The organism is Synechococcus sp. CBW1004 (genome assembly GCF_015840715.1).
Classification (GTDB): domain Bacteria; phylum Cyanobacteriota; class Cyanobacteriia; order PCC-6307; family Cyanobiaceae; genus Cyanobium.
Genome location: NZ_CP060397.1, coordinates 2,980,388 through 3,037,484 on the forward strand (window position 1 = coordinate 2,980,388; position 57,097 = coordinate 3,037,484).

Consider the following 57,097-nt stretch of genomic DNA (forward strand, 5'->3'; position numbering starts at 1 on the left):
TCTCGCCCCATTCGACGCAGGCTCCATAGCTGTCACCGCTGTGACCGCCCAGGCGCCGGCCCAGCCAGAGGGGCACCCCGATCGCCGGCAGGCAGCCGAGCACTCCGATCGCGACCGGCAGGGCCGCTCTCCCAACCAGCCATGGGGACAGGGGCAGCAGCGTCGCCAGCAGCAGCAGCGTCGGCCGCAGCTCCACGGCCAGACCGGCCCAGTGCCGTCGATGGAACGCCGCGCTGCCCCGCTCGCGCAGGTAGGGGAAGTGGGCCATGGCGACCAATGGCGCCACCCGGCTCCAGACGGCCGCCCACACCAGAGCGAGTGGCGCCAGAGGCCCCAGGGCCGCCAGGGCGCCGGCCCGCAGCAGCAGCACCACCACGAGGGCCTGCACGCCGCTGGCTCCGACGCGGCTGTCGGCCATCGCCTCCAGCAGGCGCTCCCGGCCGGCGGCCAGGCCGTCGGCGGTGTCCATCGCCCCATCCATGTGCAGGCCGCCGCTCAGCCACAGGCCGGCGGCCTGCACCAGGCACACCTGGGTCAGCACCGGCACATGCCCTTCAAGGCCCCACCAGAGCAGGGCCTGCAGGGCCCCCAGCACCGCCCCGATCCAGGGGGCGAAGCGGGCGATCCGCTCGAACCGGGGCGCGATTCCCGGCCAGGCCGGCAGCACCGTGTAGAAGATCCAGGCGCCGGTCAGGTCCTGCAGCCAGCCGGGTGCCTGCCGCTTCCGCACGGGTTCCGGCGCGGGCGGCGGCAGGGGCGGTTGGCTCATCGGTGGCGCGTAGCGTCGCTGAACAGCAGGGACCGGAGGCGTCAGCGCGGAGGCCCGTCCCTCACCCTTGCATCCGCCGGAGCCGCGCGTGACGAGCCGTTCTGATTCCCCTGCGCCCGCCCCGGCGAGACCGGCCATGGTCTCCCCGGCGGCTGCGTCTCCGGTCACTGCTTCCCCGGCGGGCCGCCCCCAGGGCCTGCCTCCCTTCTCCTTCGAGATCACGGCCCGCTGCACGCGCACCCGCGCCCGCTGCGGCTGCTTCCACACCCCGCATGGGCCGGTGCACACGCCCCGCTTCATGCCGGTGGGCACCGCCGCCTCGGTGAAGGGGGTGAGCGTGCCGCAGCTGGCCGACACCGGCGCCGAGATGGTGCTGGCCAACACCTATCACCTGCATCTGATGCCCGGTGAGGCGGTGGTGGCCGAGGCGGGCGGGCTGCACCGTTTCATGGGCTGGCAGGGGCCGCTGCTCACCGATTCCGGCGGCTACCAGGTGTTCAGCCTCGGGGCCCTCAACCGCATCGACGACCAGGGGGTGACCTTCCGTTCGCCGCGGGACGGGGCGCGCATCGCGATCACCCCGGAGCGCTCGATGCAGATTCAGATGGAGCTCGGGGCCGATGTGGCGATGGCCTTCGACCAGTGCCCCCCCTGGCCCGCCACCGAAAGCGAGGTGATCGAGGCCAGCCGCCGCACCCATGCCTGGCTGGAGCGCTGCATCGCCGTGCACAGCCGCCCCGATCAGGCCCTGTTCGGCATCGTGCAGGGGGGCTGCTACCCGCACCTGCGCCGCGAGTCGGCCCGGGTGGTGGCCTCGATGGATCTGCCCGGCATCGCCGTCGGCGGGGTGAGCGTGGGCGAGCCGGTGGAGGAGATGCACCGCATCGTGCGCGAGGTGGGCCCGCTGCTGCCCGAAGACCGCCCCCACTACCTGATGGGCGTGGGCAGCCTGCGCGAGATGGCGGTGGCGGTGGCCCACGGCTTCGATCTGTTCGACTGCGTGCTGCCGACGCGGCTGGGGCGCCATGGCGCGGCGCTGGTGGGCGGCGAGCGCTGGAACCTGCGCAACGCACGCTTCCGCCACGACCACACCCCCCTGGATGCCAGCTGCAGCTGCCTGGCCTGCAGGCTGCACACGCGCGCCTACCTGCACCACCTGGTGCGCAGCGAGGAGATGCTGGGCCGCACGCTGCTCAGCCTGCACAACCTCACCACCCTGCTGCGCTTCACCACGGCCATGGCACAGGCGATCGGCGAGGGGACCTTTGCAGAGGATTTCGCTCCCTGGCAGCCGGACTCCCCGGCGGCGCACACGTGGTAGCGTCCGCTCCACGCCTGATGTGAGTTCCGGGATGGCCGCTCTCGCCCTGCACACCTTCGCCCAGCTGCCCGAGGCCTACCAGGCCTTCGGCCCTCTGGTCGACATCCTGCCGATCATCCCCCTGTTCTTCCTGCTGCTGGCCTTCGTCTGGCAGGCCTCGGTGGGCTTCCGCTGAGGCGGGCTATCCGGATGCGCTGACAGTCTGTGAACTGGTTAGCCATTCCCGGTTGCATGCCCAGGCCTTGCGGCTATAGTGCAAGAGCTTGTAGTAATTTCAAGCCTAACCCACCTTCTTCAATCCGTCCTTTCCAGTGAAAAAGCTTCTCTTCGCCGGCATTGTGACGGCGTCCTCATTAAGTGTCTTTGCGATTGCTTCTCCCGCTGAGGCTGCTTGCATACCTGACGATGCTACTTGTACTACGTTCCTGGTTGGCGATACCGCTACTCCAGCGTACGACGCATTTACGGGTGGCTTTAGTTCGACTGGCGGAACCATAACTTCGACTCTGAATTTTAATATTTCCAGTTTTTCCGGATCTTCTTACACATTGACTGGACTTCAGTTGACGGGTTTAACCTCTAGTGGAGGCGGAGGTCCTTATACTTTTGTTTTTCCTAACCAGACCATTTCTGGCCCTGGCAGTCTCAACCTAAATAGTACTCCTATCGCCGTTAATGCTGGAAACTTAGATTTTAGTAACACTGTTCTCAGTTTTACTATTCCTAACACCGTTTCTGCTGGTAATACCATCAATATTGGTCTTGCCGCTGCTGGTGGTGGAGGTAGCTTCACTGCTGGCCAGACCTTTACAACTTCTTCTTTCGCTCAGCCTGCGCCAGGTCCTCTCCCGGTTCTTGGAGCTGGTGCTATGTTTGGATTCTCACGAAAGTTGCGACGCCGGATTGCTAAAGCAGACTGAAACCAGCTGTCATGCTTATGGGCCCCTCATCGCTGAGGGGCTTTTTTGTGCGCGGCCATTGCTACAGAAGCTTTTCGCCAGCGCTGAGCCAGCTCCGATCCTGCCTCCGTGGCTTGGAGCGTGCTTGAGCCGCAAGTCTGCCTGTGCTTTATGCAAGTCCCCCCTCTCTCTCTCTCTCTTCTGGTCGTCCTTCCTTGAGCAACACCCCACACCGCCAGAAGGAGGCTCTCGCCTTGAAATGGGCCGCCATTCCCCTGCTCGGCATCGCTTGATGGTCCATGATTCACCTGCCTGGTTGGTGGTGGTTGCCACTTGTTCCTGGCTTGATGTTCACGCTTTCTCAGGAGCAATGTATGCGCGGCTAGATTCAGGGTTTATCAATTAGCCGTCTATTGTTTCTTTTGGAAGTCGTGTTTGTTATATCTCCGTGATTCTTTGTTGGGGATTTTGCTGTTCCGATTGACTTGATGTTCCAGTCCGGGTGGCCAGCAGCCTGGGGCAACTGTAAAGTGTGAGCATTCTCCAGGCGCAGGCTGCATGCTTCCCCAGGTCCGTCAATCTGAGCTGCGCGATGTCCTGTCGTCGGTGGCCTATGCCCTGCTCGGCATCTATGCAGTCACCGTCATCGCTGGAGCGCTGCCCCCGCGGCTGCTGGAGCCGGCCTGGATCGAGCGGGTCTGCGGCATTCTGCGGGGAGGGGTCAGCTTCCCGCTGATCGCCCTCGTGTTCCTGGTGATGGCCCAGTCTCCCAGCGTCCGCGATGTGGAGCCGAAGTCCAGGATTCGCCTGCGGCGTCTCAGTTCGGCGGTGGCCCTGGGATTCATCTTGATGGTTCCCCTGCAGACCTGGGCCGGTGTGCAGGGGGTGCGTGTCAGTCTGCGTGAAGCCCGTCGGGAGCTCCTGCCCATCAGCCGCGGCCTCGAGCGCATTCGCCTCGCTGAATCCGAAGAGGTGCTGCTGGGCGCCATCACAACCCTGCCCGGTGCTCCTCCCAATCTCGGTGGCTCCCTGCGCGAACCCCTGGGCGTGGTGAAGCAGAGGCTGATCGCTGAAATCGAGCCCCAGCTGCGCGCCCGTGAGACGCGCATCAACGAACTCGGCAGGCAGCGCTGGAAGGATGGGCTGGTGCGCTGGGTCAAGGATGCCGTTGTGGCCCTGTTCTCCGCCATGGGCTTCTTCGCCATCGCCCGTTCTCTGAAGCCCCAGACCAATCTCCTATTCGCGGCCTACGGCGGCGGCGAGGATGTATCCCCCGAAGAGCTCCTCGAGGCCCAGGCCGGTTCTGGGGAGCCTGGCTCCCCAGGACCGGCCGCATCGTCAGGTGGGGTTCCCCCCCGTCGCACTTCCGTGCCGCCCGGGCCAAACATCCACCAATTCTTCGACAGCCTTCATTCCCCACCAGACTCTCCGGCCTCAGACGATCGCACCAGCTGAGTCCTGAGTCCCGATCCAAGCCGGGCATCGCTCAGCCCCCAGAGCTGGAGGCTTCAGCTCCCTACATCACTGCTGCGGTGCGTTCTTCGCTGGTCGTGGCGAGAGGAACGGCCACCTCTTCACTGAGGCGAGTTCACTGTGGCAAGGTCTGGGCAACCCCCTGGCTGAAATCGCCGTCAGGTCAACGAGAGAAGTCCCATCCGGTGACCTGGCCCATCTCCAGGCTTGACCAGACCTCTCTTGGCTCCCTCGCCTTCTCGGTTGGCGTTGGGTTGGGCACTCATCTCTGCAGCCCTTCCCTGTCCCGCAGCACCGCCCAGGTGAAGCGTGGCAGGGCGAGCATGCGCCGCCAGCGGCTCGGTTCCTGGAGAAGGCGGTAGAGCCACTCGATCTGCAGGCGCCCCATCCAGCGCGGCGCCCGCTTCTTGGTGCCGGCCCAGACATCGAAGCTGCCGCCCACACCCATCCACAGGCCGTTGCGCCGGGCCGCCAGGCCGGTGCGCTGGGCCGCCAGGCCGTGGATCCAGGTTTCCTGGCGCGGCACCCCCAGGGCCACCAGCACCACGTCGGGCTGGAGCGCCAGCAGCTGCCGCTCCAGCTCCGGCCAGGCCGAGGCCTCCTGATAGCCGTGCACGCAGAAGCTCAGCTCCAGCTGCGGCAGCTGCCGCTGCAGCGTCTTCCGCAGCGTCTCCATCACCCCGGGGGAGGCCCCCACCAGCGCCACCCGCCAGCCGCGCTGCGCTGCGTTCTCCAGGAGAGACCAGGCCAGCTCGATGCCGGGGCTGCGGCGCACTCGGTAGCCCTGCCGGCCCAGGGCCCAGACCACCCCGGCGCCATCGGCGATCACCAGGTCGGCGGCAGCGATGGCCCGGCCCAGAGCGGGGTCCTCGCGGGCCGCCATCGTCATCTCGGCGTTGAGCGTCACGATCTGGCCGCCGCCGAGCTGATGCAGCGCCAGAGCCGCTTCGAGCACATCCGGGCAGACATCCACCGGCACGCCCAGCACAGTGGTGCGCAGCGGTGTGGTCACGGTTGCTGCCATGGAGGGTGCGGCCGGCGGGAGAGAATCTATGGCTCAGCTCCGGTCGCTCCGCGCCGGGCAGCCCTGGAGCACGATCGCTGATGGCCCATCCATACGCCACTGCTGCCGCAGGCGAGAACGCTGCCGCAGGCGAGAACGCTGCCGCTGGCCAGAACGTTGCCCCAGGCGAGAACGTTGCCGCTGGTGTAAACGCTCCCGCCGGCGTGAAGGCTGCCTCCGGCGTGACTGCTGACGCCGCGCCTGCGGATCTGCCGACCCGGTTGAGCGAGCCGGAAGCCCTGCAGCTCCTGCAACAGCTCGACCAGCAGATCGAGCAGGTGGTGCTCAGCCGCCAGCATCCGCTCACGGGTCTCCTGCCCGCCAGCACCGCCAGCACCGTGCATGGCAACTACGGCGATGCCTGGGTGCGCGACTGCGTCTACTCGATTCAGTGCGTCTGGGGCCTGGCGATGGCTCACCGGCGCCTCAACGGTCCCAGCCGGCGCGTCCACGAGCTCGAGCAGCGGGTGCTGCAGCTGATGCGTGGCCTGCTCGGCGCGATGCTGCGCCAGGCGGAGAAGGTGGAGCGCTTCAAGAGCAGCCTCGATCCCCTCGACGCGATCCACGCCAAGTTCGACACCGGCACGGGCGAGCCGGTGGTTCCCGATGACGGCTGGGGCCATCTGCAGCTCGATGCCACGGCCCTGTTCCTGCTGCAGCTGGCCCAGCTCACCCGCTCCGGTCTGGTGGTGGTGCAGAGCAGTCACGAGCGCGACTTCATCCAGAACCTCACCTATTACGTGGCCCGCGCCTACCGCGTCGCCGACTACGGCATCTGGGAGCGCGGCGACAAGGGGAACCACGGCCTGCCGGAGCGCAATGCCAGCTCGATCGGCCTGGTCAAGGCGGCCCTGGAGGCGCTCGAGGGCCTCGATCTGCTCGGCCACCACGGCGATGGCTCCTACACCCTCACCATTCCCCAGGACGCGATCGTGCGGTTGCGCCGCGCCCTGCGCGGCCTGTTGCCGCGGGAATCCGCCAGCAAGGAGGTGGACAGCGCCTGTCTGTCGGTGATCGGCTATCCCGCCTGGGCGGTCGATGATCCCGAGCTGGCCGAGCGCACCCGATCCAAGATCCGCAGCGACCTGGGGGGCGCCTACGGCTACAAGCGCTTCCGGCGTGATGGTCACCAATGCGTGAACGAGGACGTCACACGCCTCCATTACGAGCGCGAGGAGCTGGCCCAGTTCGAGCACATCGAGTGTGAATGGCCCCTGTTTCTGGCCTTCGAGCTGATCACCGCCTGCTGTGAGGAGCGCTGGGATGAGGCGCGCCGCTTCCGCAGCCGCCTCGCCGAGCTGGCGGTGCGCATCGACGGGGTGGAGCTCTATCCGGAGCTCTATCTGGTGCCGGAGGAGGCGATCGAGGCCGAACGGCGCCAGCCCGGCAGTCAGCCGCGGCTGCCCAATGAGAACGTGCCACTGCTGTGGACCCAGAGCCTCACCTGGTTGTCGGATCTGCTGCTGGCGGGGCTCCTGCTGCCCGACGATCTCGATCCCAGCCAGCGTCGCCGCCGCAGACCACTGGGTGCCGCCGAGGTGCTGGTGGCTCTGGTGCCCGAGGACGAGGCCATCGCCGCAGCCATGGCCCAGGCCGGTCTGCCCCTGACGCCCCGTAACGGGTCCCCGCGGGTGGCCAGCTCCCGCGAGCTGGGGCAGCGCATGGCCGCCGTGGGGGCCAATGAGCGCCTCGGCCTCAGCGGCCATCCGCGGGTGCGGATGGAAACCATGGCCACCGCGCGCCTGTACCGCCATCGCGGCGAGTCGATCGCCTTTCTGCCGGCGGTGCTGGAGGAGGACACCTTCTATCTGGCCGATGATCCCCAGCAGCTGGTGGATGCGGTGGCCAGCGAGCTGCGCCTGCTGCAGCGCCACTGGCGTGGACCGGGGCTGCCGCTGCTGTTGATCCCGGTCGCCGCCGGCCCCTTCCGCCGCGATCCCGGCGCCTTTCTCCGCCTCGGTGTGGAGCTGCAGCGCGGATCGCTCGAGGGTGTGACGGTGCAGCTGGAACCTCTCGAGGCGTTGATCCACCAGGTGGTGGTGGTGGATCTGCCGGATCAGGCGGTGGCGGTCTGCCAGCTCGGCCACGGCCGGCACACCCTGCTGCCCCCCGCCACCAGCCAGCAGCCGCTGACGGCCCGCCAGGAGCAGGAGCTGGAGGAGACCACGGTGGCGGCACTGGTGGAGCGCCTCTGGCACAGCACCTCCCTGCCGGAGCAGGCCGAGGTGCTCGAGCTGCTGGCCCGCCGGCTCGGGCCCCACGCCCGCCTGCAGGGGCCCAGCGAGGGCCCCGGGGTGACCTTGATGCGCCTGCTTGAGGAGGTGTACCGCCGCGCGCTCGCCGAGGCCGATTGGAACGTGGTGCGCCGCAGTGCCGGAGCCATGGGTCTGGTGCACCCCCAGCTCGAGGATGCCCTCACGGATCTGCTGGTGCATCAGAAGCAGGTGGTGGTGGGCCGCAACTACACCAACGATTCCCTGATCAGCGATCCCCAGGGCAGCAGCACGATCGCCGCCATGATCCGCCGTTTCGGTGGTGAGGACGGCCGCGAGTGGATGCTGCAGCAGGAGCTGCTGCTGGCCCTCGACGGTCTGGCGCGCCTCGAGCCCGATCTGCTCCGGGGCAGCCTCACGCTGCAGCTGGGCCAGTTGCTGCTGCTGCTCACCGGCGAGCTGGCGGCCGAGGCCGATCTCAGCCCCAGTGAGGCCTTCGAGGCGCTCTGCGGCCTGCCGCCCCACGCGATCCGCAGGCGTCTGCGGGCGGTGCTCGCCGATGTCGAGCATGCCCGAGCCGCCCTGCAGCGCAAGGAGCAGCTGCACCTGCGTGGCCGTGTGCGCTGGGAGGTGCCCGATCCGCTCGAGGAGCTGCCCCGCGGCAGCTGCTGGCTGCAGCACCGCATGCGTCTGGGAGCGCTGCAGCGGGTGCCACGCAACTTCTACGCCGGCATCTGGGATCTGCTGCATCACTGCCGGGGCATCGTCATCGGCGACAAGCTCGAGCGGCGTAACCGGCTCGAGAGCGGGCCGCTGCTCAGCGAGAAGACGCCGGGTGAGCGCAACTTCGCCTCGCTGGTGGAGCAGCTGCTCGGCAAGATCGAGGCCCCGGAGTACCGGCAGCTCTGCACCGAGACGCTGCTCACCCTGATCGCCTTCGTCACCGCCAACCCCCAGGTGCAGTTCGACGACGATCTGGCCCTCGATGTGGTGATCGGCCACGCGGTGCGCGTCGGTTGGCAGGAGCGCAATCCCCAGGTGAGTGCGGCCGACTATGGCCTGCACAAGGGGGATGCCTGGGATCTCTTCTATCGCTCTTCCCCGGCCCAGTGCCGCCGCTGGCAGCTCCTGGCCCTGCAGCAGCTCACCGATGACAACGGCAGGACCGCCGGATCCTGAGGACGATCACAGCAGCATCCTGCTGCGAATCGGCGACTTGAGGACCCACAAGACTCGCTGACGTGCCCTCCTCATTCCTGCGGGAGAGCGGAACACCCACGAGGGAGGACGATTCCGGTCTCCCTCGCTTGTGTGTAGCGGAGCGAAATTAGGTAAGCAAGTTCTCCGGCGGCGGCCCGGGTGAGGGAGGGCCGGCTGCCGTTGCGGTACAGCTGCTGCAGGCGCCGTTCAGATCGGCTCGCTGAGCGCCATGCAGATGTTGGGTTGCTCGACGCACTGTTCGATCAGATCGGCAAGCAGCAGGGCCCGTGAGGCCTGGGGGCCATCGACGGCCGGGGTCTCCTCGCCGCGCACACAGCGCAGGAAATGTTCGAGTTCGGCGTAGAGGGGCTCGATCGAGGTGGTGCTCACCTCTTCGATGAAGCCGTCGTTGCGGTACACCAGTTCTCCGTGATCAGCGCTGAACGATCCGTGCGAGCGGCGGTGAATGCGCAGGTTGTGATTGAGGAAATCGGTCTCCATCAGGCTGCTGCGGCAGTGGGTGTACAGCCGCCTGACCTTGCGGTGGGCCATCTTGCTGGCCGTCAGGCTGGCCACCACGCCGTTGGCAAAGCCGAGGGTGGCATTCACGTAGTCGATCGGACCATCGCTGCTGCGTCCCCCGGCCGCGGCCAGGCGCACCACCGGCGCCGCAGCCAGCTCCAGCACCAGATCGATGTCGTGAATCATCAGATCGAGCACCACGGAGACGTCATTGGCGCGATCGGGATTCGGGCTGTGGCGGCGGGCCTCCAGGACCACGATCTCCTCACCGGCCACCACCTTCAGCAGTTCGCGGAAGGCCGGGTTGAAGCGCTCGATATGACCCACCTGCAGCAGCTTGCCGGTGCGTTCGGCCGCCTCGATCAGTTCGGATGCCTCCTCCTGGGTCGCGGCGATCGGCTTCTCGATCAGCACGTGCACGCCCGCCTCCAGGCAGGTCAGGCCGACGCGATGGTGCAGCAGGGTGGGGACGGCGATGCAGACGGCTTCGACCTCGTCGAGCATTGCGCGGTGGTCGGCGAACCAGCGGCAGCCGAACTGCTCCACCGCCAGGGCTCCCCGCGCCTCATCGGGATCGGCGACGCCGATCAGTTCCGCATCACGCAGCAGGCTGAGCACACGGGCGTGATGCCAGCCCATGTTCCCGATGCCGATGACCCCGACGCGGACAGGGTTCATGGCGGGGTCGCTGCAGATGGGCGCATTATCAACGATCGGGCTGCGGCCCCGGGGCTGCCCCTGTTGGCGCTCCTGCTGTGATCGCACCGGAGTCGGGTCCTTCGGGGGTGACCGGCTGGATGCGCACCCGCTCGATCCGTGGTCCGTCCATGGTGAGCACACTGAAGCGCCAGCCCTTCCAGCGCAGGGCCTCACCGGGTGCCGGGATGTGCTGCAGCCTCTCCAGCAGGAAGCCGGCGAGGGTGTGGTGTCCCTCCGCTTCCGGCAGGCGCAGCCCCAGCTGGCGGTTGAGCTCGAAGATCTCCAGATCCCCCGCCACCGACCATCCCCCCTCGGCCAGAGGCCGCAGATCCTCGGCGGCCTCCAGGGGGTCATCGTCCTCCCCCACGATCTCCCCGGTGAGATCGGCGACGGTCACCAGTCCCTCGGTGCCGCCGTGCTCATCGACCACCACCAGCAGGGGTTTGCCGCTGCGGATGAGGGGAAGCAGATCAGCGAGGGAGGCGCTTTCCTCGACGCGACTCACCGGCAACAGGTAGGGCTCCAGCAGGGTGTCGGGTCGCAGCTGGCCGCGCGCGATCGGTTCGGCGAGGCGGCGCAGATCGAGCAGACCGCGGACGTCATCGAGGGAGTCGCCGATCACCGGAAAGCGGGCGTGCTGGCTGGCATGCACCGCATCCATCATCGCGGCGAAGGTGACATCCAGCGGCAGGGTGACCATCCCGGAACGGGGCACCATCACCTCCCTCACCAGGGTGTCCCGCAGGGAGAACACACCCTCGAGGATGCTGCGCTCATCCGGCATCAGCCCCGTCACGCCACCGCTTTCGATCAGGGTCTCCAGCTCCCCGGCGGAGAGCACCGGCACCAGTTCATCCCAGTTGCGGGGCAGGCCGCAGAGCCGCAGCAGCACGCCGCTGAGGCGTTCGATCAACAGCAGCAATGGCGACAGGGTGCCGCAGAGCGATTCCAGCAGCGGTGCCAGGCGCAGGGCGGAGGACTCGGGTTGGTGCAGCACCCAGGCCTTCGGCAGCAGGCCTCCCAGCAGGGTGGCCAGCAGCACCAGCACGACAAACACAAGGATGTTGATCCAGGCCGGCTGAAGGCGGCTGGCGAACTGACGGGTCAGCTCCCCCGCCAGTCCTCGCCCCGTCCAGCCCACGGCGAGCAGGGCCAGCGCCGACCCCAGCTGGGTCGCAACGAGAACCCGCCTGAGGCGTTGCTGCAGCCTGGCGACCGAACGGGCGCCGGGCTCACCGCTCTCCAGCAGTTGCTGCACGCGGCTGGGCCGCAGGCGGATCAGGGCAAATTCCCCGGCGGCGAAGAAGGCCATCAGGGCCAGCAGCACGGCCAGGGCCAGAAACCGCATCGGGATCGCAGGATGTGGCCGAAGGATAGGAAGGCACTCCCTGAGCGCCCGTTCGGTAGCAGCGATCCCGGCGGAAGGCGTGGAGAGTGAGTCGGCTCCGCCCTGCAGCCCGCCGGGCCTTGGCACCGTCGCAGGGGTCGTGTGCCGGCACCTGCACGGATCCGTGCCCTCTGCACCCGGGATCCGGCCAGGCCCGGACGCGATCCGGCAGGGCCATCGGTGAGCTCACGATGGGCGGGTGGGTTGCACGCGCAGCTGACGGGCAAGCGCCTCCTGCAGGGAGGGGGCCAGGGGGCGGAGCTGGCCCAGCCGCGGGCTCCACACCCTGCCGCTGCCCAGCTCCTCCAGGCTGGCCAGCGCCATGTCCTGACCTTCATGCAGCTGCAGCTGAGCCGGTTCGATGTGGAGATCGACGCGGAAGACGTGTCGGACTCGGCCTCCGGCGGCGCTGCGGAACCAGGGGGTCACCGGGCCGCTGCTGAATCCGATCTCCTCGAGCAGCTCGCGCCTCAGGGACTGTTCAGGGGTTTCGCCAGGCTCCATGTGCCCTCCGAACAGGCCCCACCGTCCTGGGGCCACGATCGTGTCCCGGTCGTCCCGCAACTGGATCAGCCAGCGGCCCTGGCGTTCCAGCACGGCGAGCGCCACGGCGGTGATCCCTGAACTGGTCATGCTGCAGCGGGTCTGAGGCGATGGCGGGGACCGTCACACCCGGTCCGGTGGAGCAAGGTTCCAGCATGCCTGGAGCCGGCAGCCAGCGCGCATGGAGAGGCCGTTGAAGCATGCCCCCAGCTGGACGAGCAGCGCCTGGAAGCCAGACGAGCTCTCAGGGCGACGGGAATCGGCTTCTCGGTCGGTCCGGCCAGACGGTCAACGCTCGTCCGCTCCCTCCTCGAGGCTTCCTTCGTCGTCCGTTGCGGTGGTGCCTTCAGCGCCTGCGGGGGTGTTGGCGCCGGGAGGCGGCTCCGGACAGATCAGGTCGGCCGCCTTGCGAGCCTGACTGAGAAGCGTCAACAGCAGGTGCGGTGATTCCCGCAGCATGGCGATCCAATGGGAGAGATAGGCGGCGTGGTTCTGGGTGTCGCTCCCGATCTCCAGACGCTCTCCCAGCAGCACCGCACCCAGTTCGGCCACCAGCTCCTCACGGGCATAGGCACGCCCGTGCTTTTCCCCTGCGCCCATCACTCCGGATAGATCGCGCGCCAGGCGACTCGGGTGGCCGGTGGAGTGGATCGCCTCATGGGCCCAGGTCGCCACGTGGGCAGCCGCGCTGTGGAACGCGCCATGTTCGGGTAGGTGGATGCGATCGGCATCGGGGTCGTAGCAGGCCCGCTCCCCGCCAGAAATCACAGGGACAGGCCATCGCTGCAGCAACGCTTCAGCACTGAGCAGACGTTCCTGCTCCGGTCTTCGTTCCCGGGCTGCCTTCCCTCGCCGCGCCCGGACGAGTTCGGCCAGGGCTGCCCCTTCCAGATCCGCAGCGTTGAACACCGGGACAGGGCGATAGAGAACCCGGCATGGGCCAGCGGACGATCCATCGGCCTGGCGATGCTCGGACGCTTCAGGGGCTGCGTCCGGGGTTGCAGGGCCAGAGCTGCTGCCGCTTTGTGCCCCGGCGTCCCGGGTCTGGATCACCTGTGGCCGCAGCACATGCACCGCCTGGGATCCGCGGCGAGGCACCAGCCCCCTGGCCCTGGCTTCCGCGAAGCCGCACCAGAAGGGGAGGGTGGATCCCCTCAGGTGCATGCCGAAGCTGAGCAGGGCGGGATTGCTGCCGCGGTAACGGCGGCCGCTGAGCAGATTCACGTGATGGCCGCCGCTGCTGTCATCCCATGGACGTCGCCAGGGCGTGGTGCCCGCTTCCATCAGGGCAATCAGAGAGGTCACAAGTTTTTCCTCGGGTGAGCGGCGGCCCGCAGAGGGGGTGGCGCCCTGGTCAGCGCTGACAGCCATGGCAGAGAGGTCGTCGAAGGAGAGGGTCCGGCCGCCAGGGGCGGTCCCCAGAACCAGTGCCACCGCCTGTCACAACTGCTGTGGCCTCGGAGCTTCTGGGCAAGGGCATGCCGCCTCCTCCCTGGTGCTGCCGCCCGATTCCCACAGCAGCGCGCCCGACCTGTCGCCTGCGTCAGCATGCGCGCAGCGCGTCATCGGGCTTTATGTCGACCACGATCCAGGGCTCCGGCGATGTCCCCTCCGGCGCGGAGCTGCTGGAGCAGGAGCGCCGCGTTCGTCAGGCCGGAACGGCTCTGAGCGCGTCTGATCTGGAGGGCATGTGGTTACTGGATCAGGTGTGGCCCAAAGGCAGCGACAGGCCCTCCTCCTTCAGCGCCGCCCTGCTGCGCGGTCTGCGGGCCCGGCTGGAGATCCGCCAGGAGGAGGGGGCTCTGGTGCTTCGGAATGCCGTGGCGCTTGGCGCTCTGGAGCTGAGCTTTCGCGGGCCAGGCCAGCTGGTGGGATCTCGGCCGCTGCTGCAGTTCCACTTCGAGTCCCTTGAGCTGGCCCTGGCCGGTCACTGCCTGGTGCGCCGTTCCCTGCCAGCTCCGGCGCCGTCACGCATGCCCTTCTTTGCTCTGATCGCCCGTTCCCCGGAAGGTTGGCTGGCCGCTCGCGGTCGTGGAGGCGGCCTGGCGCTCTGGCGTCAGGACTCGGCAGGAGGTGTCAGGCCCGCTCGCCCCTGAGGGGTGGCGAAACCTTGCCGTCATGAAGGCGTGTTGGGGGCAAGGGGGCGGATCTTCAGCCCCCTTGCCCCTCAGCGAGGAGGGGTGCTAAGGTTTTGGACTGCGCGGCCGAGGCGAGAGCCCTGGAAGCGCGGACCGACAACCGAGGAGGCGAGAGCCGCCGATGTTGTAGGTTTCTGAGGTCGTCGCGAGACGACGAGCCCGCGAGGTTCCGAGAGGGACCGAAAGCGGGAGCACCTGGACAAGTAAAGAGTTTAGGAACTGACGCTTTCACTGCGTCGTCCCTGAAGGAAGCAACTGCAGGTGACTGTAGAAGCGATTCCGAAAGCCTCGCGTATCAGTCGATACCGGGTGGAGGGAAGGAGGCGAGAGCCGGCCGGAGGGAGACGATGAACGAGCAGTGAAGGTGTGAGGTCCCGTCAAAGAACAACGCTGAAGCATCGCGATGTTGGATGGCCTGAGGTTCTCACGACCGAGGGCTGTCGAAAGTGACGAGCGATGGGACGGCAAACCGGATCTGAGATCCTGGAAAGCTATGGAGATTGTATCAAGATAGCACTCTCGAAACCTTTGTGTCAGCGAAGGGGCAACAACTGAAGGCTGATTGAGAGATCAGTGATTTGGGTGATTGCAAATCAGTCTGAGGACCAATTGTGCTTGTGCAAGCAAGTGTGAGTGGATTCAAGAGGGATTGATCTACAACGGAGAGTTTGATCCTGGCTCAGGATGAACGCTGGCGGCGTGCTTAACACATGCAAGTCGAACGCACCTTCGGGTGAGTGGCGGACGGGTGAGTAACGCGTGGGAACCTGCCCTCAGGAGGGGGATAACGGCTGGAAACGGCCGCTAATACCCCATATGCCGAGAGGTGAAATGAAATTCGCCTGAGGATGGGCCCGCGTCTGATTAGCTAGTTGGTGGGGTAAAGGCCTACCAAGGCGACGATCAGTAGCTGGTCTGAGAGGATGATCAGCCACACTGGGACTGAGACACGGCCCAGACTCCTACGGGAGGCAGCAGTGGGGAATTTTCCGCAATGGGCGAAAGCCTGACGGAGCAACGCCGCGTGAGGGATGAAGGCCTCTGGGCTGTAAACCTCTTTTCTCAAGGAAGAAGAACTGACGGTACTTGAGGAATAAGCCACGGCTAATTCCGTGCCAGCAGCCGCGGTAATACGGGAGTGGCAAGCGTTATCCGGAATTATTGGGCGTAAAGCGTCCGCAGGTGGCCCTGTAAGTCTGTCGTTAAAGCGTGGAGCTTAACTCCATTTAAGCGATGGAAACTACAGGGCTAGAGTGTGGTAGGGGCAGAGGGAATTCCCGGTGTAGCGGTGAAATGCGTAGATATCGGGAAGAACACCAGTGGCGAAGGCGCTCTGCTGGGCCATCACTGACACTCATGGACGAAAGCCAGGGGAGCGAAAGGGATTAGATACCCCTGTAGTCCTGGCCGTAAACGATGAACACTAGGTGTCGGGGGAATCGACCCCCTCGGTGTCGTAGCCAACGCGTTAAGTGTTCCGCCTGGGGAGTACGCACGCAAGTGTGAAACTCAAAGGAATTGACGGGGGCCCGCACAAGCGGTGGAGTATGTGGTTTAATTCGATGCAACGCGAAGAACCTTACCAGGGTTTGACATCCTGCGAATCCCTTGGAAACGAGGGAGTGCCTTCGGGAGCGCAGAGACAGGTGGTGCATGGCTGTCGTCAGCTCGTGTCGTGAGATGTTGGGTTAAGTCCCGCAACGAGCGCAACCCACGTCGTTAGTTGCCAGCATTCAGTTGGGCACTCTAGCGAGACCGCCGGTGATAAACCGGAGGAAGGTGTGGATGACGTCAAGTCATCATGCCCCTTACATCCTGGGCTACACACGTACTACAATGCTACGGACAAAGGGCAGCAAGCTCGCGAGAGTTAGCAAATCCCATAAACCGTGGCTCAGTTCAGATCGTAGGCTGCAACTCGCCTACGTGAAGGAGGAATCGCTAGTAATCGCAGGTCAGCATACTGCGGTGAATACGTTCCCGGGCCTTGTACACACCGCCCGTCACACCATGGAAGTTGGCCACGCCCGAAGTCGTTACTCCAACCCTTGTGGAGGAGGACGCCGAAGGTGGGGCTGATGACTGGGGTGAAGTCGTAACAAGGTAGCCGTACCGGAAGGTGCGGCTGGATCACCTCCTAACAGGGAGACAAACCAGACATTGCTGTTGGATCCATTCTGTGATCCGGCCGATGTCCTGTCATCTCGAAGGTCGATCGGTACCTCAAGCCAGGTTGCCATGATGAGAAGGAGACTTCTGATCGATGGTGATGGTGGTTTCAGTTCCTGAACTCTGTCTAGGTCACCCCACAAGGGTAAGTACTCCTGGGCCATTAGCTCAGGTGGTTAGAGCGCACCCCTGATAAGGGTGAGGTCCCTGGTTCAAGTCCAGGATGGCCCATTCACCGCCTGCTGAGCAGGCAGGACTTGACTGCTGGGGGTTTAGCTCAGTTGGTAGAGCGCCTGCTTTGCAAGCAGGATGTCAGCGGTTCGAGTCCGCTAACCTCCATCCAACGAGGAATCTCGAGTAGCGAAGGAAGGAGTCGCTGCGGTGGTGACCGAACTGCTGAACGCATGTTGCCTCAACAGAGGTGAGGATGCGGAAAGGAATCTAGCCTCCAGGCATTCTGAACGATCAGCTGCCTGGAAGCTGGATTCAGGCTTCTTGAAGGAGAAGCGATGAATTCAGCAAGAACCTTGACAACTGCATAGGTGAGTTTGGAAAGAAAGCATCTCATGGATGCCCAGCGCGAGCTGGGATTCTATGGAGTTTAAGAGCTGAGACTTTCCAATGTTCTTCCAAGCCTGCCGAGGGTAAGGGAGTTTGATCCTGGACGTCAGGAGGAGAGTGGATTGTGCTGCGAAAGCAGGATGGTCAGCTCAAACCTTGACGCTGGGAGAAGGGGCCTCAACAGCCCTATGGCATTGGAAAGATTTTATAGGTCAAGCTACAAAGGGCTCACGGTGGATACCTTGGCACACAGAGGCGATGAAGGACGTGGTTACCTGCGATAAGTCTCGGGGAGCTGGAAACACGCTTTGATCCGGGAATTTCCGAATGGGGCAACCCCTAGAACGGCCGCCTGAATCCATAGGGCGGTGCGAGCCAACCCAGCGAACTGAAACATCTTAGTAGCTGGAGGAAAGGAAAGTAAAAACGACTCCCTCAGTAGCGGCGAGCGAACGGGGAAGAGCCTAAACCGATGGGTTCGCCCATCGGGGTTGTGGGACAGCGTTGTGGTACCAGTGCCGTTAGGAGAAGCGCTTGAAAGGCGCGCCATAGAGGGTGAAAGCCCCGTATCTGAAAACGAATCTGGCCTAGCTGTATCCCGAGTAGCACGGAGCACGTGAAATTCCGTGTGAATCCGCGAGGACCACCTCGTAAGGCTAAGTACTCCTGTGTGACCGATAGCGCAACAGTACCGCGAGGGAAAGGTGAAAAGAACCCCGGGAGGGGAGTGAAATAGAACATGAAACCGTGAGCTTACAAGCAGTGGGAGCCCGACTGATCGGGTGACCGCGTGCCTGTTGAAGAATGAGCCGGCGACTTATAGGCACTGGCAGGTTAAACCGGAAATGGTGGAGCCATAGCGAAAGCGAGTCTGAATAGGGCGATCGTCAGTGTTTATAGACCCGAACCCGGGTGATCTAACCATGGCCAGGATGAAGCTTGGGTGATACCAAGTGGAGGTCCGAACCGACTGATGTTGAAAAATCAGCGGATGAGCTGTGGTTAGGGGTGAAATGCCAATCGAACCCGGAGCTAGCTGGTTCTCCCCGAAATACGTTGAGGCGTAGCGTCTGGTGCTCCAATTGGGGGGTAAAGCCACCGTTTCGGTGCGGGCTGCGAGAGCGGTACCAAATCGAGACGAACTCTGAATACCCAATGTGTAGCCAGGCAGTCAGACTGTGGGGGATAAGCTCCATGGTCGAAAGGGAAACAGCCCAGACCGCCAGCTAAGGTCCCCAAATCGATGCTCAGTGATAAAGGAGGTGGGATTGCCCAGACAACCAGGAGGTTTGCCCAGAAGCAGCCATCCTCAAAGGAGTGCGTAATAGCTCACTGGTCGAGCGATCCTGCGCCGAAAATGAACGGGGCTAAGCATCGTACCGAAGCTGCGGATTTAACTTGTTAAATGGTAGGGGAGCGTTCCATGTGGGGCGAAGCGTTAGCGTAAGCGGGCGTGGACTGCATGGAAGTGAGAATGTCGGCTTGAGTAGCGAAAACATGGGTGAGAATCCCATGCCCCGAAACCCTAAGGGTTCCTCCGGCAGGCTCGTCCGCGGAGGGTTAGTCAGGACCTAAGGCGAGGCCGAAAGGCGTAGTCGATGGACAACAGGTCAACATTCCTGTACCGGTCATGTTTTGGGAAGGGGGACGGAGAAGGCTAGCCTGGCCAGAAGTTGGTTACTGGTCCAAGCGTTCGAGGCGTTGAGAGCTGGCGAAAACAGCTTGAGCTGAGGCGTGAGTGCGAGCTGCTACGGCAGCGAAGCAGGTGATGTCAAGCTTCCAAGAAAAGCCCTATACCCGTTAAGGCATGACTGCCTGTACCCGAAACCGACACAGGTGGGGTGGTAGAGAATACCGAGGGGCGCGAGGTAACTCTCTCTAAGGAACTCGGCAAAATGGCCCCGTAACTTCGGGAGAAGGGGTGCCACCGCAAGGTGGTCGCAGTGAAGAGGCCCAGGCGACTGTTTACCAAAAACACAGGTCTCCGCTAAGTCGCAAGACGATGTATGGGGGCTGACGCCTGCCCAGTGCCGGAAGGTTAAGGAAGCTGGTCAGCGCAAGCGAAGCTGGCGACTGAAGCCCCGGTGAACGGCGGCCGTAACTATAACGGTCCTAAGGTAGCGAAATTCCTTGTCGGGTAAGTTCCGACCCGCACGAAAGGCGTAACGATCTGGGCGCTGTCTCGGAGAGAGGCTCGGCGAAATAGAATTGTCTGTGAAGATGCGGACTACGTGCACCCGGACAGAAAGACCCTATGAAGCTTTACTGTAGCTTGGTATTGTGCCCGGGCTCGCAATGCGCAGGATAGGTGGGAGGCTTTGATCATCGGCTTGCGGGTCGATGTGAGCCACTGGTGAGATACCACTCTTTGCGAGCTAGGGTTCTAACAGCCACCCGTGATCCGGGGGCTGGACAGTATCAGGTGGGCAGTTTGACTGGGGCGGTCGCCTCCTAAAAGGTAACGGAGGCGCGCAAAGGTTCCCTCAGGCTGGTTGGAAATCAGCCGACGAGTGTAAAGGCAGAAGGGAGCTTGACTGTGAGACCTACAAGTCGAACAGGGACGAAAGTCGGCCTTAGTGATCCGACGGTTCTGAGTGGAAGGGCCGTCGCTCAACGGATAAAAGTTACTCTAGGGATAACAGGCTGATCTCCCCCAAGAGTTCACATCGACGGGGAGGTTTGGCACCTCGATGTCGGCTCATCGCAACCTGGGGCTGAAGTCGGTCCCAAGGGTTGGGCTGTTCGCCCATTAAAGCGGTACGCGAGCTGGGTTCAGAACGTCGTGAGACAGTTCGGTCCATATCCGGTGCATGCGCAGGAATATTGAGAGGAGTTCTCCCTAGTACGAGAGGACCGGGAGGAACGCACCTCTGGTGTACCAGTTATCGTGCCAACGGTAAACGCTGGGTAGCCATGTGCGGAGAGGATAACCGCTGAAAGCATCTAAGTGGGAAGCCCACCTCAAGATGAGTATTCCCATGGCGTTAGCCAGTAAGGTCACGGGAAGAACACCCGTTGATAGGCTCTACGTGGAAGCGCAGTAATGTGTGAAGCGGAGGAGTACTAATAGACCGAGGGCTTGACCACCACTCAACTCAAAGCTTTCTTTTCCAGGCGTGTTGTTTCTGTCAAGGCAGGGACGACCCAACCTATGCAGTTCTCAGGGCTCACCTGAGGATCAAGACTATCCTGGTGTCCATAGCGCTGTGGTCCCACTCCGATCCATCTCGAACTCGGATGTGAAACGCAGCAGCGGCGATGATAGTTGGGGGGTAGCCCCCTGCGAAAGCAGCACGATGCCAGGTAAAACCTTGATTCCAGCCTCCAGTGAAGCCATGACCGGACTGCCGTGTCATGGCGTGATGGAGGATCAATGATGGATGCAGTTACTGCACCGAGATCAGCCACCCGATGGGTGGCTTTTTTTATGGCGTGCCTCCGCTGGGTGGTGTGCGCCGGGCGCGAACTGCCGTGCTGCTGCTGCGGTGCTGGGGTCGGCCGCACGCGGCAATGGCAGAGAACATCCATGCACTTTATGCGGCCAGAACAGCAGGGCGGAGAAAGGCGGTGAGCCTGTCGGTTGTCTGGGAGCGTCCGAGGAGCGCCCTGCAGGTTGTGTGGCGGCGGATTGGTGCTGCGCTAAAGGCCTCCTCAGCTGGTTTGCGGGCTGGAAATTCGCAGATTGACAATGCGAAGCGGCTGATTTTTTGCCCTGGTGGCGGGACGACGGTGGGCGGAAGCTCTCTCCGTTGCGGATGGGACGGCTCCCGCACGGATCGGGCGAGACTCAGGGTGGTCCCGACCTCAAGGGCCGGCTGGGCCCGGGCGGCGAATGGCAAGGGCTTGGGGCGGCTGATCAGGCAGGCAGGTGCGAGGCAACAGGTGGAAGGGGCGAGGCGCATTCCGTCATGTCCTGGTACCTGTTTCTGTCGCTCTGCACAGCAACAGCGTTCACGCCAAGACACATCAAATGGTGATCTCCTCCAGCGACCGGATACTCACGAAGCCTGCGGAGTCTCGCTCGGGATTGCCCTCGCGATCACTGAAGATCACCTGCAGACCAGCGGCGCTGGCCGCTGCAAGTTCAATGTTGGAGTCGCTGATGAAGAGTACTTCGGCAGCCATGCAGCCGAGCCCCTCAAGGATCGCCTGGTAGCTGCTGACCTGCTGTTTGGCACCGATGCGTGTATCGAACCAGTGGCTGAACAGGGGGCGCAGGTCTCCCTCTTCGCTGTGCCCATAGAGGAGCTGTTGCGCCGCAACCGACCCTGAGGAATAGACGGAGAGCTCCAGGCCCATCTCTTTCCAGCGCCGCAGAGTACCGCTGACTTCGGGGAAGAGAGTTGCCTTGAGTTCCCCGCGCGCGTAGCCCTCCCGCCAGATGCGTCCCTGCAGATCCTTCCAAGCTGTCACCTTGCGGTCTCTGCGGATCAGCCAGCGGATGTAAGGGAGGAGTGCTGTTGTCAGATCCTCCGGCGCCATGCTGGATTCCGCATCGCGCTCGGATTGTTGGGCCTGCTGTGCGATTGGGCTCTCCTGAAGCAGTGCGCAGGCTTCAGGATCCTCCTCCTCATTCCAGGACTTCTGCAGTGCAGCAAGCAGAGCCTGGATCTCCGCTTCATGGCTATGTCGGGCGAGGTAGGCGCTCACCTCCCTGGCGGCATAGGGAAAGAGCACATCGCTGACGAACTGCACAGGGCAGGTGGTGCCCTCGATATCGAGCAGGATGTGGCGGATGGAAGGGCTCATCGGGTTACGGGTGCCAAGGCGTTCCAGAGTCGCTGACGCCAGTGCTGTTCCAGCAGGAACTCCAGGATTTCCAGGTGTCGCATCGCCTGCTGCAGGTCGGCACCCCATGCATAGAGGCCATGGCCGGCGATCAGGATTCCATGGGGGGCTCCCGCCAGATGGGGACGTGCGGCTGCGCTGAGGCGATCCAGATCCTGATCATTGGCCAGAACCGGGATGTGGATCCGGCTTTCGTGCGTGTGAATTCCCTCCAGTCCCTTGAGCATCTCCAGGCCTTCGATCACGAGATGAACGAGCCTGATGCCGTCCTCGGGCGCCGGGGGGGCTCCCTTCTCCCCGGCGTCATGCTCCCGGGATGCGCCTCCCTGCTCCTCTCCACCCGGCCTGTTGGATGCGGCCTGGATCGCACTGAGTGACAGCAGCGTGGCGGCCTGGGAGTGGGTGTGCAGCACCGCCCCGGCTCCCGTGCTGTGGACGATGGTCTGATGCAGCCGGGTCTCCGCACTCGCCTTCCCCGTGCCACTGAGCACTCGGCCGGAATTCTCGACCACAATCAGCTCCGAGGGCTTCACCTGCCCCTTGTCGACCCCGCTCGGCGCCATCAGCAGCTCCAGGTGGGGAGGGCGCCGGATCACGACACTGAAGTTGCCGCCGGTCCCGTCGCACCAGCCCCTGCGATGGATGGTTGCCATGGTGCGGCAGAGCCGTCTGGCCTGCTCCTGCAAGGCAGCCGACTGACCGCCTTCGTATGCAGATGTGGTCATGGATCTTCCATTCGGTTCCAGTCTGCTGGTTGATGCCGATGACGCTCAGCCCTGGCAGCGGGGGCACCAGTGGCTGCTGCGCCCTGAAAGCCTGCGTCGCTCGATCGCCGTGCCGCAAGTCCTGCAGGGCTCTCCTGTCCGTCGGTACACCCAGGCCATGCCGCCGTAGTTGCCGTTGACGCCGCTCAGGTCGCGGAAGTCGCTGAAGGTGGTTCCGCCCTCACCGATGCTCACGTTCAACACCCCCACCACTGCTCGGTGAAGCCGCTCAAGCTGGGTCCCCGTCAGCCTGCCGGCGGGTGTGTCTGGCGCGATTCCCGCTGCGAAGAGGGATTCATCGGCATAGATGTTGCCGATGCCCGCCAGCAGAGACTGGTCCAGCAGTGCGCTCTTGATCGGCCTTGCGCTGCCCTTGAGTTTCTGCCGCAGGTAGGCGGCAGTGAAGCCTTCGCTGAAGGGCTCCGGGCCCAGGCGGGTGAGCCCCGTGATCACGCTCTCGGGCGGGCTTCCGGCCGGCACGAACCACATCTGGGCGAAGCTTCGGCTGTCCACGAAGCGGAGCTCTCGCTGTCCCTGCAGCCACAGCCTCACCCGTGTGTGCCTGCAGGGCTCCCGGTTCTCTTGAATCCAGTGGAACTGGCCTGTCATGCGCAGATGCACGCCCCAGGTGCCGGCGTCGCTGCCATCGTCACCGTCAACAAGCGGCGCCAGCAGGTACTTGCCCCGTCTCTGCCACTCCTTGATGCAGGTGTCCCGCAGGGCCAGGCAGAACAGCTCCGGATCCGGGGGATGGGCGATTGCCCTCTCGCGCAGCACCTGCACGGCTTCGATGCGCTGCCCGGCGCTGTGTCCATGCAGGCCGCGCCGGACCGTTTCGACTTCGGGCAGCTCCGGCATGGCGGCGTGGGTTCGGCTCACCCATTGCAACAGGCCACCTGCGGCGGCTGAGCTTCTGGCAGCGTTTCCGGCGTTGGTGTCGCGGTGGGTGGGTGGCCAGCCCGATGAACCGGTTGATCGGCAGGGGGTGACGGCGATCCGGATCCTGCCGCGGCCGATACCTGTGCTCCGGGGATCCGATTGATCCGAAGGATCGGGGCGGTGCCGCACTGCTCGTGTCGGCGTTCCATGGGGCACAGCCACAGACACGGTCGAAGTGATGCATGCCGCGGGGGACGCAGGCGGCTGTTGCCTCATCAGCTCTCGGTCGGTGATCGCGGTGGATGGAGCGCGACTGTCGGCCGGCCGGCACTCACAACAAAGCCCTCCTGCCGTTCAGCGGGAGGGCGATGGGTGCTGTTCAGGACCCGGAGCCTGGATCAGGCCTTCTCGAGCTCGGACTCAGCGAAGTTGTTGGTGTTGATGCCGCCTTCGGAGCCGCTGAAGCCGTTGTAGTTGACCTTCTCGAAACGCACCACCACGGGGTAACGGATGCCGGAGGTGTCGATCGAGGCCACCGTTCCGACCTCGTTGAACCAATAGGACTCGGGGCGCTTGATGCGCACTTTGTCGCCGCGGGAGATGGCCATCGCTAGCTGGGGATCGTTCGGGTGGCTGCCTGAGGGACCCTACCTGGGGTGAGAGGACTTCATCCGTCGGACGTCACGATTCGTCGCCGCCACCCCTGCTCCCCTCCGTCAGGGCTGCATGGCAGCATTCGCCCTCCTCTCCCAGGCCGCTGCCGCCATGGTTGCCAGTGACGCTCCGGTGCTCGATCTGGAGCTGCCCGATCCGGACAACGACAGCCTCAGCAACGTGGAATTCCTGGCCCGGCTGGAGGAGGCCTGGACGGTCTGCGACCGCTTTGACCTGCAGACCGAGATCTGGCGCGGCCGCATTCTGCGCGCCGTACGCGACCGTGAGAAGCGTGGTGGTGAGGGGCGCGGCACCGGCTTCCTGCAGTGGCTGCGCGAGCGGGAGATCAGCAAGACCCGCGCCTACACCCTGATCCAGCTCGCCGAATCAGCCGACACGATGCTCTCGGAGGGGGTGATGGAGCCCGAGAGCGTCAACAACTTCTCCAAGCGTGCCTTCCTGGAGACCGCCGAGGCGCCTCCCGAGGTGCAGCTGATGATCGGAGAGGCGGCCAATGGAGGGCTGCCGATCACCCGCAAGCAGGTGCGGCGTCTCTCGGATGAATTCTCCGCGGCCACCAGTCCGCTGCTGCCGGAGGAGATCCGCCAGCGCACCGCCGAGAACCTGCTGCCGCCGCGGGCCGTGGCGCCGCTGGTGAAGGAGCTGGCCAAGCTGCCGGAACCGCAGCAGGAGGACCTGCGCCGGGTGCTGCGCGAGGAACCGGAGCTGGATCGCGTTCGCGACGTGACCCTCACCGCCCGCTGGCTGAGCCGCACCAGTGAGGCCGGCCTGGCGGTGCGTGCCCTGCAGCATGAGCAGCTGGATCTGGAGAAGGCGATTCAGGAGGCTCAGCGCCTCGACGTGCTCGGCCTGCTCTCCGATGCCGTGGCCCAGGCCCAGCAGGTCGAGAACGCCGTGCTCAAGCTGCACACGAGTTGGCGGCGCCTCGGTGGTGTGCAGGAGCGCCTCTGGGTGGAGACCGGCAGCAGCACCCCCTACCTGCGCGATCTGCTGACGGCCCTGCAGACCCTCAGCGGCGCCACGATGCGCGTCTCGCTGGGGGAACTGGCCGGCGGTCGCCGGGTGCGCCTGCAGCTGGTGGAGGAATCGCCCGAGCAACTGGAGCCTCCGCCCCTGCCGTGATCCCTCGCCGTGATCGCTGGCCTGAGCCCTGGTGCTGATCCGACCCATGCCGCGGGGACTGTCCACCAGATCTGGTGGCGTTAGCCTCGGTCCCCGTCAGGGATGGTGGTGTTGGAGGCGGATCCGCTGCTGGAGTCTCTGCAGCACCACTTCGGCTGGGAGGCCTTCCGGCCGGGCCAGCGCGAGGTGGTGGAGGCCCTGCTGGCGGGCCGTGACTGCCTGGCGGTGCTGCCCACCGGAGCCGGCAAATCCCTCTGCTATCAGCTCCCCGCGCTGGTGCGCCAGGGGCTGGTGCTGGTCATCTCGCCATTGGTGGCGCTGATGCAGGACCAGGTGGAGCAGCTGCGGCGCCGAGGGATCGCGGCCGCCTGCCTGCATGCGGGCCTGGAGGGAGGTGAGCGCCGCCGCCTCCTGCGGATGCTCCAGGACCAGCAGCTGCGCCTGCTCTATCTGGCACCGGAACGGCTTCAGGGCGAGGCCACCCGCCAGCTGCTCGATGACCTGCTCGATGCTGGGCGCGTGGTGGCCGTCGCCGTGGATGAGGCCCACTGCATCAGCGCCTGGGGCCACGACTTCCGTCCCGACTACCGCCGCCTCGGTCAGCTGCGCCGTCTCTGTCCCGGCGTGCCGCTGGTGGCCCTGAGCGCCACGGCGCCGCCGCGGGTGCGTGCCGACATCATCCGACTGCTGGAGCTGCGGCGTCCCCTGGTGCAGGTGCGCTCCGCCCGCCGCCCCAACCTCACCTACGGCATGGCGCTGCGGCCCGCCGATCCGCTGCCCCAGGTCCTGGAAGCCGTGGCTGACGCCCGCGGAGCGGTCTTGATCTACGCCCGCACCCGACGTTCGGTGGAGCAGTGGGCGCGCCGCCTCGCAGCGGCCGGCGTGGAGGCCATCGCCTATCACGCCGGCATGGATCCCCACAGCCGCCAGCTGGCTCTGGAGCACTTCATGCAGCACGCCGCTCCGGTGCTGGTGGCCACCGTGGCCTTCGGCATGGGCGTCGACCGGCCCGACGTGGGGCTGGTGCTGCATCTCGATCTGCCGGCCAGCCCCGAGGGCTATCTGCAGGAGTCGGGCCGGGCGGGGCGCGATGGCCTGCCGGCCCGCTGCCAGGTGCTGTTCGATCCGCTCGATCGGGTCAGCCTGGGCTGGGCGATCCGCTCGGCGGCTCAGCAGGGAGGTGGGGCTCCGCTGGATCTGCGCTCCCGTGACGCGGAGGAACAACGTCTTGCCCACATCCAGCGCCAGCTGCGTCGCATGGAGGCGGTGGCGGAGGGAGAAGGCTGCCGCGAGCAGGCCCTGCTGCTGGCGGTGGGTGAGCTGGTTCCCCCCTGCGGTCGCTGCGATCGCTGCCTCTGTGCGGCGCCCCGGCGTGACTGGTCTGAGCAGGTCTCGCTGCTGCTGGCGGCCCTCGAGGAACGCAGCGGTCGCGACCTTCGCCGCCTCGCCGAGGATCTCAGCGCCGCCCATGGCAGCGAGGAGGAACGCTGGGCCTGGCTGGCCCGACGCCTCGTGCATGAGGAGCTGCTCAGCGAGAGCGATGACGGCGCTCAGCGCCTCTGGCTGCGCTCCAGCGGCCGCCACTATCTTCGCCAGCCCTGGCCACTGCGCTGGGCGGCCTGATCGCATCAGGGTGAAGCTCTGTCAGGGCCGGCCCGAGGCAGCTCCTGGGCGGGCGCTCCGATCGCCATGGGCTCCGTCGGACCTCCATGGTTCAAGTGGCCACATGCTGACCCACAACTCTCTGCGACATCCAGCCTGCATTGCCTGGGGGGAGCTGGGCGCCCCGCGAGCGAGGCGGTCCTGGCTTCACTTCGGCTGGGTCGCAGACACGATGGGGAATCCAGACCGGCTATCGCCTGGGGATCAACCATCGCCTGGGGATCACCGACCCCGGGTTGAGCGAAGGCCTGGCTGCGCAGCGGTGTGCTGCCGGGAAGACACCGCAGCCTGACTCCGCCGGCTGAGGCGAAGGGTTTGAGGGCGGGCCCACCCGCCGAGCGTCAGGTGCGCGTCCGGCAGTAGTCGTTCACCAGCTGCTGTTCGTGATCCCCATTGGGATCGGACCAGTTCTGCCAGGCGCCGGCGGGGGTGGTGCTGTTGAACTTGCGGGCACCGCAGTTGATCGCCACATACAGGGTCTGCCCCTCACCATTGAGTGTGGGGGCCACCATGCTGCCCCCCATCGGCTGCCAGGCGGCCCAGTTGACCTGCAGAGGTCCATAGGTGCGCCAGTCGGGTCTGGAGGCCATCGCCACCGTGGCGGGGGCTGCCGTGGTGGCGGCTGCGGTCTGCTGCACGGCCGGGGCGACAGGGCGCGCTGCTGGGGCAGCGGCAGGCCGGGCGGCGGGTGTGGCAGCTGTGGCAGGTGTGGCCGCGGCCACGGGACGGGCCGCAGAGGCCTCGGGTCGGGCGGCCGGTGCGGCGGCTGCCGCAGGGCGGGCTGTCGGGCGGCTGGTGCCCGCGTTCACGGCGGCCGTGGTCACCGCCGGCCGGGGCGTCGGGGCCGGGGGAGTGCCCTTGAGCTTCAGGCGCGTGCCGGCTTCGACGTGATCCGGATCGCTGATGCCGTTGAGCGCGATCAGCTTGCTCAGGCCGATGCCATAGCCGCTGGCGATCCCCGAGAGGCTCTCGCCCGAGCGCACCACATGCACGCTGGCGCCGCGCGGATAGCTCGGCGCTGCCGGGGCCGGGGAGGCGGTGCTGCGGGCCGTGGCCGGTGCCGCTCCCTGCAGGCGCAGGGTCTGGCCGGCCTCCACCTGATCGGCATTGCGGATGCCGTTGATCTGCATGAGCTTGCTCAGGCTGATGCCCTGGCGCTCGGCGATCTCCGAGAGGGTCTCCCCGGGCTTGACGGTGACCGTGCCGGCGCCGCGCCCGGCCTGCGCGCTTCGGGTTCCGCTGCCGCCCGGAAGTGTGAGGGTGCGGCCGGCCTCCACCTGGTCGGCGTTGCGGATGCCGTTGATCTGCATGAGCTTGCTCAGGCTGATGCCATGGCGCTCGGCGATCTCCGAGAGGGTCTCTCCCCCCTTGACGGTGACCGTGCCAGCGAGGACCGGCAGCGGCAGAGGCAGCGTCACGGCCAGAGCCAGGGCGACGAGGGAGCGGCGCATGGTCAGCAGCGTGGACTCGCCGGCACCTTAAGAGTCATCGCGGGGTGGAACCAGCCCCCCGGCGCAGCAATCCTGTGCTTTCTGCACGGCGGGAGACTCATCGGGTGAGCCGGGACGGTGGGCCCGTGCGCGACCCCGCCTGCGGTCGTCGTGGAACGGTGCCCGGTCGGCTGGAGGAATCGGATCAGGGCGCTGTCGCGGATGCGGCGGAGCCGCCCTGTGCTCCCTGCTCAGCCCAGCAGCCGTTCCACCAGCTTGATCGACATCGTGTAAGGGGGGTAGCGGAACCGCAGATCGAGCCAGAACGGGCGGCTGAGCACGGAGCGCTGATGGGAGAAGGTGCGGAAGCCGGCTTCGCCGTGGTAGGTGCCCATGCCGCTCTCCCCGACCCCTCCGAACGGCAGCTCGGCCAGGCCGGCCTGCACGATCACGTCGTTGAACACGACCCCGCCGGAGCTGCTCGCCTCCAGCACCCTGCGCCGGCTGCCCCGGTCGCCGCCGAACAGATACAGGGCCAGCGGCTTGCTGCCGCGTCGCACCCGTTGCAGGGCCGCCTCCAGGTCGGGCACCGGCAGCACCGGCAGCAGGGGGCCGAACAGCTCCTCCTGCATCAGCGGATCGCCCTCCGGATCGCTGACGTCCAGCAGGGTGGGTTCGATGCGTCGCGTCTCCGGGTCGCTCCGCCCTCCGGCGAGCACCTGACCCTTCCGGCGGGCCCCTTCCAGCAGTGCCTCGAGGCGCTCGAACTGAGCGCGGTTGACGATCGCTCCCAGATGCGGGCTCTGCAGGGGATCCTCGCCATGGAAGCGGTGCCACTCCTCGGCGATCGCCTGCACCAGCGGCTCCCGCAGTGCCGGTGCCACCAGCAGATGATCCGGGGCGACGCAGGTCTGGCCGGCATTGATCGATTTGCCCCAGGCCAGCCGGCGGGCCGTGACGGCCAGGTCGGCACCCTCCAGCACGATCGCCGGGCTCTTGCCACCCAGCTCCAGGGTCACCGGGGTCAGATGCGGGGCCGCCGCCGCCAGCACCAGCCGGCCGATGCGGCTGCCGCCGGTGAAGAAGATGTGGTCGAACCGCTCCTGCAGCAGCGCAGCCGCCACGCTCCCGTCCCCGTTGACCACCTGCACGATTTCGGGTGGGAAGTGCTTGGCGATCAGCTCGGCGATCAGCTGTGCGGTGCGGGGGGCATGCTCCGAGGGCTTGAGGACGGCGCTGTTGCCCGCGGCCAGGGCGCTGACCAGGGGATGCAGGCACAGCTGGAAGGGATAGTTCCAGGGGCCGACGATCAGCACGCACCCCAGCGGCTCGCTCTGCACCGCTGCCCGGCCCGGCAGGGCCCAGGGCGGCAGTCCCACCGTCCGCGGCGCCATCCAGCGGCGCAGGTGGCGGCGGGTGAGCTTCAGCTCCTGGCGGATCGCCACGCGCTCGAAGCTGGCCTCCAGTGGAGGCTTGCCGAGATCTTCGGCCAGAGCCTCCAGCAGGGGTGCGGCCGCGGCCTCCAGCAGGGTCTCCAGCCGGTCCAGCTGTTGCAGTCGCCAGGCCAGTGGACGCGTCCGCCCCTGCAGCACCGGATCCCGCATCGTCTCGACCGGCACCGGCAGCAGGGGATGGACGGCGGCCATGGTGGTGGTCATGGGGACGCTGGATCAGTTCGCCCAAGGATGGCCGCATCACAGGCCCGGTCGTGGACCTCGCGGCGGAGAGCATTCAGCTCCGGGCTCGAGGGTCCGTTGACATCGAACAGCAGGGCCAGGGCCTCGGCGGTGCGTGCCCCATCCAGGGCCTGGATCACGGCCCGACGCCAGGCCGCTGGATCGCGGCCCAGCGCCTGCCGCAGTCGCGCGGTGTCGTTCAGGGTTGAGGCGCTGGCACCGACCACCTCCACGTTGGCGAAGTTGTCGCCGCTGATCCCCGCGGGCCGCAGTCGCAGCAGCAGTTTCTCTCCAGGACGCAGCGGCGGAAGCGGCCAGGCGATCGGCCCTTCGAGCGGCTCGATCCCGTTGCTCCGTTGCTTCCAGAGCACCTGATCGCCACGTTCCAGGCGGATCTCCTCGAACTGCCCCCGGGCAAAGATCGTGGGATCGGCCAATGGGCTGACGGCCTGCACCCGCCCGTGCACTTCGGGGCCGGCGGCTGGGGACAGCAGGCAGATGGCGAGCGCTTCGCCCGGCAGTTCCGGCGGCGTCCGTGCCGAGCCGGCCACCGGCAGGCAGCCGAGCAGCGCGGCGAACAGCAGCAGCCGGGCGGCCATGGCCTGGAACGGGGATCGTCCGGACCCTAGACAGGGCCTCCGCCCACGGTTCAAGGCAACCTGAAGGCGCTCACATGGGGGCGTGGAATCCTGCAGGCGCCACACGCCGATGCCGAGGCGCCTGGGTCGCCGACCTGTGATGTGGAACGAGACGTTAAAGCTGTGCGCGATCGTCCTTTCACAGGCAATGAGTCGGAGGGGCAGAAACGCCCCGACTCAACTTCCCAGGGAGTGATCAAAGCCCTTGACGAGACTTGAACTCGTGACCTCTCCCTTACCAAGGGCCTTTTCAATCGCCAGAACCCTTGGTAAAACAAGGGTCTCATGTATTAGTTTTTCTTCTTACCCTAGGTCTTGCCCTGGCGGGCGATATATTTCTTCGCATTGCCGCTGCCTTTGACTGGCTGTGGTATTGGCGACCAAGGGTTGTGTGTTTCAAGGCAGGATGCTTGGTGCGGCAGGGCGCGCCCAGGCGAGCTGTTCACATCTGCTGAATCAACTGGCGAGGAGGGCGGGCTGCTGTCCCATGCCAACGCCTGCTGCTCGATTCCAGGCTCTCTGGAGGTTGAGGGTGGTCGTGGGTTCGCAGGTGAAGATCAGGCTTGAGCCATGCGCACCACGCACTGGGCCCAAGGACGGCTGACTGTGGTTTCAGGCTGATCTTCTGGTCAGGGGCGAGGAGGCCTCGCTGGCAGCGATCCCAAGCTCTCTGGCGAATGATTGAAGGCACAGACCCTCTACGAAAGGGCCGGGGCTGTCTCAATGAGACGGAAAACGGGGGAGTGGGTGTTACGGCAGTGGGTGTTACGGCACTTTCCTGGGGGCGATTTCGCAAAACCCTTGTGCTGGAGCGGGTTTCAAAGGTCGAAAAATCGGTGTTACGTCACGTTACGGCATTCGCCTAGACCTTTATTGAAGTGAATCTCCCCCTAGCGGGTGGTCGAGAACCCGCATGAATACTAGCTCGGGGGGAGGCAGGACCAGGAAAAGCGGAACCCGGGAGGTGAGACGGACGAGACAAGCATGAGGCTGGGGGGCGGGCTGGTTGGTGTTGGTCGCCTCGTGGGGCCTCGAAAAAAGTTTTGGATCGGTGGCGTTACGCCGTTACGGTTTTTCAGAGAAACGAGTCACACCAATCGATCTGAAGAAACCAATGGCGTTACGGCGTAACGCCACCGGCGCGCAGGAGCGGCACCATCTGGATCCCAACCGGGTGACTGGGGGCGCCGCGCCGTGGTAGTTGCACCGAGGTGCGCTGGAGGCAGCCGGGGGTATTCGGACTCAAGCTGGCCATGTTGATCGTTCCCCCGGTGAAAACCGGCGCCGAAAGAGGGGCGTGAGCAGATCGATCCATTGGGCAGCTGTGTAGGAGCAGCCGGTGCGGCTGTTGAGCTCCGCACTGGCTGAGGGAGGGAAAGGGACAGGCCGTGGCCAGGGCCTGAAGGGCATGCGGCTCAGGCAGCTGATCGGCGAGCACCAGTCGGCGCAACACCGAGAGCAATTCGGCGTCGATCAGATCTGGCGCCTGCAGGTTGGCGTCGGTCAGGCGAGCCCGGGCTGCGCCGTTGAGCAGCAGAGCATTCACGAGCACCGAGGCATCCACCACGACCATCAACGTTCAGCACGCCTTGCGGCTTCGCTCAGCTCCTGAAGTGCAAAGGTGCTCAGGGGCACGCCGGCTCAGCTGGCGAGCCTTTCCAGTCGCTCGGCCACTTCGTCGGGCACGTGGCGGATGCAGAGAGTGCGGGCCATCTCCTGCTCCTGCTTGCTCGCTGCTAGCAAGCTAGGCCCGAACCTGTTCCTGCAGGTGCTGGCACCGGCACGGATGACGACCGATCATCGGCGGACGCCGGAGCAACCCATGGAGCTGCCCATCCGCAACGGCCGCGCAGGCTGGGGTCTCGTGATCGCCGCCCTGGGGGCCCTGGCAGCGCTGGCACCGGCTCAGGCGCAGGCCGACAGCACCCAGGCCACCTGCGTCCTCAGCCGCCACGACCACACCATCCCGGTGCAGCAAGGGCCCTGCAGCTTCAGTCAACGGCAGGGCAACGTCACGGTTCGCTTCCGCGATGAAACCTTCAGCTTCCCCAGTGCGCAGCAGGGAACGGGCTATCAGCGCACCAACGCAGCCAGCGGCATCCGTTTCAACCGAGAGGGGGAGTACACCCTCCAGGTGCTGTGGACAGCGGCGCAGCAAGCCACCACCAGCAAACCCAGGGGCTGGGCCAGAGACAACGTTTACCTTGGCCGCTGGCAAGCCGGCAGCACAGCAGGCCGTGCCATCCTCGATGTGCTCACGCTTGAGCCCAACCGCTTGCGCTGGGGGAGTGCGCTGAATGGCATCTGCGACAGCGACTACAGCGTCCGGTTCCTTCCCTGGGGGCGCAACGGCCGTTTCCCCGATCAGCTGGTCCCGCCGAGCAGCCCCACCGACCTCGTCTATGGCGTGGTCCGGCTGACGCTCCAGCCCAGGCCCTGCCCAACGGGTGCCGCCGTCCTTCAGCTGGCCCTCCCCCTGGATGGATCGAACGCCATGCAGGTGGTCACCTACGACGCCAGCGGCAAGGTGATCGGCAGCTATCCCGATCTCAGGCGGCTGCCCTGACGCCGCCCGCGCCAGCCGCCTCCAGTCCGATGGCTCACCAGCACAAGCACCATGACGGCTGCAGCCATGACAGCTGCTGTCCGGCGGCGCCGGGCGATCCACCACAGATCCGCTCCGGTGAGGTGCTCTGGCGGATCAAGGCCATGGACTGCGCCACGGAGGAAAACGAGATCCGCCAGGCACTGGCGGACGTGACAGGCATCGCCGAGCTGCGCGTCCAGCTGGCGTCCCGCACGCTGGCGATCCGTGCCGAGCCGGAAGCGCTGCAGCAGGCCGAAAGGATCCTGCGCGGGCTCGGCTATCCACCGCAGGTGCTGGAGGCGGGAGCAACAGCAGCGCCGCTGACCGACGCCGTGACCTGGCATCGCCTGATCGCCGCCCTGGTGCTGGCCGCCGCGGCCGAGGGCATCCACACCCTCCTGCCGGCCTCTTGGCTGCACGAGGCCCTGGAGATCACGCTGGCGATCGGAGCCATTCCCTTGGCCGGGCTGCCGGTGTACACCAAAGGGTTGGCGGCGCTGCGCCAGGGGCGGCTGAACATCAACGCCCTGATGACGGTGGCCGTCACCGGAGCCTTTCTGATCGGCCACTGGCCTGAGGCCGCGATGGTGATGGCGCTCTATGCCATCGCCGAAGCGCTGGAGGCCCGGGCCGCCGATCGGGCCCGCGCCGCCATCAGCCGGCTGCTGGAGCTGGCTCCTGAGCAGGCCCGCGTGCGCACCTGCACGGACACCTGGCAGCAGCTGCCCGTGGCGGCGGTGGCCATCAACCAGGTGGTGCGGGTCGAGCCAGGCGAACGGATTCCCCTCGATGGCGTTGTGGCCAGCGGCAGCAGCGCCGTCAATCAGGCGCCGGTCACCGGCGAGAGCCTGCCGATGGAAAAGGGCCCCGGTGATCCGGTGTTCGCCGGCACGGTCAACACCCACGGCAGCCTGGTGATCACAGTCACCGCCCCGGCGTCGAGGAGCACCCTGGCACGGATCATTCACGCGGTGGAGGAAGCCCAGGCCTCGCGGGCTCCGATTCAGCGCTTTGTGGATCGCTTTGCCGCGCGCTACACGCCGGCGGTGTTTGCACTGGCGCTGGCGGTGGCGCTGCTGTCACCGCCGCTGCTGGGGCTCGCGCCGGTCGATGCGATCTACCGGGCGCTGGTGCTGCTGGTGATCGCCTGCCCCTGCGCCCTGGTGATCGCCACGCCGGTCACCCTGGTCAGCGGACTGACGGCCGCGGCCCGACGCGGCATCGTGATCAAGGGCGGGCTCTATCTGGAGCAGGCGCGCCGGCTGCGCACCCTGGCCTTCGATAAAACCGGCACGCTCACCACCGGACGCCCGACGCTGGAGGCGTTTGAGCTGATCGATGGCCGACTCCCGATCGCGCTGCAACGCCAGTGGGCCGCATCACTGGCCGCCCGCTCGGACCATCCGATCAGCCGGGCCATTGCGGCGGCTCTAGGCGGTGAACGGCTGCCGGTCGAGGCCGTGGAAGCCTGGGGCGGTCGGGGGATCAGCGGGCAGATCGACGGCCGGCCGCTGCGCCTCGCCAATCACCGCTGGCTGCAGGAGCTGGGGCTCTGCAGCGCCGATCTGGAGCAGGTGATGGCGGTGCATGAGCAGCAGGGCCGCAGCGTCAGCCTTCTGGCCGATGCGCAGGGTGTGCTGGCCCTGATCGCCGTGGCCGATCAACCCAGGCCCACAGCCGCCGCCGCTGTCGCCGGTCTGCGGCAGCTGGGGCTGACCCCGGTGATGCTCAGCGGTGACAACCGCCGCACCGCCTCCGTGATCGCCGGCCGGCTGGGCATCGAGCAGGTGCACAGCGAGCTGCTGCCGGAGCAGAAGCTGGCAGCAATCGCCGAGCTGCAACGCCAGGCCCCCACCGGCATGGTGGGCGACGGCATCAACGACGCCCCCGCCCTGGCCGGTGCCGCGATCGGTGTGGCGATGGGCGCCGCCGGCAGCGACACGGCCATCGAGGCTGCCGATGTGGTGGTGATGGACGACGACCCGCAGCGCCTCGTGGATCTGATCCGCCTGTCGCGCCGCACCTGGGCCGTGCTCTGGCAGAACATCGCCCTGGCCCTGGGGATCAAGGGGGCCTTCCTGGTGCTCACCCTGCTGGGCAGCGCAACGATGTGGGAAGCCGTCTTTGCCGACATGGGCACCAGCCTGCTGGTGATCGCCAACGGGCTGCGGCTGCGGCGTCAGCGCTGGTGCTGAATCCTCGGGGTTGCCATGACACGAACCGCGCGAGGTCCCGATGGACACCCCCGTGGCGATCAGCCATCGTTGAGCAGCCCGTGGCGCGGAACAGAGCGGAGACCGGGATCTCCAGGCGAGGCCAGCAATGCGCAGGCGGTTTCAACCGGCATCGCCTTGCCATACCAAAACCCCTGGTGCCAGACGACACCCGCTCGAGCCAGAAGCTCAGCATCCGACTGGCTTTCCACACCTTCGGCGATCACTGAAACGCCAAGCTTTGCCGCCAGCGTCGCCAGCGACTCAATGATCAACACATTGACACTATTTTCAGCTAGTCCTGTCACAAGAGCCTTGTCGATCTTGACAATATCGACGGGGAAGTCCTGAAGCCTCACAAGGTTGCTGCCATCCACGCCGAAATCATCCAAAGCAATCCGACACCCCAGCGCCGATGCCGCGCGAAGAATGGACGAAACCCCTTGCTCATCACACCGGGAGGCAAGCAGCTGCTCGGAAACCTCAAGAACCATCATGGCCCTGAACGATGGCTCCAGAGAGCTCAACCAGTCGATCAGCCCAGCATCAAAATCAGCAGGCCAGAGGTTGTAAGAGAGCCATGGGCGATCCTCGCCACCCAGGCCGAATTTCTTAGACGTTTCAACAAACAAGTCGAGCCTGCTCCGCCCAGACGAAAGGCGATTAGTTACATGATAATAAGCATCCAGAAAACTGAGCGGAGGCAAGTTCCTCGATCCCGACTGCCATCGCAACAGCGTCTCAAAACCAATGATCCTTCCCAAGGAAGAATCATAGACAGGCTCACAGTGCAGACCGATTGCACCGGAGCGAACAGCCAGCTCCACCTCCTCGGTGGTGGGCCTGTCCTTCAACTGCCGATCAAACTCCTCCCGGGAAACATAGGTGGCCCGATTTCTTCCGTTTCTCTTGGACAACAGCAAGGCGTAATCAGCCACACGAAGACAGTCGGACAAGCTGTCCCCCGTCTCGAGGCGGGCAACGCCAATGCTGACCGTCCGCACTAATCTGTTATTCGCGACATCCAAGCCATCGGATGCCAGCTGATCCTTGACCCTGTTGGCATAATCAAGAAGATAGTGCTCCCGGCTCTCTGGTGTCAGCACCGCAAACTCTTCACCACTGAGCCTGATGACACTGGAGCCGGCCGGGGCTCCGCTGCGCAGAGATGTGGCGACATGGCGCAAAAAGCAGTCGCCAACAACATGACCATAGGAGTCGTTGATGCTCTTGAAATAGTCAAGATCGATCATGATGATTCCCATATCACGCCCGCGTGTCCCATCTGTATATTCCTGCTCCATGAATCGACGAGATCGCGCACCCGTCAGAAAATCAGTCTTGAGCAGCTCCGAAAGCTTGTCTCGCTCACCCGCCAGGGCAGACACGTCTGACATGGAGATGAAATACGTGGCGCCAGCCGTGAGTGGATTGGGCTCAATATCAGCGTAAAATAAAGATCCGGAAAGATCTCCCAAACGAAAACGAATACAAATCTCCTCAGCGCAAGGGTTGGCGTCTCCGCCAAGATAGCTGGCGATACACGACTTCAACAACGCAGCCGAATCGGATTCAAAAATGCTGTCGAGCGAATGATTCTGCCCCGCCTCCAGGGCAGGCAAGCTATCGGCCAGCCGCCTAGAAATACGCAGCAGTTCATTGTTTTTACTGACCTCCAGGATAATGACCGGCGTGATCTGAAAAATCCGGTCCAGCGTTTCGACCGCTTGCCGGGCCTTACTCGATGCAGCAAGCCTGATAAGAATCAGAGTGGCAACCAGAAAAGAAGCACCCGTGGCCGCAAATGCGGCCATCGCCAGCAGGAGTTGATACCTGTTATCAAGATTGAAGCGTTCATAGCTGATATGGAATCGAGCAACCCCTTGACCATCAGCGCCGAATCTCTGCTCAATCACATCATCAGCATTCAACACCTCACAGGCTTCAGTCGGAGGTAGTTGAACTTTGCTGCCAGGATAAGCAATTTCAATGCAATGAATTCTTTCATCCAGAAGATATTCCGAGGCCATCTCATCAAAGGCCTCAGAACGCTTACCGGAATCGCCATAGGCCTTGACGATGAAGTCAGCCCTGGAGGTCGCCGTTGCAATATCAGTGCCCAGCCTCGAGAAAAAACTATCTTTTGCCTGCCGAAATTGGGCGATCGCCATCACAAAGATCGAGCTAGCAGATGTGATGGCCACCAGGAGCACACACAGAGCTATCGTGACCCCGGCGGCGCGAGGCGACCTGTTCACAACCGATGGGGCACGAATCACAATCGACGGACCACGCCCTTCTTCTCAAGACCCATGAAGCCTTTTCTCGCTTGATCACCAAAGTTAATATCAACAAGTCGGAGAGCCCCACCCTCTTTGCTGATATATATATCGATCGGGACCTTGCCGCCTCGCTTGTCGGTTCCCGTGATGCAGAGAACGAAGAGCGTACCGGATGAATTCGAGAATATTTCTGGATGATTATCGGTGGGAACAATCTTCTTGATTGATGAATCAGAAAGATCAACAAACGTCAGCTGCCCTTTGCTTGAAATTCTTAGAATCTCCTTTCGGGCCAAGGCCTGCAGTTCTCCCTTGATTGCCGATTGCGCTTCGGCATGGCCACAGAACAGTGTCGCGGCGACGGCCAAAGAGAGGGCTGGCTTGATCAGCTTGTTCATGGACCTCCGAGTCCCGGTGCTGCCTTCGAACTTAACCACGGGCAGCCACTGACGCAGGGCAAAACTCCCACCCAGGATACATTAGAAGTCTGTCCCAGTAGCCCTGGCGGGCCTTCTGCCGCAGCGGTTTGCTGATCAGGTCTTGCCTCTCACCTTTGGCCGCTCCGCTCCAGAACCCAGCTGCTGCAACCGATCTGATCAGCTTCCTCAAAGCGCTGCCCGACTGCCGCATGCGCCGTGGGGTGCGCTTTCCGCAGTGGTAGATAGGTGGCGCCCCTTGGAGTGGTGTAAACCCCGAGGCCTGTGACCTGATTGCAGCGTGGTGATCAGGCGGCTGCACGGCTGCAGGCCAGGGATGCCAGTGCTGCCGAACGGGAGCGGCTGTTCAGGGTGGAGGCGATGATGCGGGAGAAGATGCGGCTTTCAGCGCGCTGGTGGCGGACATCGCCATCGCCGCCACGGTCATGGGCCAGGTCATGCACCAGGACGCGCAGGAACTCCTCAAGGGAGGAGAGTGCGCGGCGGGCGATGCGGATGGTGGTGGTGCCGCTGGCGTCATCGCGGCAGTGCAGGCCAAGGATCTCGGTGGAGTGGAAGTCGACGATCTCCATGCGGTGATGAACCGGATCAAAGCCCAGCTCCGCGGATGCGCGTTCCACCAGCGCCAGCCCTTGTTGGCGGATCTGGTGCTCAGTGGCGGAGAGCTGACTGAGGCTGTAGGTGTTGCAGACCTCAGAGCGGCGCTGCTGGCGCACCTTGGTCAGCGAGAGGTGGGGGTGGGATGAGAAGAAGCCGCAGAGTGCTGGCGTGGAGATCAGGCCGATACGGCCGAGGTGGCCGGCGTCATTGACTTCGGCATAGCTGGCCACGGGGATGGCCTGCTGGCCATGGAGGAGGGTGTAAGCGGCGGCTACGTCATGAACGACGGAGGCGGGAATGGAGCGCTCGCCAAGGCCCTTGGAATCGCCTGTGCCGCCTTCCAGGAGGTCAAGGAGCTGCTCGGGTGTGAGCAGGCCATCGCGGGTGGCATTGGCCCAGGCGTGGGCGCAGTAGTAGTCGAAATCGAAGGCGTTGATCATCCGCCGGTCACGGTCCGTGCTGGCGGCGTTGAAGTTGTAGCCAGCGGCGAGATCGGACTTGGTTTCAACGAGGATTCCTTGGACGTAGCAGCGGCCGCGCTCGCTGGCGTCGGTGAGGATGTCGGTGTCGCCGGTCTGGAGTCTGGCGATGGAGGGCTTGAGATCGAGAAAGCTCTCGCGGTACTCGGCCCATTCCTCGGCGTTGCACTGGATCTGGACGGAGAAGTTGCCTGTGGGGCTGCGGCGTTTGCGGGTGGCGATGGTGAGGAGCTTCTGGCCGGGGAAGGCTCTGGACTCCTGAAGGGAGGGGGTCCAGTCCTCGTCGTTGTTGACGATGCGGCAGGAGCGGCCGGAGCGGACCAGGGCAAGGATGCCGAGCGCTAAGCCCTCGCCGTGCTGACCGCGATAGCCGCCTGCGGCCTTGGATGAGATGCCCAGCAGCCAGACGGAGCGATCGAGGCTGACGCCTTGGTTGGTGATCGAGAGGATGCCGGCCCTGGGGTCGTGGCTGATGTGCATGGGATGGCCGTCCTGCTGGCTGTCGCAGGCGTTCTGGAGAATTTCGCGGCAGGCCTCGTAGGGGCCCCAGGTGGGGACGTAGTGGCTGGAGATGCTGAGGCTGAAGGTGGCCATGGGATGGAGGAGGGAGGGGGCAGAAGTGGGCAAAAAAAAGCCCCGGCCGGAGCCGGGGCGCAGGGGATGGGAGAGGGGATCAGGCGGTGATGAGCTCGCGGGCCAGGTCGTTGGCGCGCTGGACGATGGAACGGCCGCTGCCAAAGAGGGTGGAGTGCAGGCGGCGCTTGCCGGCCCCTTTGGTGAGCTGTGAGGTTTCAGCCTGGGTTACGCAGTTGAGGCCCCAGTAGAGGGTGCCTGGTGCGCCGACCTCGCGGCCGAGACCGTCGTGCCAGGCGTTCTCCAGCTGGGGCCACTTGCGTTTGAGATCGGATATGGTGCCTGGGCTGCTGTCGCCGTTGTCGAGCTGGACGGAGGGCACCTGGTAGACCTGCTCCAGCCAGTGGCGGTAGAGCTCGAAGGACATGGGTGTATCGCGCATCGCCTGGTAGTCGTCGATGACCTTGGCAAAGGACTGGCGGGCGATGTCGATGGAGCCGAGGATGCGATCGATCTGGGCGATGTCGTTCTGGTTGTGCTTGATGGAGAAGGTACGGCCGTGGCGGTTGGCTTCTGCGATGGCAAAACCCAAAGTATTGCTGCAGGAAACTCTGATGTCTGAGTAGCTACCGCCAAAGGATGTGCTGCCGTTGTGTCCCAGCCAGCCGATGATGTTGCGATAGATTCTATCGCCGGGTGCGACCTGCGTGTCGGTGCCACGTATTTTGGCTGTGAAGGCAACTTTGGCGCCTCCACGTAGAACGACGACGGTATCCATGTCGACTTCCTCGCGCAAGGCGTTGGCGAAGTCGAGCAGGCGCTGGTTGGGGATGATCTGGTAGCCGGGGCTGGCGGTGCCAAGGATCTTGCGTTCATCCGGGCGCCAGATGCCGATGCGGCTGTCGCCGAGGCTGAGGAGGTTGTTGGCGATGGCTGTGCGGATGGCGGCGCGGCGCGTGATGGCGTGGAGGCCGCCGAGATTGGTGGCGCCATCGGCCGGGGCGGAGGCTTGGAGGAGCTGATCGATGAAGGCATCATCGAGGGGATCGCCGCCCCAGAGCTGCAGCTGCTGGACGGGGAAGAGAGCGCCAGCGCGGCGGAACATCTCCTCGGCTGGCAGAGTGCTGGGAATCACTTCGCCCATGTTGTGCCAGGCGGGTTGATTGAACGCGAAGACTCCACTGGTGAATTCTGCGGGTGCCATGGTGAACGAAAAGGTGGAGGGAAGGGTGAATGAACGGGGGTGAATTGACGGCTGCTGCCGCCAGGGATGGGGAGCGCAGACGCAGCAAGGCCGCCCACCGGCAGGCGATGGGCGGCGGAGTGCGCAGCGCTGGATGGCCGTTGGGCTGAGCGGCTCAGGCGGCGGCCAGTTCAGTGGCGGGCTGCTGGCTGCCGCTGCTGCTGGACGCGCCAGGGAAGAGGGGCGGCAGACCCAGCTGGCTGCGCAGGTGATTGACGCTGATGTCCAGGTCATCCCTGCTGCCGCCAATCGCCTCGCAGCGGATCTCCGGCTGCTCGATGCCCTCCGGGGAGAAGGGCAGCACGCGGATGAAGGTGGTGGCTGTGCCTTTGCGGGGCTGGATCTTGATGGCGGTCTCGCTGAGCTGGATGGTCTGCAGCGCGGCAAGCAGGCTGCGGACGGACCAGGGGATCAGCAGCTCGCCGCTGACGGGGTGAGGTGAGGCCTTGCAGGGGAGCCGCAGCAGCACCTGCACATCGGGGATGGGCGTCTGCAGTGTGACGTCGAGATAGTCACGCAGGCCGTAGCGGCTGTTGGCGCCGTGCTGGCTGATGGTGATGTCGGTGACGACGCCGACCAGTGCGGGCACAAGTGGCCCGGGTTGATCGGGGCTGTCGCCATAGGCGTAGAAGTCGCCGCTGCGGCTCATGCCGACGAGGTTGCGCTCGACATCAGGCGTGGCTTGTACCGCCCAGGCGGGCAGGGTCAGAGGCTGGAGCTCCGGGGTGGTGGAGTCAGGCGCAGCCAAGGAAGCAGTGGTCAAGGCAGAGATGGGAAAGGAACGAGTGGGCGTGCACTGTTGAGTGGGCCCGTTGAACCGCATTCAGTTGGAGGAGTGGGCTTGCTGCTCCGCGGGTAGAGGGGGGAGAGGAATGGAGATGGATTCGCCGCCGGGGGCGAGGGTGAGCAGGGAGCGGAGGGTGATCCAGCGGCGCAGGGGCATGGCGCACCAGTCGGCCGTCAGACGGAGCGCCAGGGGCTGGAGCGGTTGGTAACGGCTTGGAGCCGGTGTTGGTTGAGGAGGTGATGGTGGGCGGGCCGCTGATGGAGTGGACGTCGAGCGGGGCCGCCAGGTTTGGATGGAGAGCCGCAGGTCGCTGAGGTAGCGGCAGAGCGGCTCTCCCTGTGCGGCGGTGAGCAGAAGGGCGTCGCCGATGCGCGGCATGGAGCGGTCGCAGAGCTGGCGCAGTGCCAGGCGGCCATGGGCCGTGGCGGGAGCGATCAGGCAGCGGCCAGGACTGGAGTGGAAGAACAGCAGATCAGGCCGTGACGGCTGGCTGCGGATGGTTGGGATGGCCATCGGTTCAACGGGAGGAGCGGATGAGCGGAGGGAGGTGCCAGATGTGGCACCCCCTTCTGGTGTGGGGCTGGCCGTCAGCTGGATTGCCAGCGCAGATCGCGGATGGCGGCGTGATGGGCCTCGGCGAGCTGGCGGCAGGCGGCCAGGGTCTGGTTGGCGTGGGGCGCGGGCAGGCCGTCCTGGATGGCCTCCAGGACTTCCAGGAGTTGGACGCGCAGGGATTCGATCGTCTGATCGATCGCGCCACGCAGGAGCCGCCCGTCGGCAGTGGTGATGCAGTTCCGGCGGGCGAGCAGCCGCAGCTTCTGGCTGAGATCGTGCAGGACGTGTTCCTGACTCATGGGGGGTGCCGGGGTCTGGGCCCGGGCGAGAGGACGAGCCGCCACACAGGTGGATGTGCACTGCTGCGTGCGGTCGCTTGACCTCGCCTCACTCCCTGGCTGTGCTGATCGCGAACTGAGAAGGGGGTGCCACATGTGGCACCAGTCCAGCCAGCTGCGGAGGGGCCCGCTGGGACAGGAGCCCCGGCTGCTGATCAGGTGTGGTTGGGTAGGAAGTGGACATCGCCGGTGATGGCCACGGCAGCGCGATGGGCCTCCTTGAGCCCCTGCTGCATGGCCTCGATGCGCAGGGCACGGGCGGCAACCTGGGCCGCTGAGAGGGCATGGATGACGCCGTCTGCGCCTTGTGAGTACCGGCCGAAGTAGGTGGTGCCGTTCACCGTGAGCGCGTCGTCGTGGTTCTCGGTGCCGGCGATGTCGAGGAGGTGCTCGGACCGGAAGGCACAGCGAAGGGTGGTTTCCCGCTGGGCCAGACCTTGCTTGCGTGCGGTGATCCAGGCCAGTTCAAGATTGGACCAGTTCTGGCCGGAGAAGAAGCGAACTTCAACAGGGCCGAAAGAGAGTTGCGGCATGAGATCAGAGATGAAGGGAACAAGGAGCCATGCAGGCTGTGTGTACTGCTGAGAAGGCTCATTGACCTTGCCCTGATTGAAAGGATTGATGCGCCGTACATCTCGCTGTGGCCGAGAAATAGATCAGAAAGTACCTGAGATAGCAGCGGTGCGCGCGGTCAGCTGTAGATGCAATGAGCCGCAGATGCGTGATACGCAGCTATTGTTAGTGCGCGTATTGATGCAGTGCTTGATATGGTTTTGCCCATTCTGCTCCGAATGCTTGAGCTGGGCTTGTCGCTCAGCCGAGAAGCGGCAGAAGCCAGTCGAAGCAAGCGGTTCTGCTGAGTAAAATGATTGCAAAGATGCGCTAATCGATGTAAGGTGATCAATGGATAGCAAGCGCATTTCTTTTTTGTCTGGCGGCCATCGCGAGGTGTATGGAGTATTTGACGCCTGCCGCGCGCCGCAACAAAAAAGCCGGTTTCTATAGGGCCGGCCTTGCTTCTGAGCTTGGATTCTTGGGGCGAAAATTAAAGGTGTCTGCGCCTGAGGCGGTTCGGTTAATGAGTAATGCGCCTGGAGGCGCAGGGTAAAGGCGCCAAGAATGTAGGCCGTTGAATTTGTTCTGTGCGCCAGTAAAACGGAAGAGCCTTTTCCGCGGCTAGCCTGAAGTCGACAAGAGGGATATGTCTATGCACCCCATAGGGCACGTAAAGCGTTAATGTCTGATTGCGTATATGCAGGCGCTCCAGGGGCAATATTGTAAGACATGATTGTATCGAGTGTATTGGAGCCGGCTCTGGAGGCGGTGCCTGGCCTGGATGTAGGCACTGGGTCCGGGGAGGGCTGACGGTTGCAGTCCTGCTGATGGCGTTCATGGTGTCGAGCCGCGGCACTGGCCTCTCACCCTCGCCAGGCCGATCAGGACTCAGCGCTGGCGATCGAGGCGGAGGTCCAGGAGGCGCAGCGGTTGTTGCAGGCGGAAGTGGCTGCGGCTTGTGTCGGTGTCCGGCCCAAGCTGTAGCGCATTCCGTTTCTATGCACTGACTGCATAGATACCCCACCTGGGGATGGAAATCTCTCGGCGTTTTGGCCAATCTGGCTGTTCAACGAGGCAGACTGAAACACCATGGCGCGCTTCCTGCTCTGCTTCCCTGGCCCCAGCGTCCCCATCCCGCCCAGATGCCCAGCCGCGAAGACCTCACCGACGCCCTGATCGCCCTGATCCCGGAGGACGGCAGCCGCATCACGAACGACCAGATCCGCACGGCCCTGGAGCAGGAGGCGGGTGAACCGATCAGCGACGCTGAGCTGAAGGAGATCAAGAGCCTGGTGGTGGCGATGGGTGCCGCCGAGGGAGTGAAGGGCCCTGGCGGTGGATTGAAAGCCCCCGGAGTCGCCCCACCAACTCGCGCCACCCCTGCAGGCCGCTCCAGCCGCAACGGCAATGGCGATGGTTCAGGGGGCCGCCAGTCCATCGAAGCCGCCCCACCGGCCAGCCCTCCACCGGCCCCCGGCGACCCCAGTCGCGGCTTCACGGGCTGGGTGGCGCCGCCCGAGCGGGATCTGGGCAAGGCGGCGATGGAGAAGAGCCTCTGGGACGCCGCCGATCAGTTCCGCGCCAACTCCGGCCTCAAGGCCCAGGAGTATTCCGGCCCGATCCTCGGGCTGATCTTCCTGCGCTTTGCCGATGCACGCTTCATGCCCCGCTGGCAGGAGCTCAAGGCCGCCGGTGGCAGCGAACGCCGCGGCAGCCGCGAGGAAGACCCGAACGCTTACCAGAGCGAGGGGCTGCTCTACCTGCCCCCCGGCTCCCGCTACCAGGAGCTGCTGGATCTGCCCGAGGCTGCCGACATCGGCGCCCGGCTGAACGAGGCCATGGGCCTGATCGAGCAGCACAACAGCAAGGGAACCCCTGAAAAACCCGATAGAATCAGTACAGTTCCAATAATGAGACTGGCAGCGGATGGCGGCCCCCCTCCAGTTGGGTTTCACGGACTACGAGCAGACCTACGCCAAGAAGAAAACGCGCCGGCAGCGCTTCCTCGATGAGATGGAAGCCACAGTGCCCTGGGATCCTTTCCTGGCCTTGATTTCGCCTGTGTACCACAGGCCTTCTGCCAAGGGCGGGCGCCCACCGTTTCCGCTGGAGGTGATGCTGCGCATCCACCTGCTGCAGCAGTGGTTCACGCTTTCCGATCCCTTGATGGAGGAGATGCTGATCGATACCCCCTGCTTCCGCCGCTTTGCTGGGATCGACATGGTTGAGGACCGGATCCCTGACGAGACGACGATCCTGAACTTCCGCCACCTCCTGGAAGAGAATCGGATAGCAGAGCAGATCCTGGAGACGGTGAACCAGAGCCTGCGGGAGAAGGGCGTGATGCTTAAGGAGGGTACGATCCTCGATGCCACAATCATCAACGCTCCCAGTTCAACCAAGAACAAGACGGGCGAGCGGGATCCTGAAATGCACTCGGTGGCCAAAGGCAACCAGTGGTTCTTTGGGATGCGGTGCCACATCGGTGTGGATGCAGCCTCGGGTCTGGTCCATTCCGTGGTGAGCACGGCTGCCAACGTCCATGAGCTGAACACGGCACCCGATCGCGTCCATGGCGAGGAACGCGTGATCTACGGCGACTCTGGCCACATCGGCATCGAAAAGCGTGAGGCGTTCAAGGACTGCGAAGCAGAGATGCGCATCGCCATGAAGCCCGGACAGCGCCGAGTTCTACCGGACACCCCAGAGGGAAGACTGCTGGATCTGATGGAGGCGGCGAAAGCACATGTCAGGGCAAAGGTGGAGCATCCATTTCGGATCATCAAGTGCCAGTTTGGATTTCGGAAGGTCTTCTACCGAGGCATCCGCAAGAACAACCTCAAGCTGACGATGCTGTTTGCCCTCGCCAATCTCTGGATGGTGCGCGAACGTTGTCCTTCTACAGCGTAAATGACAGAATAAGTGTGCCATCTTGAGGGTGAGCAGCCAAAAATGATCGGGGAACTCACGAGAAATAAGCCAGTCAGGCCCTGGATTGGAGTACCTGGCGAGTAGCCAAGGACAAAATACCCCACTTGTGTCTCATTGGCGAGAATGAGACACGCTTGCGCTCAATTCCCGGTCTTGATCAGAGCTTCCCAAGCTCGCCGGGGTGCTGCCCCGCAGCTACAACCTGTTCACACCGCAGCTGCTCTCCGAGCTGCTGAAACGCATCTCCGAGATCCCCACCGATCTGGAGTTCGATGCCTTCGGGCGGATCTACGAATACTTCCTGCGCGAGTTCGCCCGCAGCGAGGGGCAGAAGGGCGGTGAATACTTCACGCCCACCTCGCTGGTGGTGCTGATCACCGAGATCGTGGAGCCCTTCGCCGGGCGGCTGCTGGATCCAGCCAGCGGTTCGGGCGGCATGTACGTGCAGAGCGCCCGCTTCGTGAAGGCGCACCGCGGCAACCCGGCCGGCGACCTGGCGATCTGCGGCGTGGAGAAAACGGATGAAACCGGCCGCCTGTGCCGCATGAACCTGGCGATCCATGGCCTGGAGGGGAGGATCTTCCACGGCGGCGACAGCAACAGCTACTACCTCGATCCCCATGATGCGGTGGGTGCTTTCGACTATGTGATGGCCAATCCGCCGTTCAACGTGAATGCGGTGGACATGGCCCGGCTGAGCGGTGCGGTCGGCCCAGGCCGGCGCTTCCCGTTCGGCACCCCGAGCGTGGACAACGCCAACTACCTCTGGATCCAGCTCTTCTACTCCTCGCTGAATGAGAAGGGCCGCTCCGGCTTCGTGATGGCCAATTCCGCCTCCGATGCCCGGGGGTCTGAACAAGCGATCCGCCAGAAGCTGATCGAGGCGAAGGCGGTGGATGTGATGGTGGCTGTGGGGCCGAACATGTTCTACACGGTGACGTTGCCCTGCACGTTGTGGTTCTTCGATCGGGGCAAACAGGGCACCGACCGGGAGAACACGGTGCTGTTTGTCGATGCTCGGCATCTGTACCGCCAGATCGACCGGGCCCATCGCGACTGGAGCGAAGCCCAGATCGGCTTCCTGGCCAACATCGTGCGCCTCTATCGCGGCGAGGCGATGGACGTCACCCTCGGAGGAGAGGAAGCCCAGCGCTGGATCGAGGCCTATTTCGGTGGCGAGGACTCAGCCGAGCCCCAGTACCGCGACATCGCGGGGCTGTGCAAGGCGGCCACTCTTGAGGCGATCGAAGCCCAGGGGTGGAGCCTCAACCCAGGCCGTTATGTCGGCGTGGCGGCGGGGGAAGAGCTGAGCGATGAAGATTTCAAGGAGGCGTTGGAGACGCTGAATGAGGAGTTGGTGGGGTTGAACACCCAGGCCCGGGAGCTGGAGGCCAGGATTGCCCAGAATGTGGCGGGGATCCTGGACGCGTGAGCGGCTGGCCCCATTCTGCGTGACGGAACTATGGTGGGGTCATGATCCGGTCGTTCCGATGCGCCGACACCGAAACACTGGCCCAGGGTTGGGAGGTACCGCGCTTCCAGGCGTTCGAGCGGGTGGCGCGCCGCAAGCTGCGGCAACTGGAGATCGCCCAACGCCTGGAGGATCTGCGCGTGCCGCCTGGCAACCGTCTCGAACTGCTGCGGGGAGATCGGGCCGGGCAGCACAGCATCCGCATCAATGACCAGTTCCGGCTCTGCTTTCGCTGGAGTGACAGCGGTCCGGAAGACGTTGAGATCGTCGACTACCACTGAACCTGCCCCATGGACCGCCTCACTCCCATCACCCCCGGTGAACTGCTCCTGCAGGAGTTCCTCGAACCGTTGGGCATCAGTCAGTACCGCCTGGCCAAGGCCATCGACGTGCCCGCCTCCCGCATCAGCGAGATCATCACCGGACAACGAGCGATCACCGCCGACACCGATCTGCGCCTCTGCCGCGTGCTGGGGCTCAGTCCGGGGTATTGGTTGCGTGCGCAGGCTGCCCACGACACGGAGGTCGCCAGTGCTGAGCTGGCGGAAGAGCTGGAACGGATCCAGCCGTTGGTGGGTTGCTGAAGCCCATGGCCCACCCCCCTCTCGCCGACTGGAGCACCCCCCAGCCGTTCGCGCTGCCGGACCTGGGACCCGGGGTGGAGGGGCCACTGCGCGATCAACTGGAGACGGCCCTGCGCCAGATCGCGGCCGACCCTGTGGTGAAAGCGATGGTGCTGTTCGGCTCTCGCGCCACGGGCACCGCCCGCGCCGATTCCGATCTCGACCTGCTGGTGGTGGAGCGCTTCCCCCAGCTGGAGCCTGAGGACAAGGTGGCCAGCTGGCGGCGCCATTTCCAGCCATTGCATGCCCTGCCCCTGCCGGTTGACCTGATCGTGAGCGGCAGCGCCGATGCCGAGCGCCTGGCCGGCTCCCGCTGGCATGTGATCAGCGAGGCGGCGCGCCAGGGGCGGGTGCTGGTGGTGCAGCCATGACGCCGCAGGAGGGATGGGACTTCACCGCCCAGCAGGCGGTGGAGAAGCTGCTCAAGATCCAGATCGTGCTGCGGGACGAACGGCCGCCGTTCACGCACCTGTTGAACGTGCTGGCCCAGCTGGCCGGGGTGGAGCTGGATCCTCGGTTGTTGGCGCTGCAGCCCTATGCGGTGGAGGCGCGTTACGAGGAAGGACCATTCCCTCTATCGGCCAGCCGAGAAGCCATCCTGGAGGCGTTGGAGCAGCTTCGGGATGAGGCTGTGGCGTTGCTGGGGGAGGGTTGAGATGGTTGCGGTTTTGATGGTGCTTGATGGATTGAATGCCAAGGCGAGGGAGCTGGAAGCCACGATCGCGACGAATGTGGCGGAGCTACTAGAGGTTTGATGATGAGTAGCTGGCAGAAGGTGAAACTTGCTGACTGCGTGGAGTTGCTCGCCGGCTTTCCATTCAAGAGCCATCGGTTCACTGATAATCCAAGCGATGTGCCACTTGTGAAGGGCGAGAATGTAAGTCAAGGCCGCATTCTCTGGGACATTTCCAAGCGCTGGCCGGCATCCGGCTGGGACGACCTGGAAAAGTTCCACTTGGTCCCCGGTGATGTCGTAGTAGCCATGGACCGTCCTTGGATTCCAGCTGGATTGAAATGGTCTTATATCCGTGAGGGCGATCCCAAAGCGCTATTGGTTCAGCGGTGCGCCCGCCTCCGCTCCAGCAATGGATGTCTTGACCAGGATTTCTTGCGATTCGTAATAGGTGGCCCTGAGTTTGAGGGCTACGTGAAACCAGTCACAACTGGCGTGAATGTTCCGCACATTAGCGGGAAGCAGATTCTTGACTTTGAGTTCACTCTCCCCCCACTCCCCATCCAGCACCGCATCGCCGGCATCCTCTCCGCCTACGACGACCTGATCGAGAACAGCCAGCGGCGCATCAAGATCCTGGAGGAGATGGCCCGCCGGCTCTACCGCGAGTGGTTCGTCCACTTCCGCTTCCCCGGCCATGAGGGCTGCACCTTTGTGGACTCGCCGCTTGGGGGGATTCCGGAGGGGTGGGAGGTGAAGGCTTTCACGGCAATCGCAGATGTCTTAAGCGGTGGCACTCCTAAGACTGATATTGCTCACTATTGGGATGGGGAAATCCCATTCTTCACGCCTAGAGACGCGCCTGACTGCTTCTATCTTCAAGATACCGAGAAGCACGTCTCTGATGCTGGTCTGGCCAGATGCGCAAGCTTGCTTTACCCACCCGACACAGTATTCATCACAGCGCGGGGAACTGTTGGGAAGGTAGCCCTCCCCGCCGTTGATATGGCGATGAACCAATCTTGCTATGCATTGCGTGGCAAGGCTGGTTTGTCTCAGCGTTTTCTTTTTCTAATGACGCTCCAGCAGGTCCAGTATCTAAAGAAGAACACAGGAGGAGCGACGTTCGACACGATTGTCGTGGATACTTTCAAGAGAATGGAAGTCGTCACTCCACCCACAATCATCGTTTCTCAGTTCTCGAACAAAATCGACCCCATTTTTGAGCAAGTGAATACGCTCCAACGCCAAATCCAAAACCTCCGCCGTACCCGCGACCTGCTCCTCCCCCGCCTGCTCTCCGGCCAGATCGATGTGGAGGCGCTGCCAGGGCCTGCAGCTGACTGAACCATGACCAACCCACCGCCCCTCAGCAAGCTCGAACGCGTGTCCCTCCGGCAGGCCTGGAAGCACGAAGCCAACGACTTCACCCCCTGGCTGGCGGAAGACGACAACCTCGAGGCCCTGGCTGATGCCCTGGGCATCAGTGAGCTCGAACTCGTCGCCACGGAGCACTGGGTCGGCGACTTCAAGCTCGACATCCTCTGCACCGATGGCGACGAGCAGGTGGTGATCGAGAACCAGCTGGAGGAGACCAACCACAAGCATCTCGGCCAGATCCTCGCCTATGCAGCCGGGGTCGATGCGCGCAAGGTGATCTGGATCGCGGAGTCCTTCCGCCCGGAGCATCTCGCGGCGTTGCAGTTCCTGAACGTCAACACCAACGACGAACTCAGCTTCTTCGGGGTGCAGATCGAGCTGTGGCGAATCGGCGATTCGCCCCTCGCGCCCAAGTTTGAAGTTGTCGTGAAACCAAACAACTGGGCTCGTGCAGGCCGGGAGCAGGCGCGTGCCGTTTCTGCGGCGACACCGCTTAAGCAGCTTCAGCTCAAGTTCTGGACAGCCCTGGTGGAGCGGCTTGGCAAGGAGGCCACCCAGATCCGGCCTGCCAAGCCTGGTCCCTACCACTGGTTGAACACCTCCATCGGCCGCTCCGGCTTTGGACTCAATATCACCGCCAACACGAGGGATGAGCGGTTGGGCGTAGAGCTCTACCTCTCGGGCACAGAGGCGAAACGACAGTTCTCGAACTTGCTGCTGAAGAAAGATCAGATAGAGGCCGAGCTCGGATTCCCATTGGATTGGCAGGAGCTCCCCAACAAAACAGCGAGTCGGATCGCGACGTGGCGCAGCGAGGCCTCCATTGAAGATGAAAGCCGCTGGGAGGAGTATCAGGCCTGGATCATCGAACAGCTGGTGGCGATGGAGCGGGTGCTGCGCCCGGTGGTGAAGGCTCTGCCATGACCGATATCATCCCGCTGCCTACGGATTACGGCCCCTGGCTCGCGGAGCTGAAAACCCGCATCCACCAGGCGCAGCAACGGGCGGCCCGCAGCGTCAACCGCGAACTGGTGCTGCTCTACTGGCAGATCGGACGTGACATCCTCGAGCGCCAGGGCCGTGAGGGCTGGGGAGCCAAGGTGATCGAGCGCCTCTCTGTGGATCTGCGCAACGCCTTCCCGGAGATGAAGGGCTTCTCCCGGGCCAACCTGCTCTACATGCGCGCCTTTGCGGAGGCATGGCCTGATCGGCAGATTGTCCAACAGGCTATTGGACAATTGCCCTGGGGGCACAATCTGGTGCTGCTCAGCAAGCTCAAGACACCCGACCTGCGGCTGGCCTATGCCACCAGGGCGGCGGAGATGGGCTGGTCGCGTGCCGTACTGGTGCACCACATCGAACGGCGTCTGCTGGAGCGGGAAGGGCAAGCCACCACCAACTTCGATCTCCGCCTGCCTCCTCCCAGCTCCGATCTCGCTCGCGAAGCGCTCAAGGATCCCTATCTCTTCGATTTCCTTGGTGTTGGTGATGAAGCGAGTGAACGCGCCATCGAGACGGCTCTGGTGGACCACATCACCCGCTTCCTGTTGGAGCTGGGCGCAGGCTTTGCCTACGTGGGCCGCCAAGTCCCCCTTGAGGTGGGCGGCGAAGACTTCTTCATCGATCTGCTCTTCTATCACCTCAAGCTGCGCTGTTATGTGGTGATCGAGCTCAAGGCCACCGCCTTCAAGCCGGAGCATACCGGTCAGCTCAGCTTCTACCTCTCAGCCGTCGACGCGCAGATGAAGGGCGAACACGATGCGCCCACGATCGGCATGTTGCTGTGCAAGAGCAAGAACAAGGTGGTGGCCGAATACGCCCTACGCAACATTCATCAACCGATCGGGGTCGCTGAATACCAGCTCACCGAGTCCCTTCCTGCCGACCTGCAGACCAGCCTGCCCAGCATCGAGGCCATTGAGCAGGCCCTCACCGATCCCGCCGGAGGCGCTCCGATGCCATGACTCCCAATCCCTACAGCGAAGACCTCCTGGTCGAGCAGCCCGCCCTGGCCCTGCTGACGGAACTGGGTTGGCAGACCGCCTGCGGGCTGGAGGAAACCTTCGCGCCGGAAGGCGGCAGCCTGGGGCGCCGGGATCGCCGCGAGGTGGTGCTGCTGCCAAGGCTGCGGGCAGCCCTGCAGCGGCTGAACCCAGGCCAGCCACCGGAGGCGATCAGCGCCGCCATCGAGGAGCTCAGCCGTAATCGCTCGGCCATGGGCCTGGTTGCGGCGAACCGGGAGGTGTACCAGCTGCTCAAGGACGGTGTGCTCGTGTCAGTACCCGACACAAAACGGGGCGGCCTGAGCAAGGTGCGGCTGCGGGTGATCGACTGGGACCGGCCCGCAGAGCACGACTGGCTCGCGGTCAACCAGATCAAAATCGAGGGAGATCTCTACAACGGCATTCCCGATCTGGTGGGCTTCGTGAACGGCCTGCCGCTGGTGGTGATGGAGTTCAAGAAGCCCGGTGTCTCGGCCCGCGAGGCCTTCACCGGCAACCTCACCCACTACAAGGAGGCCATCCCGCAGCTGTTCTGGAGCAATGCCTTCCTGATCGCCTCCAATGGCACCGCCAGCCGCATCGGTTCCCTCAGCGCCGACTGGGAGCGGTTCTTCGAGTGGAAGCGGATCGCCAGCGAAGACGAACCCCGCCGGGTGTCGCTGGAGGTGCTGCTGCGCGGCACCTGCCAGCCGCAGCGCCTCCTCGATTACGTCGAGAACTTCACCCTGTTCACCGGCAGCAAGAGCGGGCTGGTGAAGATCATTGCCCAGAACCATCAGGTGATCGGCGTCAACAACGCCATCGCCGCCACCCTGGAGGCCCGCCGCCGGGGGCACGGCCGGGCGGGGGTGTTCTGGCAGACCCAGGGCAGCGGCAAGAGCTATTCGATGGGCTTCTACAGCCAGAAGATTCAGCGCAAGGTGCCCGGCGACTGGACCTTCGTGATCGTCACCGACCGCACCGACCTCGACGTGCAGATCGCTGACACCTTCAAAGCCGCCGGGATTGTCTCCCAGGCCGAGGGGGATCAGTGCCACGCCGGCAGCGGCGCCCAGCTGGCCGCGCTGCTGCGCGGCAACCACCGCTACGTGTTCACCCTCATCCAGAAGTTCCGCGTCCCCGAGCTGCTCTGTGATCGCAGCGATGTGGTGGTGATCACGGATGAGGCCCATCGCAGCCAGTACGACACCCTGGCCCTGAACATGCGCACGGCCCTGCCCAAAGCGTTGTTCACCGCCTTCACCGGCACGCCGCTGATCGATGGCGAGGAGCGCACCCGCGAGGTGTTCGGTGATTACGTGTCGATCTACGACTTCCAGCAGGCGGTGGAAGATGGCGCCACCGTGCCGCTGTTCTATGAGAACCGCACGCCCGAGCTGCAGCTGGTCAATCCCGATCTCAACGACGACATCTACGCGGTGATCGAAGCCGCCGATCTTGATGGCGAAGAGGAGCAGAAGCTCGAACGGGAACTGGGCCGCCAGTACCACATCATCACCAGGGACGACCGACTGGAGACGATCGCCCGCGACATCGTGCGCCACTTCCTCGGCCGCGGATTCATGGGCAAGGCGATCGCCATCTCGATCGACAAGGCCACCACCCTGCGCATGTACGACAAGGTGCAGCGCTACTGGCAAGAGGAAACCGAGCGGGTGCGTGCCCTGGTGGAGCAGCTGCCGCCAGATCCCACAGAAGAGGGGGAGGAGCTGCGCCAGCGCCTGCACATCCTCACCACCACCGACATGGCGGTGATCGTGTCGGCCGCCCAGAACGAGATCGCCGACATGGCGGCCCTGGGCCTGGACATCGAACCGCATCGCCGCCGTCTCACCACATCCGAGCCCCCGCTTGATCAGCGCTTCAAGGATCCGGGCGATCCGCTGCGGCTGGTCTTCGTGTGCGCCATGTGGCTCACCGGCTTCGATGCACCGAGCTGCTCGACGCTCTATCTCGACAAGCCGATGCGCAACCACACCCTGATGCAGACGATCACCAGGGCCAACCGCGTCTTTCCCGGCAAGCACAGCGGCCTGATCGTCGACTACGCCAATGTGTTCGCTTCGCTGGAGAAGGCGCTGGCCCTCTACGGCGGGCGCAGCGGCAGTGGCGCCAAACCCACCCAGGACAAATCGGTGCTGGTGGACCAGCTGCGGCAGGTGCTCAACGATGCCCTGCGCTTCTGCGCGGAGCATCAGGTCGACATCGCAGGGATCCATGCCGAGTCCGATGGAATGAAGCGGCTGCAGGCGATCGAGGATGCCGTCGAGGCCCTGATCGCGCCGGAATCGCTGCGGCAGCGGTTCCAGGAGCAGCAGCGCCTTGTGCAACTGCTGCACGCCGCAATCAAGCCCGATCCCGCCGCCCAGGAGTTCGCCGCCTCGGCCGGCGCGCTCAAGAGCATCGCGGCCGCCATCCGCCTGAAGCTCAATCCCAATCCGCCCGACATCAGCGCCGTGATGGGCCAGATCGGCCAGGTCTTGGATCAGTCGATCACCGGCATCGCCATCCGCGATCAGGGCCCGCCCAGCATCGATCTGTCCAAGATCGATTTCCAGGCTCTGGCGGACAAGTTCAAGCAGAACAAGCACAAGAAGACGGAGCTGGAAGAGCTCAAGGCACTGATCGCGGCCCACCTCGCCCGCATGGTGCAGCTCAACCCCACCCGCGCTGATTTCCGCGAGACGTTTGAAGCGCTGATCGACAGCTACAACGCCGGCAGCCGCAGCGTGGAGGAGATCTACAAGCAGCTGCTCACCCTCAGCCTGCAGCTCAGCCAGGAGCAGCAACGCCACATCCGCGAGAACCTCAGCGAGGAGGAACTGGCGATGTTCGACATCCTGCTCCAGTCCGCACCGGATCTCTCAGACAGCGACCGCGCCAAGGTGAAGCAGTCAGCCCGGGAGCTGGTGGAGAAGTTCAAACAGCTCCTGGTGCTCAACTGGCAGCAGAAGTCCGAGGCCCGAGCCAAGCTCAAGCTGCTGATCCAGGATGCGCTCGATATCGGCTTGCCGCGCGCTTACACACCGGAGCTGTACCAGCAGAAATGTGAGGCCGTCTTTGCTCACATCGAACAGGCCTACCCCGAGCGCGACCAGAGCGTGTACTCCCTGACAAGCAGCCAAGCCGACCTCTGAAGCCGTGCCAGCCTCAGGGTTGATGCACGGGGTGCATGAATTGGGCCGACAGCAATACGGCTCTCGAGTCGTTCCTGCCCGACTGGATCGAGACCGCCGCGGAAGAGGCCCGCAGCGTGGCGCTGGGGATGCTGCGCGAACGGGGCCGCGGTGCGGTGCTGGTCGGTGTCGCCCGGCTCGATACGGCTCTTGATGTGCTGCTCAAGGCGGCCCTGGCGCCGCCGCGGGGTAGCGAAACCCTGCTCCTTGCCGATCGACCACTGGGCTCCCTCGGCGCCAAGATCGCGCTGGCGGCCCGACTTGGGCTGATCGATCCAGCGGTGGAGCAATCGCTGCACAACCTGCGCCGCGTGCGCAATGGTTTTGCCCACTCCACAGCGCCGGTGCGGCTCGCCGATCCGCCTTACCGCGACCGGCTGCGCGACAGCGTCGCCCAGGCCCGACGCAACCCCCTGTGGCAGCCGATGCAGACCATCCTCGAGCAGCACCTGGCGGAGCAGACAGGCTGCCCTGAGGCTGAGCACGACCCTGGGCTGCAATCGTTCGTGCTGCTGATCACGATCCTGGTGGCGTTTGTGGAAACCGCCGCACGCCTCCTGAGCCCGATCAGACCGAGCTTGAGCCTGACCTTTGAAGAGGGAATCAGCCGATCGATCAACGCCACTCAATAGAGCAACCGGTTGCCCTCGTAGCGGGCTTGCAGCAGTTCCTGTCCAGCCGGTGGATCAGCTTCTGCTGGCGGGCCTCCTGACGGGCGCGGGTGCTGGGGCTGCCCTCGAAGTGGGTGAGTTCGTTGCGCAGCAGGCCGCCAGCAGGGGCTCTCGGGCTTTGCCCTCTACTGCTTCCCGGGCCGCGTTGGCCAGGGCACCAAGATCCCGGTGCTGGTCGAGGTATTCCCCCTCCGCGATGACCAGGAAGACCGCACCGATGCGCTGGCAGCTCTGGCATCGTTTGCCAACTCGCTTCGCAGTCGTTCCAAGGATCCTGACTGTTCCGGCCAGCCATCGCCACGCAGCTGAACGGGTTGTCGCCGAGTTGGAGGTGCTCTCAGGTGGCGGCGGGTCGTTCGCAACTTTGCTGCGACAGCTGGTGGCCCGGAGGCGCCAAGAGGAACTGCTCAGCCGCGAGAAGCAGACGGCCAGGTTTCGCTTCGGCAAGCCTGAATTGCCACCGTCCTGGTTTGAGCTGCTGGCTCGCGAACTGGATAGCCCGGAATGGCGGTTGGCGCTGGCCCTTGCCACCGGCCGGCCCTATGGCGGCATCAACGATGTGCTCTTGATGCTGGATGGGCGGCTGGATGCCGATCAGGTGGACGAACTGCAACAGGGCATCGGCTGGATTGAATGCCGCGGGCTACCCCGATTGCCTGCCCCGGAGGCCCAGCTGCCCTGGCTACCGCCCGACTATCTCGCCGGCCTGCTGCTTAATCAGCGGCTGTTTGATCCACACGTGCCCGTTGTGGGCGATCGTGCCCGCTGGCGGGAACGGCTACTGGCCGGCCGGCCAGAAGAAGTGATGGTCGTGGCGCTGCACCGTCTTCGCATCGCTGAAGAGGTGAGCTGGCCCTGGCCTTCGATCACCCATTCCGATCCTCAACGCTTGCTCAGGGCCGTGGATGTGCCCGTGCACCCGGCGACGC

At 64.6% G+C, this 57,097-nt stretch carries 45 protein-coding genes, 2 tRNA genes and 3 rRNA genes (2 of these 50 cut by a window edge); 28 read left to right on the forward strand and 22 right to left on the reverse strand.

Annotation, left to right across the window (positions count from 1 at the left end; all coding sequences use genetic code 11):
• A protein-coding gene (locus H8F25_RS14120; RefSeq protein WP_197210952.1) for an adenosylcobinamide-GDP ribazoletransferase crosses the window boundary here: on the reverse strand, window positions 1-769 show its 5' portion. Its footprint begins 56 nt before the window's first position; the window shows 769 of its 825 coding nt (coding positions 1-769); the start codon lies at window positions 767-769; its stop codon lies off the left edge, out of view.
• 136 nt (window positions 770-905) lie between these two features.
• On the opposite strand from H8F25_RS14120, the gene tgt reads away from it, so the two are divergent.
• From tgt to H8F25_RS14140, 4 genes are all read left to right on the forward strand, one after another.
• A complete protein-coding gene (tgt, locus tag H8F25_RS14125) occupies window positions 906-2,090 on the forward strand; it encodes a tRNA guanosine(34) transglycosylase Tgt (protein WP_197210953.1) in 1,185 nt (394 codons plus the stop codon).
• Between the two features lie 31 nt (window positions 2,091-2,121).
• The gene (locus H8F25_RS14130; RefSeq protein ID WP_197210954.1) at window positions 2,122-2,265 is read left to right on the forward strand and encodes a photosystem II reaction center protein K; all 144 of its coding nucleotides are present in this window, start codon (window positions 2,122-2,124) and stop codon (window positions 2,263-2,265) included.
• Window positions 2,266-2,401: 136 nt separating this feature from the next.
• On the forward strand, window positions 2,402-3,010 hold the full coding sequence (locus H8F25_RS14135; RefSeq protein ID WP_197210955.1) for a hypothetical protein: 609 nt from the start codon (window positions 2,402-2,404) through the stop codon (window positions 3,008-3,010).
• Window positions 3,011-3,547: 537 nt separating this feature from the next.
• Complete coding sequence (locus tag H8F25_RS14140; protein ID WP_197210956.1) at window positions 3,548-4,444, forward strand: hypothetical protein; 897 nt, start codon at window positions 3,548-3,550, stop codon at window positions 4,442-4,444.
• A gap of 280 nt (window positions 4,445-4,724) precedes the next feature.
• On the opposite strand, the gene H8F25_RS14145 is transcribed toward H8F25_RS14140, so the two are convergent.
• Window positions 4,725-5,486 carry a WecB/TagA/CpsF family glycosyltransferase gene (locus H8F25_RS14145; RefSeq protein WP_197210957.1) on the reverse strand — a complete coding sequence of 254 codons (762 nt, stop codon included), beginning with the start codon at window positions 5,484-5,486 and terminating at the stop codon, window positions 4,725-4,727.
• A gap of 80 nt (window positions 5,487-5,566) precedes the next feature.
• Here H8F25_RS14145 and H8F25_RS14150 point away from each other — a divergent pair, with 80 nt between their 5' ends.
• A complete protein-coding gene (locus H8F25_RS14150; protein WP_197210958.1) occupies window positions 5,567-8,917 on the forward strand; it encodes a glycoside hydrolase family 15 protein in 3,351 nt (1,116 codons plus the stop codon).
• A 228-nt stretch (window positions 8,918-9,145) separates the two neighbouring features.
• On the opposite strand, the gene H8F25_RS14155 is transcribed toward H8F25_RS14150, so the two are convergent.
• The 4 genes from H8F25_RS14155 to H8F25_RS14170 all read right to left on the reverse strand — a co-directional run bounded on the left by H8F25_RS14155 (window position 9,146) and on the right by H8F25_RS14170 (window position 13,460).
• A complete protein-coding gene (locus H8F25_RS14155; RefSeq protein ID WP_197210959.1) occupies window positions 9,146-10,138 on the reverse strand; it encodes a Gfo/Idh/MocA family protein in 993 nt (330 codons plus the stop codon).
• Between the two features lie 28 nt (window positions 10,139-10,166).
• Window positions 10,167-11,507 carry a hemolysin family protein gene (locus tag H8F25_RS14160; protein ID WP_197210960.1) on the reverse strand — a complete coding sequence of 447 codons (1,341 nt, stop codon included), beginning with the start codon at window positions 11,505-11,507 and terminating at the stop codon, window positions 10,167-10,169.
• A gap of 225 nt (window positions 11,508-11,732) precedes the next feature.
• Complete coding sequence (locus H8F25_RS14165) at window positions 11,733-12,179, reverse strand: NUDIX hydrolase (protein ID WP_197210961.1); 447 nt, start codon at window positions 12,177-12,179, stop codon at window positions 11,733-11,735.
• Window positions 12,180-12,377: 198 nt separating this feature from the next.
• Complete coding sequence (locus tag H8F25_RS14170) at window positions 12,378-13,460, reverse strand: ArdC family protein (RefSeq protein WP_197210962.1); 1,083 nt, start codon at window positions 13,458-13,460, stop codon at window positions 12,378-12,380.
• Window positions 13,461-13,663: 203 nt separating this feature from the next.
• Between H8F25_RS14170 and H8F25_RS14175 the strand changes: the two genes are divergently transcribed.
• The 6 genes from H8F25_RS14175 (at window position 13,664) to rrf (ending at window position 20,262) form a co-directional block, all read left to right on the forward strand.
• The gene (locus tag H8F25_RS14175; protein ID WP_197210963.1) at window positions 13,664-14,185 is read left to right on the forward strand and encodes a hypothetical protein; all 522 of its coding nucleotides are present in this window, start codon (window positions 13,664-13,666) and stop codon (window positions 14,183-14,185) included.
• Between the two features lie 698 nt (window positions 14,186-14,883).
• Window positions 14,884-16,368 (forward strand): 16S ribosomal RNA (locus tag H8F25_RS14180).
• A 185-nt stretch (window positions 16,369-16,553) separates the two neighbouring features.
• Window positions 16,554-16,627: transfer RNA gene (locus tag H8F25_RS14185), tRNA-Ile, on the forward strand.
• 35 nt (window positions 16,628-16,662) lie between these two features.
• A tRNA-Ala gene (locus tag H8F25_RS14190) sits at window positions 16,663-16,735 on the forward strand.
• Window positions 16,736-17,167: 432 nt separating this feature from the next.
• Window positions 17,168-20,044, forward strand: a 23S ribosomal RNA gene (locus H8F25_RS14195).
• Window positions 20,045-20,145: 101 nt separating this feature from the next.
• Window positions 20,146-20,262, forward strand: a 5S ribosomal RNA gene (gene rrf / locus H8F25_RS14200).
• Together the 16S, 23S and 5S rRNA genes with 2 tRNA genes alongside form the textbook arrangement of a ribosomal RNA operon.
• Window positions 20,263-20,923: 661 nt before the next feature.
• Here rrf and mtnC read toward each other — a convergent pair.
• The 4 genes from mtnC to H8F25_RS14220 form a co-directional block, all read right to left on the reverse strand.
• Window positions 20,924-21,706, reverse strand: coding sequence for an acireductone synthase (gene mtnC / locus H8F25_RS14205; RefSeq protein ID WP_197210964.1), 783 nt, complete (start codon window positions 21,704-21,706; stop codon window positions 20,924-20,926).
• Complete coding sequence (locus H8F25_RS14210; protein WP_197210965.1) at window positions 21,703-22,470, reverse strand: class II aldolase/adducin family protein; 768 nt, start codon at window positions 22,468-22,470, stop codon at window positions 21,703-21,705. The genes mtnC and H8F25_RS14210 overlap by 4 nt, the downstream gene beginning before the upstream one ends.
• A 45-nt stretch (window positions 22,471-22,515) precedes the next feature.
• A complete protein-coding gene (locus H8F25_RS14215; RefSeq protein WP_197213910.1) occupies window positions 22,516-23,367 on the reverse strand; it encodes a DNA-formamidopyrimidine glycosylase in 852 nt (283 codons plus the stop codon).
• 419 nt (window positions 23,368-23,786) lie between these two features.
• Window positions 23,787-23,996, reverse strand: coding sequence for a photosystem I reaction center subunit IV (locus H8F25_RS14220; protein WP_197210966.1), 210 nt, complete (start codon window positions 23,994-23,996; stop codon window positions 23,787-23,789).
• 157 nt (window positions 23,997-24,153) lie between these two features.
• On the opposite strand from H8F25_RS14220, the gene H8F25_RS14225 reads away from it, so the two are divergent.
• Both H8F25_RS14225 and H8F25_RS14230 read left to right on the forward strand, forming a co-directional pair.
• Window positions 24,154-25,185 (forward strand): hypothetical protein, encoded by a 1,032-nt coding sequence (locus H8F25_RS14225; protein WP_197213911.1) that lies wholly within the window; start codon window positions 24,154-24,156, stop codon window positions 25,183-25,185.
• A gap of 102 nt (window positions 25,186-25,287) precedes the next feature.
• Window positions 25,288-26,808 (forward strand): ATP-dependent DNA helicase RecQ, encoded by a 1,521-nt coding sequence (locus tag H8F25_RS14230; protein WP_197210967.1) that lies wholly within the window; start codon window positions 25,288-25,290, stop codon window positions 26,806-26,808.
• A gap of 380 nt (window positions 26,809-27,188) precedes the next feature.
• Here the strand turns inward: H8F25_RS14230 and H8F25_RS14235 are convergent, their stop codons facing one another.
• The 4 genes from H8F25_RS14235 to H8F25_RS17820 all read right to left on the reverse strand — a co-directional run bounded on the left by H8F25_RS14235 (window position 27,189) and on the right by H8F25_RS17820 (window position 32,164).
• Entirely contained in the window at window positions 27,189-28,298 is a 1,110-nt protein-coding gene (locus H8F25_RS14235) for a LysM domain-containing protein (RefSeq protein WP_197210968.1), read from the reverse strand.
• A gap of 230 nt (window positions 28,299-28,528) precedes the next feature.
• Window positions 28,529-29,935, reverse strand: coding sequence for an aldehyde dehydrogenase family protein (locus tag H8F25_RS14240; protein ID WP_231596867.1), 1,407 nt, complete (start codon window positions 29,933-29,935; stop codon window positions 28,529-28,531).
• Window positions 29,932-30,552, reverse strand: coding sequence for a hypothetical protein (locus H8F25_RS14245; RefSeq protein ID WP_197210969.1), 621 nt, complete (start codon window positions 30,550-30,552; stop codon window positions 29,932-29,934). Before H8F25_RS14245 ends, H8F25_RS14240 begins: the two co-directional genes overlap by 4 nt.
• A gap of 1,159 nt (window positions 30,553-31,711) precedes the next feature.
• Entirely contained in the window at window positions 31,712-32,164 is a 453-nt protein-coding gene (locus H8F25_RS17820; protein WP_231596868.1) for a hypothetical protein, read from the reverse strand.
• A 249-nt stretch (window positions 32,165-32,413) separates the two neighbouring features.
• On the opposite strand from H8F25_RS17820, the gene H8F25_RS14255 reads away from it, so the two are divergent.
• The gene (locus tag H8F25_RS14255) at window positions 32,414-33,157 is read left to right on the forward strand and encodes a hypothetical protein (protein ID WP_197210970.1); all 744 of its coding nucleotides are present in this window, start codon (window positions 32,414-32,416) and stop codon (window positions 33,155-33,157) included.
• Between the two features lie 29 nt (window positions 33,158-33,186).
• Window positions 33,187-35,373 (forward strand): cation-translocating P-type ATPase, encoded by a 2,187-nt coding sequence (locus H8F25_RS14260; RefSeq protein ID WP_231596869.1) that lies wholly within the window; start codon window positions 33,187-33,189, stop codon window positions 35,371-35,373.
• 59 nt (window positions 35,374-35,432) lie between these two features.
• Here H8F25_RS14260 and H8F25_RS14265 read toward each other — a convergent pair whose 3' ends face one another.
• The 8 genes from H8F25_RS14265 to H8F25_RS14300 all read right to left on the reverse strand — a co-directional run bounded on the left by H8F25_RS14265 (window position 35,433) and on the right by H8F25_RS14300 (window position 43,218).
• A complete protein-coding gene (locus H8F25_RS14265; RefSeq protein WP_197210971.1) occupies window positions 35,433-37,595 on the reverse strand; it encodes an EAL domain-containing protein in 2,163 nt (720 codons plus the stop codon).
• A gap of 71 nt (window positions 37,596-37,666) precedes the next feature.
• Window positions 37,667-38,071, reverse strand: coding sequence for a hypothetical protein (locus tag H8F25_RS14270; protein ID WP_197210972.1), 405 nt, complete (start codon window positions 38,069-38,071; stop codon window positions 37,667-37,669).
• 326 nt (window positions 38,072-38,397) lie between these two features.
• The gene (locus tag H8F25_RS14275; protein WP_197210973.1) at window positions 38,398-39,783 is read right to left on the reverse strand and encodes a hypothetical protein; all 1,386 of its coding nucleotides are present in this window, start codon (window positions 39,781-39,783) and stop codon (window positions 38,398-38,400) included.
• Window positions 39,784-39,862: 79 nt separating this feature from the next.
• Window positions 39,863-40,966: a DUF932 domain-containing protein gene (locus H8F25_RS14280; protein ID WP_197210974.1), complete on the reverse strand. Its 1,104-nt coding sequence runs from the start codon at window positions 40,964-40,966 to the stop codon at window positions 39,863-39,865.
• 154 nt (window positions 40,967-41,120) lie between these two features.
• Window positions 41,121-41,768: a hypothetical protein gene (locus H8F25_RS14285; RefSeq protein ID WP_231596870.1), complete on the reverse strand. Its 648-nt coding sequence runs from the start codon at window positions 41,766-41,768 to the stop codon at window positions 41,121-41,123.
• A gap of 60 nt (window positions 41,769-41,828) precedes the next feature.
• Window positions 41,829-42,305 (reverse strand): hypothetical protein, encoded by a 477-nt coding sequence (locus tag H8F25_RS14290; protein ID WP_197210976.1) that lies wholly within the window; start codon window positions 42,303-42,305, stop codon window positions 41,829-41,831.
• A gap of 74 nt (window positions 42,306-42,379) precedes the next feature.
• Complete coding sequence (locus H8F25_RS14295; protein WP_197210977.1) at window positions 42,380-42,646, reverse strand: hypothetical protein; 267 nt, start codon at window positions 42,644-42,646, stop codon at window positions 42,380-42,382.
• A gap of 194 nt (window positions 42,647-42,840) precedes the next feature.
• Window positions 42,841-43,218 carry a hypothetical protein gene (locus tag H8F25_RS14300; protein ID WP_197210978.1) on the reverse strand — a complete coding sequence of 126 codons (378 nt, stop codon included), beginning with the start codon at window positions 43,216-43,218 and terminating at the stop codon, window positions 42,841-42,843.
• A 1,164-nt stretch (window positions 43,219-44,382) separates the two neighbouring features.
• Here H8F25_RS14300 and H8F25_RS14305 point away from each other — a divergent pair.
• From H8F25_RS14305 to H8F25_RS14365, 13 genes are all read left to right on the forward strand, one after another.
• Window positions 44,383-45,252, forward strand: coding sequence for a type I restriction-modification system subunit M N-terminal domain-containing protein (locus tag H8F25_RS14305; protein ID WP_197210979.1), 870 nt, complete (start codon window positions 44,383-44,385; stop codon window positions 45,250-45,252).
• Window positions 45,167-46,150: an IS5 family transposase gene (locus tag H8F25_RS14310; RefSeq protein WP_197210200.1), complete on the forward strand. Its 984-nt coding sequence runs from the start codon at window positions 45,167-45,169 to the stop codon at window positions 46,148-46,150. The genes H8F25_RS14305 and H8F25_RS14310 overlap by 86 nt, the downstream gene beginning before the upstream one ends.
• 202 nt (window positions 46,151-46,352) lie before the next feature.
• Window positions 46,353-47,603 carry a class I SAM-dependent DNA methyltransferase gene (locus tag H8F25_RS14315; RefSeq protein ID WP_197210980.1) on the forward strand — a complete coding sequence of 417 codons (1,251 nt, stop codon included), beginning with the start codon at window positions 46,353-46,355 and terminating at the stop codon, window positions 47,601-47,603.
• A gap of 41 nt (window positions 47,604-47,644) precedes the next feature.
• The gene (locus H8F25_RS14320; RefSeq protein ID WP_197210981.1) at window positions 47,645-47,923 is read left to right on the forward strand and encodes a type II toxin-antitoxin system RelE/ParE family toxin; all 279 of its coding nucleotides are present in this window, start codon (window positions 47,645-47,647) and stop codon (window positions 47,921-47,923) included.
• 9 nt (window positions 47,924-47,932) lie between these two features.
• On the forward strand, window positions 47,933-48,226 hold the full coding sequence (locus H8F25_RS14325; protein ID WP_197210982.1) for a HigA family addiction module antitoxin: 294 nt from the start codon (window positions 47,933-47,935) through the stop codon (window positions 48,224-48,226).
• A gap of 5 nt (window positions 48,227-48,231) precedes the next feature.
• On the forward strand, window positions 48,232-48,636 hold the full coding sequence (locus tag H8F25_RS14330) for a nucleotidyltransferase family protein (RefSeq protein WP_197210983.1): 405 nt from the start codon (window positions 48,232-48,234) through the stop codon (window positions 48,634-48,636).
• On the forward strand, window positions 48,633-48,920 hold the full coding sequence (locus tag H8F25_RS14335; protein WP_197210984.1) for a HEPN domain-containing protein: 288 nt from the start codon (window positions 48,633-48,635) through the stop codon (window positions 48,918-48,920). Before H8F25_RS14330 ends, H8F25_RS14335 begins: the two co-directional genes overlap by 4 nt.
• A 102-nt stretch (window positions 48,921-49,022) precedes the next feature.
• Entirely contained in the window at window positions 49,023-50,285 is a 1,263-nt protein-coding gene (locus H8F25_RS14340) for a restriction endonuclease subunit S (RefSeq protein WP_255518282.1), read from the forward strand.
• Between the two features lie 3 nt (window positions 50,286-50,288).
• Window positions 50,289-51,242 carry a DUF4268 domain-containing protein gene (locus H8F25_RS14345; protein WP_197210986.1) on the forward strand — a complete coding sequence of 318 codons (954 nt, stop codon included), beginning with the start codon at window positions 50,289-50,291 and terminating at the stop codon, window positions 51,240-51,242.
• The gene (locus H8F25_RS14350) at window positions 51,239-52,282 is read left to right on the forward strand and encodes a YhcG family protein (RefSeq protein ID WP_197210987.1); all 1,044 of its coding nucleotides are present in this window, start codon (window positions 51,239-51,241) and stop codon (window positions 52,280-52,282) included. Before H8F25_RS14345 ends, H8F25_RS14350 begins: the two co-directional genes overlap by 4 nt.
• Entirely contained in the window at window positions 52,279-55,458 is a 3,180-nt protein-coding gene (locus tag H8F25_RS14355; protein WP_197210988.1) for a type I restriction endonuclease subunit R, read from the forward strand. Before H8F25_RS14350 ends, H8F25_RS14355 begins: the two co-directional genes overlap by 4 nt.
• A 35-nt stretch (window positions 55,459-55,493) precedes the next feature.
• Window positions 55,494-56,129, forward strand: a complete 636-nt coding sequence (locus tag H8F25_RS14360) for a hypothetical protein (RefSeq protein WP_197210989.1) — start codon at window positions 55,494-55,496, stop codon at window positions 56,127-56,129.
• A gap of 235 nt (window positions 56,130-56,364) precedes the next feature.
• Window positions 56,365-57,097: the 5' portion of a hypothetical protein gene (locus H8F25_RS14365; protein ID WP_197210990.1), read on the forward strand. Its footprint extends 23 nt past the window's final position; 733 of the gene's 756 nt are visible here — the first part of the coding sequence; its start codon is at window positions 56,365-56,367; the stop codon falls past the right edge of the window.

Coding starts and splice junctions, on each gene's coding strand:
- H8F25_RS14295 (WP_197210977.1), bottom strand. CDS start 42,646: ATGAGTCAGGAACACGTCCTGCACGATCTCAGCCAGAAGCTGCGGCTG.
- H8F25_RS14215 (WP_197213910.1), bottom strand. CDS start 23,367: ATGCCGGAGCTGCCCGAAGTCGAAACGGTCCGGCGCGGCCTGCATGGA.
- H8F25_RS14340 (WP_255518282.1), top strand. CDS start 49,023: ATGAGTAGCTGGCAGAAGGTGAAACTTGCTGACTGCGTGGAGTTGCTC.
- H8F25_RS14345 (WP_197210986.1), top strand. CDS start 50,289: ATGACCAACCCACCGCCCCTCAGCAAGCTCGAACGCGTGTCCCTCCGG.
- H8F25_RS14170 (WP_197210962.1), bottom strand. CDS start 13,460: ATGGCTGTCAGCGCTGACCAGGGCGCCACCCCCTCTGCGGGCCGCCGC.
- H8F25_RS14220 (WP_197210966.1), bottom strand. CDS start 23,996: ATGGCCATCTCCCGCGGCGACAAAGTGCGCATCAAGCGCCCCGAGTCC.
- H8F25_RS14335 (WP_197210984.1), top strand. CDS start 48,633: ATGACGCCGCAGGAGGGATGGGACTTCACCGCCCAGCAGGCGGTGGAG.
- H8F25_RS14260 (WP_231596869.1), top strand. CDS start 33,187: ATGGCTCACCAGCACAAGCACCATGACGGCTGCAGCCATGACAGCTGC.
- H8F25_RS14300 (WP_197210978.1), bottom strand. CDS start 43,218: ATGCCGCAACTCTCTTTCGGCCCTGTTGAAGTTCGCTTCTTCTCCGGC.
- H8F25_RS14155 (WP_197210959.1), bottom strand. CDS start 10,138: ATGAACCCTGTCCGCGTCGGGGTCATCGGCATCGGGAACATGGGCTGG.
- H8F25_RS14280 (WP_197210974.1), bottom strand. CDS start 40,966: ATGGCACCCGCAGAATTCACCAGTGGAGTCTTCGCGTTCAATCAACCC.
- H8F25_RS14320 (WP_197210981.1), top strand. CDS start 47,645: ATGATCCGGTCGTTCCGATGCGCCGACACCGAAACACTGGCCCAGGGT.
- H8F25_RS14150 (WP_197210958.1), top strand. CDS start 5,567: ATGGCCCATCCATACGCCACTGCTGCCGCAGGCGAGAACGCTGCCGCA.
- H8F25_RS14350 (WP_197210987.1), top strand. CDS start 51,239: ATGACCGATATCATCCCGCTGCCTACGGATTACGGCCCCTGGCTCGCG.
- H8F25_RS14235 (WP_197210968.1), bottom strand. CDS start 28,298: ATGCGCCGCTCCCTCGTCGCCCTGGCTCTGGCCGTGACGCTGCCTCTG.
- H8F25_RS14160 (WP_197210960.1), bottom strand. CDS start 11,507: ATGCGGTTTCTGGCCCTGGCCGTGCTGCTGGCCCTGATGGCCTTCTTC.
- H8F25_RS14140 (WP_197210956.1), top strand. CDS start 3,548: ATGCTTCCCCAGGTCCGTCAATCTGAGCTGCGCGATGTCCTGTCGTCG.
- H8F25_RS14255 (WP_197210970.1), top strand. CDS start 32,414: ATGGAGCTGCCCATCCGCAACGGCCGCGCAGGCTGGGGTCTCGTGATC.
- H8F25_RS14210 (WP_197210965.1), bottom strand. CDS start 22,470: ATGACCACATCTGCATACGAAGGCGGTCAGTCGGCTGCCTTGCAGGAG.
- H8F25_RS14130 (WP_197210954.1), top strand. CDS start 2,122: ATGGCCGCTCTCGCCCTGCACACCTTCGCCCAGCTGCCCGAGGCCTAC.
- H8F25_RS14330 (WP_197210983.1), top strand. CDS start 48,232: ATGGCCCACCCCCCTCTCGCCGACTGGAGCACCCCCCAGCCGTTCGCG.
- H8F25_RS14310 (WP_197210200.1), top strand. CDS start 45,167: ATGGCGGCCCCCCTCCAGTTGGGTTTCACGGACTACGAGCAGACCTAC.
- tgt (WP_197210953.1), top strand. CDS start 906: ATGGTCTCCCCGGCGGCTGCGTCTCCGGTCACTGCTTCCCCGGCGGGC.
- H8F25_RS17820 (WP_231596868.1), bottom strand. CDS start 32,164: ATGGTCGTGGTGGATGCCTCGGTGCTCGTGAATGCTCTGCTGCTCAAC.
- H8F25_RS14245 (WP_197210969.1), bottom strand. CDS start 30,552: ATGGCCGCCCGGCTGCTGCTGTTCGCCGCGCTGCTCGGCTGCCTGCCG.
- H8F25_RS14355 (WP_197210988.1), top strand. CDS start 52,279: ATGACTCCCAATCCCTACAGCGAAGACCTCCTGGTCGAGCAGCCCGCC.
- H8F25_RS14230 (WP_197210967.1), top strand. CDS start 25,288: ATGGTGGTGTTGGAGGCGGATCCGCTGCTGGAGTCTCTGCAGCACCAC.
- mtnC (WP_197210964.1), bottom strand. CDS start 21,706: ATGAGCCCTTCCATCCGCCACATCCTGCTCGATATCGAGGGCACCACC.
- H8F25_RS14325 (WP_197210982.1), top strand. CDS start 47,933: ATGGACCGCCTCACTCCCATCACCCCCGGTGAACTGCTCCTGCAGGAG.
- H8F25_RS14290 (WP_197210976.1), bottom strand. CDS start 42,305: ATGGCCATCCCAACCATCCGCAGCCAGCCGTCACGGCCTGATCTGCTG.
- H8F25_RS14240 (WP_231596867.1), bottom strand. CDS start 29,935: ATGACCACCACCATGGCCGCCGTCCATCCCCTGCTGCCGGTGCCGGTC.
- H8F25_RS14145 (WP_197210957.1), bottom strand. CDS start 5,486: ATGGCAGCAACCGTGACCACACCGCTGCGCACCACTGTGCTGGGCGTG.
- H8F25_RS14275 (WP_197210973.1), bottom strand. CDS start 39,783: ATGGCCACCTTCAGCCTCAGCATCTCCAGCCACTACGTCCCCACCTGG.
- H8F25_RS14175 (WP_197210963.1), top strand. CDS start 13,664: ATGTCGACCACGATCCAGGGCTCCGGCGATGTCCCCTCCGGCGCGGAG.
- H8F25_RS14305 (WP_197210979.1), top strand. CDS start 44,383: ATGCCCAGCCGCGAAGACCTCACCGACGCCCTGATCGCCCTGATCCCG.
- H8F25_RS14270 (WP_197210972.1), bottom strand. CDS start 38,071: ATGAACAAGCTGATCAAGCCAGCCCTCTCTTTGGCCGTCGCCGCGACA.
- H8F25_RS14360 (WP_197210989.1), top strand. CDS start 55,494: ATGAATTGGGCCGACAGCAATACGGCTCTCGAGTCGTTCCTGCCCGAC.
- H8F25_RS14225 (WP_197213911.1), top strand. CDS start 24,154: ATGGTTGCCAGTGACGCTCCGGTGCTCGATCTGGAGCTGCCCGATCCG.
- H8F25_RS14165 (WP_197210961.1), bottom strand. CDS start 12,179: ATGACCAGTTCAGGGATCACCGCCGTGGCGCTCGCCGTGCTGGAACGC.